Origin of the sequence: Micromonospora sp. NRRL B-16802, from assembly GCF_001279555.1 — a bacterium.
In the GTDB taxonomy this organism is placed as follows: domain Bacteria; phylum Actinomycetota; class Actinomycetes; order Mycobacteriales; family Micromonosporaceae; genus Micromonospora; species Micromonospora profundi.
In genome coordinates, this window is the sequence record NZ_LGEB01000067.1 from 1 (window position 1) to 57,089 (window position 57,089).

45 protein-coding genes, 1 tRNA gene, 1 rRNA gene and 4 pseudogenes are annotated in these 57,089 nt (G+C 70.0%); 11 read left to right on the top strand and 40 right to left on the bottom strand.

The features are described from left to right. Positions 1-105 precede the first annotated feature (105 nt). Positions 106-696, top strand: a complete 591-nt coding sequence (locus ADK66_RS18945; RefSeq protein ID WP_053657186.1) for a hypothetical protein — start codon at positions 106-108, stop codon at positions 694-696. A 155-nt stretch (positions 697-851) separates the two neighbouring features. After that, on the top strand, positions 852-3,782 hold the full coding sequence (locus ADK66_RS18950) for a helicase-related protein (protein ID WP_197281571.1): 2,931 nt from the start codon (positions 852-854) through the stop codon (positions 3,780-3,782). A 1,142-nt stretch (positions 3,783-4,924) separates the two neighbouring features. On the opposite strand, the gene ADK66_RS31910 is transcribed toward ADK66_RS18950, so the two are convergent. From ADK66_RS31910 to ADK66_RS31510, 3 genes are all read right to left on the bottom strand, one after another. Then, complete coding sequence (locus ADK66_RS31910; protein WP_197281572.1) at positions 4,925-5,548, bottom strand: thiopeptide-type bacteriocin biosynthesis protein; 624 nt, start codon at positions 5,546-5,548, stop codon at positions 4,925-4,927. Between the two features lie 78 nt (positions 5,549-5,626). Then, complete coding sequence (locus ADK66_RS31915) at positions 5,627-6,448, bottom strand: hypothetical protein (protein WP_197281573.1); 822 nt, start codon at positions 6,446-6,448, stop codon at positions 5,627-5,629. A gap of 507 nt (positions 6,449-6,955) precedes the next feature. After that, positions 6,956-8,116 carry a hypothetical protein gene (locus ADK66_RS31510; RefSeq protein ID WP_157552655.1) on the bottom strand — a complete coding sequence of 387 codons (1,161 nt, stop codon included), beginning with the start codon at positions 8,114-8,116 and terminating at the stop codon, positions 6,956-6,958. A 66-nt stretch (positions 8,117-8,182) separates the two neighbouring features. Here ADK66_RS31510 and ADK66_RS31515 point away from each other — a divergent pair, with 66 nt between their 5' ends. Further along, complete coding sequence (locus ADK66_RS31515; RefSeq protein ID WP_157552658.1) at positions 8,183-9,097, top strand: S-4TM family putative pore-forming effector; 915 nt, start codon at positions 8,183-8,185, stop codon at positions 9,095-9,097. Between the two features lie 211 nt (positions 9,098-9,308). On the opposite strand, the gene ADK66_RS18960 is transcribed toward ADK66_RS31515, so the two are convergent. After that, the gene (locus ADK66_RS18960) at positions 9,309-9,686 is read right to left on the bottom strand and encodes a hypothetical protein (protein ID WP_053657189.1); all 378 of its coding nucleotides are present in this window, start codon (positions 9,684-9,686) and stop codon (positions 9,309-9,311) included. Further along, positions 9,683-10,549, bottom strand: a complete 867-nt coding sequence (locus tag ADK66_RS18965; protein WP_231640094.1) for an IS5 family transposase — start codon at positions 10,547-10,549, stop codon at positions 9,683-9,685. Before ADK66_RS18965 ends, ADK66_RS18960 begins: the two co-directional genes overlap by 4 nt. On the opposite strand from ADK66_RS18965, the gene ADK66_RS18970 reads away from it, so the two are divergent. Beyond that, positions 10,477-11,448, top strand: a complete 972-nt coding sequence (locus ADK66_RS18970; protein WP_157552662.1) for an IS3 family transposase — start codon at positions 10,477-10,479, stop codon at positions 11,446-11,448. The two genes, ADK66_RS18965 and ADK66_RS18970, sit on opposite strands and share 73 nt — an antisense overlap. 131 nt (positions 11,449-11,579) lie before the next feature. Continuing rightward, positions 11,580-15,074 (top strand): trypsin-like peptidase domain-containing protein, encoded by a 3,495-nt coding sequence (locus ADK66_RS18975; RefSeq protein ID WP_197281575.1) that lies wholly within the window; start codon positions 11,580-11,582, stop codon positions 15,072-15,074. On the opposite strand, the gene ADK66_RS31520 is transcribed toward ADK66_RS18975, so the two are convergent. The 3 genes from ADK66_RS31520 to ADK66_RS18985 are packed head-to-tail and all read right to left on the bottom strand — an operon-like array spanning position 15,043 to position 16,500. Next, the gene (locus ADK66_RS31520; RefSeq protein ID WP_157552665.1) at positions 15,043-15,585 is read right to left on the bottom strand and encodes a hypothetical protein; all 543 of its coding nucleotides are present in this window, start codon (positions 15,583-15,585) and stop codon (positions 15,043-15,045) included. The genes ADK66_RS18975 and ADK66_RS31520 overlap by 32 nt on opposite strands. Continuing rightward, positions 15,578-16,120: a hypothetical protein gene (locus ADK66_RS18980; protein ID WP_053657192.1), complete on the bottom strand. Its 543-nt coding sequence runs from the start codon at positions 16,118-16,120 to the stop codon at positions 15,578-15,580. The genes ADK66_RS31520 and ADK66_RS18980 overlap by 8 nt, the downstream gene beginning before the upstream one ends. Positions 16,121-16,131: 11 nt before the next feature. After that, on the bottom strand, positions 16,132-16,500 hold the full coding sequence (locus ADK66_RS18985) for a hypothetical protein (RefSeq protein WP_053657194.1): 369 nt from the start codon (positions 16,498-16,500) through the stop codon (positions 16,132-16,134). Between the two features lie 407 nt (positions 16,501-16,907). Between ADK66_RS18985 and ADK66_RS18990 the strand changes: the two are divergent. Next, positions 16,908-18,169: pseudogene (locus tag ADK66_RS18990) on the top strand (IS256 family transposase). A gap of 54 nt (positions 18,170-18,223) precedes the next feature. Here ADK66_RS18990 and ADK66_RS18995 read toward each other — a convergent pair. Further along, a protein-coding gene (locus tag ADK66_RS18995; protein WP_157552668.1) for an IS3 family transposase occupies positions 18,224-19,392 on the bottom strand; the annotation gives its coding sequence in 2 pieces (ribosomal slippage) (positions 18,224-19,105 and positions 19,108-19,392; 1,167 coding nt in all). A 35-nt stretch (positions 19,393-19,427) separates the two neighbouring features. On the opposite strand from ADK66_RS18995, the gene ADK66_RS19005 reads away from it, so the two are divergent. Beyond that, positions 19,428-20,219 (top strand): IS5 family transposase, encoded by a 792-nt coding sequence (locus ADK66_RS19005; protein WP_157552671.1) that lies wholly within the window; start codon positions 19,428-19,430, stop codon positions 20,217-20,219. Here ADK66_RS19005 and ADK66_RS19010 read toward each other — a convergent pair. The 3 genes and pseudogenes from ADK66_RS19010 to ADK66_RS32575 all read right to left on the bottom strand — a co-directional run. After that, positions 20,201-20,491 (bottom strand): annotated as a pseudogene (locus ADK66_RS19010) (IS701 family transposase); the annotation flags it as partial. The gene ADK66_RS19005 and the pseudogene ADK66_RS19010 sit on opposite strands and share 19 nt — an antisense overlap. Before the next feature lie 39 nt (positions 20,492-20,530). After that, positions 20,531-20,851 (bottom strand): annotated as a pseudogene (locus ADK66_RS30820) (ATP-dependent DNA ligase); the annotation flags it as partial. Between the two features lie 162 nt (positions 20,852-21,013). Beyond that, entirely contained in the window at positions 21,014-21,145 is a 132-nt protein-coding gene (locus ADK66_RS32575; protein ID WP_255353043.1) for a hypothetical protein, read from the bottom strand. Between the two features lie 424 nt (positions 21,146-21,569). On the opposite strand from ADK66_RS32575, the gene ADK66_RS19020 reads away from it, so the two are divergent. Beyond that, positions 21,570-21,992: a hypothetical protein gene (locus ADK66_RS19020; RefSeq protein ID WP_157552674.1), complete on the top strand. Its 423-nt coding sequence runs from the start codon at positions 21,570-21,572 to the stop codon at positions 21,990-21,992. A 299-nt stretch (positions 21,993-22,291) separates the two neighbouring features. On the opposite strand, the gene ADK66_RS19025 is transcribed toward ADK66_RS19020, so the two are convergent. From ADK66_RS19025 to ald, 9 genes are all read right to left on the bottom strand, one after another. Then, positions 22,292-22,365: transfer RNA gene (locus ADK66_RS19025), tRNA-Pro, on the bottom strand. Between the two features lie 190 nt (positions 22,366-22,555). Continuing rightward, the gene (gene der, locus ADK66_RS19030; RefSeq protein ID WP_053657204.1) at positions 22,556-23,962 is read right to left on the bottom strand and encodes a ribosome biogenesis GTPase Der; all 1,407 of its coding nucleotides are present in this window, start codon (positions 23,960-23,962) and stop codon (positions 22,556-22,558) included. Then, complete coding sequence (gene cmk / locus ADK66_RS19035; protein WP_053657206.1) at positions 23,959-24,639, bottom strand: (d)CMP kinase; 681 nt, start codon at positions 24,637-24,639, stop codon at positions 23,959-23,961. Before cmk ends, der begins: the two co-directional genes overlap by 4 nt. A gap of 192 nt (positions 24,640-24,831) precedes the next feature. After that, entirely contained in the window at positions 24,832-25,602 is a 771-nt protein-coding gene (locus ADK66_RS19040; protein WP_053657208.1) for a pseudouridine synthase, read from the bottom strand. Beyond that, positions 25,589-26,572 carry an SMC-Scp complex subunit ScpB gene (scpB, locus tag ADK66_RS19045; RefSeq protein WP_053657209.1) on the bottom strand — a complete coding sequence of 328 codons (984 nt, stop codon included), beginning with the start codon at positions 26,570-26,572 and terminating at the stop codon, positions 25,589-25,591. Before scpB ends, ADK66_RS19040 begins: the two co-directional genes overlap by 14 nt. Next, positions 26,565-27,674 carry a ScpA family protein gene (locus tag ADK66_RS19050; RefSeq protein ID WP_231640096.1) on the bottom strand — a complete coding sequence of 370 codons (1,110 nt, stop codon included), beginning with the start codon at positions 27,672-27,674 and terminating at the stop codon, positions 26,565-26,567. The genes scpB and ADK66_RS19050 overlap by 8 nt, the downstream gene beginning before the upstream one ends. A gap of 41 nt (positions 27,675-27,715) precedes the next feature. Further along, entirely contained in the window at positions 27,716-28,639 is a 924-nt protein-coding gene (locus ADK66_RS19055; RefSeq protein ID WP_030487987.1) for a ParA family protein, read from the bottom strand. Positions 28,640-28,819: 180 nt separating this feature from the next. Continuing rightward, complete coding sequence (locus tag ADK66_RS19060) at positions 28,820-29,803, bottom strand: site-specific tyrosine recombinase XerD (RefSeq protein ID WP_053657211.1); 984 nt, start codon at positions 29,801-29,803, stop codon at positions 28,820-28,822. Positions 29,804-29,824: 21 nt separating this feature from the next. After that, a complete protein-coding gene (ald, locus tag ADK66_RS19065; protein WP_053657213.1) occupies positions 29,825-30,940 on the bottom strand; it encodes an alanine dehydrogenase in 1,116 nt (371 codons plus the stop codon). A gap of 217 nt (positions 30,941-31,157) precedes the next feature. On the opposite strand from ald, the gene ADK66_RS19070 reads away from it, so the two are divergent. Continuing rightward, the gene (locus ADK66_RS19070; RefSeq protein WP_053657214.1) at positions 31,158-31,490 is read left to right on the top strand and encodes a TM2 domain-containing protein; all 333 of its coding nucleotides are present in this window, start codon (positions 31,158-31,160) and stop codon (positions 31,488-31,490) included. Positions 31,491-31,570: 80 nt separating this feature from the next. Here the strand turns inward: ADK66_RS19070 and ADK66_RS19075 are convergent, their stop codons facing one another. From ADK66_RS19075 to recN, 10 genes and pseudogenes are all read right to left on the bottom strand, one after another. Further along, positions 31,571-32,176 carry an NUDIX hydrolase gene (locus ADK66_RS19075; RefSeq protein WP_053657215.1) on the bottom strand — a complete coding sequence of 202 codons (606 nt, stop codon included), beginning with the start codon at positions 32,174-32,176 and terminating at the stop codon, positions 31,571-31,573. After that, positions 32,173-33,924: a CTP synthase gene (locus ADK66_RS19080; protein WP_053657217.1), complete on the bottom strand. Its 1,752-nt coding sequence runs from the start codon at positions 33,922-33,924 to the stop codon at positions 32,173-32,175. The genes ADK66_RS19075 and ADK66_RS19080 overlap by 4 nt, the downstream gene beginning before the upstream one ends. A 499-nt stretch (positions 33,925-34,423) precedes the next feature. Beyond that, positions 34,424-36,688: pseudogene (locus tag ADK66_RS19085) on the bottom strand (hypothetical protein); the annotation flags it as partial. Next, positions 36,688-37,854: a glycosyltransferase family 4 protein gene (locus ADK66_RS19090; RefSeq protein ID WP_053657218.1), complete on the bottom strand. Its 1,167-nt coding sequence runs from the start codon at positions 37,852-37,854 to the stop codon at positions 36,688-36,690. The gene ADK66_RS19090 and the pseudogene ADK66_RS19085, both read right to left, overlap by 1 nt. Positions 37,855-37,885: 31 nt before the next feature. After that, complete coding sequence (gene murJ / locus ADK66_RS19095; protein WP_053657220.1) at positions 37,886-39,580, bottom strand: murein biosynthesis integral membrane protein MurJ; 1,695 nt, start codon at positions 39,578-39,580, stop codon at positions 37,886-37,888. 1 nt (position 39,581) lies between these two features. Beyond that, complete coding sequence (locus ADK66_RS19100; protein ID WP_053657221.1) at positions 39,582-40,448, bottom strand: hypothetical protein; 867 nt, start codon at positions 40,446-40,448, stop codon at positions 39,582-39,584. Further along, positions 40,445-40,573, bottom strand: a complete 129-nt coding sequence (locus tag ADK66_RS32580) for a hypothetical protein (protein WP_255353044.1) — start codon at positions 40,571-40,573, stop codon at positions 40,445-40,447. The genes ADK66_RS19100 and ADK66_RS32580 overlap by 4 nt, the downstream gene beginning before the upstream one ends. Then, positions 40,570-41,514 (bottom strand): copper transporter, encoded by a 945-nt coding sequence (locus ADK66_RS19105; RefSeq protein ID WP_053657223.1) that lies wholly within the window; start codon positions 41,512-41,514, stop codon positions 40,570-40,572. The genes ADK66_RS32580 and ADK66_RS19105 overlap by 4 nt, the downstream gene beginning before the upstream one ends. A 27-nt stretch (positions 41,515-41,541) precedes the next feature. Further along, complete coding sequence (gene steA, locus ADK66_RS19110) at positions 41,542-42,720, bottom strand: putative cytokinetic ring protein SteA (protein ID WP_053657239.1); 1,179 nt, start codon at positions 42,718-42,720, stop codon at positions 41,542-41,544. Between the two features lie 119 nt (positions 42,721-42,839). Further along, on the bottom strand, positions 42,840-44,597 hold the full coding sequence (gene recN / locus ADK66_RS19115) for a DNA repair protein RecN (RefSeq protein ID WP_053657224.1): 1,758 nt from the start codon (positions 44,595-44,597) through the stop codon (positions 42,840-42,842). Positions 44,598-44,708: 111 nt separating this feature from the next. Here recN and ADK66_RS19120 point away from each other — a divergent pair, with 111 nt between their 5' ends. Continuing rightward, positions 44,709-45,758, top strand: a complete 1,050-nt coding sequence (locus ADK66_RS19120; RefSeq protein WP_053657226.1) for a helix-turn-helix domain-containing protein — start codon at positions 44,709-44,711, stop codon at positions 45,756-45,758. 49 nt (positions 45,759-45,807) lie between these two features. Here the strand turns inward: ADK66_RS19120 and ADK66_RS19125 are convergent, their stop codons facing one another. From ADK66_RS19125 to ADK66_RS19145, 5 genes are all read right to left on the bottom strand, one after another. Continuing rightward, the gene (locus ADK66_RS19125) at positions 45,808-49,527 is read right to left on the bottom strand and encodes a S8 family serine peptidase (RefSeq protein ID WP_053657228.1); all 3,720 of its coding nucleotides are present in this window, start codon (positions 49,525-49,527) and stop codon (positions 45,808-45,810) included. Positions 49,528-49,685: 158 nt separating this feature from the next. Next, entirely contained in the window at positions 49,686-50,570 is an 885-nt protein-coding gene (locus tag ADK66_RS19130) for an NAD kinase (RefSeq protein WP_053657240.1), read from the bottom strand. 100 nt (positions 50,571-50,670) lie between these two features. Further along, positions 50,671-51,528, bottom strand: a complete 858-nt coding sequence (locus tag ADK66_RS19135; RefSeq protein WP_053657229.1) for a TlyA family RNA methyltransferase — start codon at positions 51,526-51,528, stop codon at positions 50,671-50,673. 36 nt (positions 51,529-51,564) lie between these two features. Next, positions 51,565-51,879, bottom strand: coding sequence for a hypothetical protein (locus tag ADK66_RS19140; protein ID WP_231640097.1), 315 nt, complete (start codon positions 51,877-51,879; stop codon positions 51,565-51,567). Next, positions 51,876-52,523 carry a phasin family protein gene (locus ADK66_RS19145; RefSeq protein WP_053657230.1) on the bottom strand — a complete coding sequence of 216 codons (648 nt, stop codon included), beginning with the start codon at positions 52,521-52,523 and terminating at the stop codon, positions 51,876-51,878. The genes ADK66_RS19140 and ADK66_RS19145 overlap by 4 nt, the downstream gene beginning before the upstream one ends. Before the next feature lie 111 nt (positions 52,524-52,634). On the opposite strand from ADK66_RS19145, the gene ADK66_RS19150 reads away from it, so the two are divergent. Next, positions 52,635-52,973 carry an SCP2 sterol-binding domain-containing protein gene (locus ADK66_RS19150; protein ID WP_053657232.1) on the top strand — a complete coding sequence of 113 codons (339 nt, stop codon included), beginning with the start codon at positions 52,635-52,637 and terminating at the stop codon, positions 52,971-52,973. 12 nt (positions 52,974-52,985) lie between these two features. Here ADK66_RS19150 and ADK66_RS19155 read toward each other — a convergent pair whose 3' ends face one another. From ADK66_RS19155 to rrf, 4 genes are all read right to left on the bottom strand, one after another. Continuing rightward, complete coding sequence (locus tag ADK66_RS19155; protein WP_053657233.1) at positions 52,986-54,011, bottom strand: HAD-IIA family hydrolase; 1,026 nt, start codon at positions 54,009-54,011, stop codon at positions 52,986-52,988. Then, positions 54,008-54,937 carry a Replicase polyprotein 1ab gene (locus ADK66_RS19160; RefSeq protein WP_231640098.1) on the bottom strand — a complete coding sequence of 310 codons (930 nt, stop codon included), beginning with the start codon at positions 54,935-54,937 and terminating at the stop codon, positions 54,008-54,010. Before ADK66_RS19160 ends, ADK66_RS19155 begins: the two co-directional genes overlap by 4 nt. Before the next feature lie 20 nt (positions 54,938-54,957). Continuing rightward, complete coding sequence (locus ADK66_RS31525) at positions 54,958-56,691, bottom strand: hypothetical protein (protein ID WP_157552680.1); 1,734 nt, start codon at positions 56,689-56,691, stop codon at positions 54,958-54,960. 305 nt (positions 56,692-56,996) lie between these two features. After that, positions 56,997-57,089: ribosomal RNA gene (gene rrf / locus ADK66_RS19170) — 5S ribosomal RNA — on the bottom strand; the annotation flags it as partial.

Here is a 57,089-nt window from a genome sequence, read left to right on the forward strand (position 1 = left end):
CACCACCTCCCAGACCAGAAACGATGGGAGACAGCCTGCCCGACACATCCTCAGAACCAACGGATTACACGATCAACGTTCAAAGACGAGGCACTAGCTACCGTCATGCCCGAGGCAGACAGCTACCGCCTCCGGGTGACCTCCCAAGACACCGTGCCCAATGTGCCAGGGGTACGGATCACCGCGCAGCTACACACTCGCCGCGGTGAGGCGATCGTGCTCGCGTCGGGACAGCCGGTCGACGCAGAGTTCGCCGGGCTTGCGCTGGTCGACATCACCCCGTTCGTCATCGTCTCCGCTGAGGACAGCAGCGGCCGGGAACAAGCCGTCATTGTCGCCACCCTGGTCGGCGATCCCGTGCACCGCCTCGATCACGTCATCGCCCAGCAGATCGACACGCCGGAGAAGTTCCTGCGGTTCCTGCTGCTGATGCTCGGCCTCGGCACTGATGCCGCCATGCTGGTGAGCGGCGACGCTGGCGGGGCCGGCGCGTGGCGTAGCAGCGGAACTGGGATTTTCGAACTGCTCCTCAACGCTCTCGTCGACCGGCCGCAACAACTCGACGACCTGGCCCGGCTCGTCAGCCGCCTCGAGGCCAGCGGCGACGGCAGTCGACTGCTGCCACCCGGCTTCTCCGAGCTGTGGCAGGTCGTCACGCAAGCGCGGCATGCGATGACAGAGGCGGTGCGCGCATGAGCCGGTACGACGCTGGCTCGGTCATGGCCGGATTGAAGGACTTCCAGCGCGCCACCGTCGCGCATGTCATCGACCGGTACTTCGGCGCCGATCCGACCCGCCGGTTCCTGGTCGCCGACGAGACCGGCCTCGGTAAGAGTGTGGTCGCCCGAGGCGTGATCGCCCAGACCCTGCAGCGACTGCAGGATGACGACAGCATCGATCGGGTCGACGTCATCTATGTCTGCTCGAACCAGGATGTGGCACGGCAGAACATCGGCCGGCTACGGGTCACTCCCGACGAGACCGTCACCCTGTCCAGCAGGCTCACCCTGCTCGCCAAGCACACGGACAAGCTCAACGCCGCCACCGCTTCCGCCGGCAAACCAATCAACCTGGTCGCCTTCACCCCTGGCACCTCCTTCGACCAAGGCTGGCGCACCGGAACGGCGGAGGAACGCGCACTGCTGTTCTTGATCCTTCAACAGGCGGGCTCGTGGAACGGCTGGCGGACCCGGGCCGCGCTGCGCGCGTTGCAGGCGGGCGTCGCGAACCCCGGCCGTTTCGAGGACCAATGCGACCGCCTGCGGGAGAGCCTTGGCGGGAAGATCGATCCCACGATCACCAGCGAGTTTCTGCGCCGGGCCCGGCAGCGAGGACTCCTCGACAGATTCGACGCGCTGCTCGACGGCATCGGCCGGCGTCCGAAGCTGCCAGATGCACTACGAGAGAGCGCCCGGAGGCTTACCGGGGATCTTCGTACAACGCTGGCCACCGCCGGCGTAGAAGTCCTGGAACCCGATTTGATCATCCTCGACGAGTTCCAGCGTTTCCGGGAGCTGCTCGACCCGAACGGCGGCGAGGGCGCCGAGCTCGCCCGGCACCTGTTCGACTACCGGGACGCACGGGTCTTGTTGCTGTCTGCCACCCCATACAAGCCGTTCACCTTCGCCGAAGAGGCAGCCACCGGCGAGGACCACTACAGCGACTTCCGGCAAGTGCTGCGCTTTCTCAGCGACGACATGTCCTGGCATGCCGACGTGACGAAGGCGTTCGAGGCGTACCGGGAAGCTCTGGTCCGGGGCGAGCCGTGCGCGGACCTGCGCGGCTGGCTACGCGATCTGCTGCTACCGGTCATGTGCCGTACCGAGCGGCCCCTGCTCGGGCAGGACGGGATGCTGCGCGAGCACCTCACCCTGGCCGACGACCTCAACCCGCAGGACATACGGAGCTACGTGGCGATGCGCAAGATCGCCAAGAGTGTCGGCGCTCCCATGACCGTCGAATACTGGAAGTCCGCACCGTACTTCCTGAATTTCCTCGACGGCTACCAGCTCGGCACCAAGGTCCGCGCGGCGCTCGATGACCAGGCAGATTCCGAGATACCAGCACTACTGGCCACCGCGCAGTTGCTCGATGCCGGGACGATCCGCCGACGCGAGCCGGTCGACCTTGGCAACAGCCGGCTGCGGCAGCTCGCCGCAGACACCGTCGACCGAGGTTGGTGGCAACTCCTGTGGCTGCCACCGTCGCTCCCCTACCACGCGCTCGGCGAGCCGTTCGCTACCGCAGCGGATGACGGCATCACCAAGCGGCTGCTGTTCTCATCCTGGAACGCCACTCCCACCGCAGTGGCAGGCCTGCTCAGCTACGAGGCCGAACGCCGACTGGGCACTGCCGGAGACGGACACCGGCACCTCGACTACCGCCTCGAACACGGCCGCCCGGCGGCAATGAGCGTCCTCGCGCTCTTCTGGCCCCATCCCGCCCTGGCCGAGCTGTGCGACCCACTGGCATTAGCTCGGCAGCGACCGGACGACACCGCGCCCCTCGACGCCTTCGAGCGAGACGTCCGCGAACTGCTCCGCGCTCACACCTCCGCCGAGGCATTGCCGACGGTGGCAGGTCCGGCCGAGCCATGGGAGTTGCTCTTCCAATGGCCCGGCGCCGATCCCGGCATCGAGGATCCCGCTACGGCCCTCGGCTCGTCCGCGGACGAGGGACCGGCTACGGGTCTAGATGGGCACGTGGCCCGAGCCCGCGACTTGACTCACCACGCTGTCTACCCGACAGAGGACCAGCTGGACGGGCTGATGGACAGCATCACGGCCATCGCATTGCACGGTCCCGGCAACGTCGCCTGGCGGGCGCTGTCCCGGCTGATCGAGCCGGGCAGCCAGGTCACCCCATCAGGACACTGGCGCGCCGCTGCGCTCATCGCCAATGGACTGCGTTCCCTGTTCAACCGGCCGGAGTCCGCACAGCTGCTCGATCACCTGACGATGGGCAAGGTCTACTGGCAGGCGGTGCTCCGATACTGCGCCGCCGGCGGGCTGCAGGCCGTTCTCGACGAACACCTGCACACGTTGCGCAGCGGGGCCTCGGACACCCTGCTCGACGACGACGAGCTGTGGAAAATTGCCGACGAAGCGCGGCAGGCAATGGCCAGCCGACAGTCGACGTATGAAGCCTTCGACCCGCACAACCCGCAGCGGCCGATCAAGCTGCCCGGGCGCTTCGCCCTGCGGTACGGCGGACGTGGCGAGGAGCAATCTCAGGTTGACCGCAAAGTGGTCGTGCGGCGCTCATTCAACAGCCCCTTCTGGCCGTTCATCGTTGCCACCACAAGCGCTGGCCAAGAAGGCATCGACTTCCACCAGTGGTGCTCGGCCGTCGTGCACTGGAACACGCCCGTAAACCCCGTCGACTTCGAGCAACGCGAGGGGCGGGTGCACCGCTTCGGCGGCCACGCCATACAACGAAACGTTGCCGCCGCACACCGGGCGGACGCCCTGCGCTCCTCAGAGCCGGATGTCTGGAAATCCCTGTACGACGCCGCACGAGCAGAGTCCGGAGAGCTTGGCGACTTCACGCCGTACTGGGTGTTCCCGGGGAGAGCAAAGATCGAGCGGCATGTCCTGCCCTACCCGCTCAGTCGCGACCAGGCGCGGTTCGACCGGCTCAAGGCGGACCTGGTGCGATACCGGCTCGCTTTCGGTCAACCACGACAGGAAGACCTGCTACTTCTTCTGCAACGGCAGCCTATCGAGACCGACGTACCTGAGGTCCTCGATCTACGGCCCCGACCGGATGGCAACCACCTGTAAGGACAGCTGGCCGACGACGCGAGCCTTTGATTACGCTGCAGCCGAGGATGCTTGGGGTGTTCTCCAAACGTCGATACCGAGACCAAGGGAACGATCTTGCAATCCAAAGTGAATGGAAACCGCGAAGTCGATCTCTAACGCTGCAGGTCAAGAAGTCTGCTCCCCGCGCACGCGGGGGTGATCCGTGGCTGCGCGAGGTCCGCGACGACTTCCCGGACTGCTCCCCGCGCACGCGGGGGTGATCCGTTGGTCCGCGACTGCTTGAGGAAGATCTGGAACTGCTCCCCGCGCACGCGGGGGTGATCCGGCACCGGTGACGTTGGCGAGCAAGCCGGCGAGCTGCTCCCCGCGCACGCAGGGGGTGATCCCTTCCCGGACCCGTTCAAGCTCCAGATGCAGAGCGACTCCCCGCGTATGCGGGGGTGATCTCGTCCAGGAGACGTGAGCAATGCCCGAAAGCAACGCTCCCTGCACATGCGGGGGTGCTGTTCGATCCGTTGTTCGCGTTGACGCCGTTGACTGATGGAGGCCACGCGACGTAACTAGTCGGCGCACGCCAAGCCGGAAGCACTCAACATCCTGTCTGCCATCGACCCGCTCTTAGGGGAGCAGGCCGGCGCCCGGCCCGCCACGGCCCGCGAGCCGCGACGCTTCGTTCGTACACTGGCGGGCCGGGCGCCGGTCTGCTCGGCTTGCCCGGGTCGATGGCAGACAGGATGTTCTCACCGCAGCCACCCACTGAGCCGGCGGCCGCGGACGACCTCCGACCATCCTGGAGCCGGAGCGCCCCCGCCGGAGGCGCTGTAGCCGCAGCCCCGGGCGGCGGCCGAACCCCAATACGAAGGCCTGGTGGTCCGGGTTAGCGGGAGCCTCTTCGATGGCCCTGCCGTAGGTCGCGGATAGACGCCTTGCCGGGGGGTGTTCGCGCTACGACCGGTTCGGAGCCGACACGGGATCGGTGATGCATGACCTCCGTGGGCCGGGCCGAGCACGGCGCATCAGGCGAGTGGGTCACCAACGCTCGCTACGGCCCGATTGGACGTAGGGGGGCAAACGGGCCTGCAAGTCATAGCAGATCTCGTCGCTATGAGATTCAGGCTGGTGCGCGGCAAGCAGGGCGTTCGCCAGCAGGCGCTCTCGCCTCAGGTAGAGACGTCGTCGAAGATTGCCTCTTTGGCGGCGCGGGCGAGGGTGGCTTGGCTGCTCGCGCGGACTCCGAGGCGGTTCATGTGGAAGATCACGTGCATCGCAATGATTCCGCGGATTCCGCGTGTGAGCTTGCCCGATTCGCGGAGGTTGCGCATTGCCGTCCCGGTGTCTTCGAAAGCGCTCAGCCAATCGCTGGCGATGCCGCCTGGGCGAGGTGAGCCGAGCAGGAGACGGCGGACATAGGCCGTGAGATCAGTCCACGCACGCAGGTCTTGAGTGGGTGCCGGGCGCGCCAATGCGCGACGCTGATCGGCTATCTTGGCCCAGACGTCGCCTTGCTCGTTGATGTCGAGGCCGGCCGCGCGCATGAGCGCAGTACACAGGATGAGTGCGTGATCCCGCCGGTCGTCGGGGTTGTCGCTGAGGTAGTCCAGGAGGTGGTGGCTGTCGTGGTGGAACAGGGCGTGCGCCGCGCCCAAATCGAACGCGTCGCCAGTCCACCGCAGCTCCGACCGGTAGGCGAGCGTGCCGTCGTCGTGCAGGCCGGCAGGAGTCCCGAACCGCCACGACGGCGCGACGACGCCGGTCGAGATGGCGGCGTTCTGTGCGGTCAGCACCACGAACTCCTGTCCTGCGGGGGCGATGCGGGTCGCGAGCCACAGGTCAGGTTCGCCAGCACGGTGGGGGCGGCAGGCTTACTCCGGCCCATGCCTGCCAGGGCGTCTCGAGTAGGCCGTCGAGGTTCCGGGAGTCAAGCTGCTGGTCCTCATCAAGGCGTAGGTGGATAGGTGGACGCCGTCGGCCACGTCGACGTACTGCACGCCGTACGCCCCGTCGCCCTGCACCGGCACGAACCCGCGCTGCCGCTCACTCACGCTGACCAGGCCGACGCCGGCACGGCGCAGCGCCCACGATCGAGTCATCCCGAACGTGCGTAGCGGCACCACCAGGACGCCGTGGTCAGTGAGCTGCTCGTACCACACCGGCGGGATGTCCCAGGCCCCGGCGGTGACGATGATCAAGTCGTGGTGGCGGCCGGGATCAACAGGATATTCAGCGTCGGCACACACGACCGTGACATCGTCGTAACCCGCCGCCTCTAGACACGCGACTGCCCGGTCCGTCACGTCTGGGTCGATGTCCACCGTGGTCACGGAACCGGCCGCGCCAACAAGTTCCCGCAGTAGCGAGGCGTTGTAGCCACCACTACCGATCTCCAGCACGTTACGGCCGCTGAGGCCGCCCAAGGCGTCGGCCGCCTGGCCGAGCATCTCTGCGATGAGGAACGGCGCCGACACCGAGCTGATGTTCTCCTCACCGCGCCGCTTCGTGATGACCGCCCTGTTCTCGTAGGCCTGCTTCAGGGGAAGGCCCGGCGTGAACAGCTCGCGAGGTACCGTCCGCATCGCCGCCTCTACCTCAGGCCGCAACGTCAAGCCCTTGTCGGCATGATCAGCGGCCAGCTGATCTACCATCGCCTGGCGCAGGCCTTCGCTGTTTATCGTTTCGACGCTCATGAACGTCCCCTCCGACGTATCTGAACCGCTACTGCCCGCGGCGGCTCCGTGCATTCAACGAACATCCGCCGCGGGAGCACCCGAGCCAGTCGCGCTCTCAACCGACGGCCGGGAGGTGAACCCTCACGGAACCCGCAGAACTCTCGAATCCAATGTCATCACTCCGTGCGCTCAGACTCTCCCAGCGCGCAGCGGCTGGGAACACCGACTTGCGGTCCGACCTTGTGTGCCGACCTTCTGTCCGACGTGACCCTGAACTGCGCAAACCTTCGGGCGCGAGCTCTTATACGGCTCGTTGCGATGCCGGGCCGGGCGCAGGCGCGTACGCATCGGGGATAGTTCGTGTTCAGCCTGACGGTGGGAATTGTTAATTAGATACGCGTCTACTGATACTTGGCGGAACGTTGTTCACGCCTGCCTGGGCGCAGCTGCGGCAGAGGTGGATCTGCGGCGCGCGGGGCGTCGGGCGGCTCTGACGGCTGGCGTTGGCATCTTTGCCTGCACGCACTAGGGGGCAGAAGAACGAAAAGCCTCGGCCGCTGCGGCTCCTAGCGCAAAATACCATCTCCGTCCACTATCGCCTACATTTTCGAATGACGTATAAATGATCGAATGAGCAATCAGCGAGAGCAAGTACTGTCGATGAAAGAGCCCGTGCAGTCGGGACTCAATCTGCGAAATGACATCGCTGCGAATCGAGAGGGCAGCGCGCTCGAGTGAACTGGGATGGCTTACCACGGGAGCGGCTGAGGTCAACGCGTGGGCAAGAGAAGGGGATTGGGTCGATAAAGCGCCGGATCGCACCGCGGGAAGCAGCAGAGATAACAGCAGAGCGACGACGTCTCGAGACAACGGCGCCATAGGGTTGAAGGCAGACAAATCGATGAGCCGAATGTGGTCGAAGTTTAGATGCCCGTCAGGGGTGCAAGGGACGACCACATTGTCGAGGTGTAGATCGCCGTGAGACTTGCCCGCCAAGAACTCAACCATGGTCGTCAATTCGGAGTATAATCCAATGTGGCCGGCAACATGAATTAATCCATGGCTCGCATTGCGCGCTGCAATCGCGGCTGCCGGATCCGCAAACAATCCGGCGCCTGTCGCCCAATTATAAGCAGAGCGCCCGCGGTCCAGCACGCCCCGCAACTCTCCTCTAAGGAACTGTTGAACAGTCATTACGCGATGCTGGTGAGCCGTTGGCGTATTCCAATCACTAAGGATGAGACGAATTGCCCTAGTGCATCCTTCTAATTGCATGGCCGGCGACAATTGCCCGAGCGTTACGGCTTTACTGAGCGATTCCGACGAATCGAGGAACATCATAACCCTGCCGTCCGACATGATCATCGGTGGGTAGAGCTGACGAAAGAGGTGACGAGCGGCAAAATCTGGAGATTCTTGCCAGGCCCACCGATGGTTCGCTGGCTCTCGCGCTGGACTGCCCGCGGTGCAGACTTTAAGCAGCACGTCGACCGACCTCTGCATGGTGGCCAAAGGGGTGATGCGAAGCCTTACAAGTAGGGCACCACTTCCACCCCGCTGACGCCAGGCCAACTCGGGCACCGTCGCGAGCAGACCATTGCCGCGCGCCCATGATTGGATCGCCTGGGTCACTCGCGGGTCGTCAACATATCGATCAAGATCGCTAGTCTGGCCGTCAGTGCTCATCAACATCAACTTTAGCAGCGTGTCACGACGTCGAGGGTGTTCGATGACATAGCCTAGAATACCGTCATGCCCTCCGTCACGCCGTCCACGAAAAAGATCAGGGTCAGCCGCGAAGGTGAGACCGCCTTACGGGCGATGTCAGTATCGCATCGACGGGTTCGCATTTTGGCTGGGGCGCGATTGTTGGTTTCGGCGGTCATCGCCGTAGCGGGAGCCGTGATGACGATAAGATCGCTGCCAGCTACATGGATCACGGTTGTTGGCGCCCTATGGGCCGCCGTCAACTCCATCGGTTTGACTTGGTGGGCTGACGCCGAACTTCTTCGGGCGGCAAAGTTGCAGGAGAAGTTCGAGGTAGAGGTTTTCGGGCTGCCGTGGAACGACGTTGCCGCTGGATCGGAGGTTAGATCGGCTGACCGAAGCGCCCTTAGCGAGAAGTTCAAGGATGGACGTATAGACAACGACTGGGACGAGATGCCAGATTTCCGTCGCCCATTCGACGTCCTTGCTCGCCAACTAGAAAACCTTGAGTGGGGTGCGCGTGTCCGACGTAGATACGCAAACTTCATCGCCCTAGTCATCGCGACGTGGACCGTTGCGGGTGCCATAGTTGGGGTAGCAGGCGACTTTACAGTCGCTGAAATAGTTATCGGGTGGTATATCCCTTCACTCGGCGGCCTACTGTTCGGCCTCGAGTCGATTCGACAACAACGGTCGGTTGCTAAAGAACGGGAGCGCGTTGGCGATTACGCCGAAAAGCAGATATTGCAGGCTGCCCAGCACGCCGATCCCGCCCTCGATGCATCGCTACTGGTCCTCGCCCGTCAACTGCAGGACATTCTATACAGAACGCGGAGCAAGGCACCCCGCGTGCCGAAGTACCCGTTCTACCGATTGCCGTACCAGCGCGACAGAACGAACTGCAATGAGTGCACACGCAAGGTGGCGGATGCGCTGGCCACTCCTCCGCCGACATCATGATTGCGGCACTCTGGCGATGTCGCTGCCGGAGCCGACCGGAGGTTCATCGTTCCTTGCCCGGCGGCGGGCAGCGGCTTGTCAGAGGAATGGACAGGTTCTGTACCGGCGCGCTTGCATGAGCCCGACCGACTCGCGGCTTGTCGCGAAAGCCGGACTTACAACTCCTAACGAAATGATGTTGTGGGGTGGCTTCGTGCGTGGCATCGCTTGATCAGCGCCGAGGCATCCCGCCATGCGGACTGTTGACGATGAGCGGCACGCTGCCTGGTGCCAGGAAATGGTGGCCCTCGAAGTACTCCAGGTGAACGTGGCCGCCGTCGTCCATGGTGGCTACATCGCGTAGCAGGTCGGCTAGGAGCGACCGGCTTTCCGCGCCACCGTGGATGCTGAGATAGCTGCGATCGTAGACACCAATGACGAGGGGGCCATGCGTCACTTCGATGAGCACACCCCGTAGATGCCGAGGGTGAGCGGACGGCGCAAGGCTCAGCTCGCCTCCGCTTTCTACCAGGTCAGCGAGGTGCCAGAGGTCTGCCCGGGCACCCGCGACATCGACGCCTTCGGCGGCAGAGTAGTAGTCAAGCTTCACCTCGCAACCGTAGGCTCCCGCATCTCTCTAGCAACTTTCAGCTCTGAGTGATGGAGTCGGCGCCAGCAGATGATGGCGCAGGCGAGGGTGAGGAAGGCTTCGTGGATGTCGTCGCGGATCTCCCAGCGGATGCGTAGGCGGCGGAACCAGTGCAGTAGGGCGATGGTCTCTTCGACGACCCAGCGTCGGGTACCGAGTCCTGAGCCGTGTCCGGTGCCGCGTCGGGCGATGACCGGGGTGATGCCCTTGGCTCGTAGCTCGCGGCGGTACTTGTCGAAGTCGTAGCCGCGGTCGGCGTAGATCCGCTGCGGTCGTTGTCGGGGGCGGCCTCGGATGCCCCTGACCGGTGGGATCTTGTCGACCAGGGGCAGGAGTTGGGTGACGTCGTGGCGGTTGCCGCCGGTCAGTGTGACGGCGAGGGGGATGCCGCCCGCGTCGGTGATGACGTGGTGTTTCGAGCCTGGCTTGCGGCGGTCGACCGGGCTCGGACCGGTTTTGGGCCGCCCTTGAGAGCCCGAACATGGGTTCCGTCGATCACCGCCCGGGACATGTCGAGCTGGTCGGCGGCTCTCAGCTTGCCGAGCAGGACTTCGTGCAGGTCGTTGCCACACGTCGGCGTCGTTCCAGTCCCGCAACCGGCGCCAGCAGGTCATCCCCGACCCGAACCCGAGTTCCTGGGGTAGGTACTCCCACGGGATCGCGGTGTAGAGCACGAACAGGATCCCGCAGAGCACCTTGCGGTCGTCGAGGGGCTTGCGGCCGGGGAACCGGTGCCGACGAGGCGGTCGAGGTGGCAGCAGCGGTTCGATCTCGGCCCACAGGTCGTCCGAGACGATCCACGGCGGTTGCTCACCCCTCCTCACGTTCGGACAGAACGACCCTCACGTCCCAGAGTTACGCCCAACATCACTTCGTTAGGAGTTCTTACTACCAGTGGGTGCGCGCGGCCGAGCAGCCGTGTGACCGCGACCTGGTCGACCTCGGCCTGATCTCCAACATCTATGAAATCTGGGAAGCCTCCGGCTTCACCTATGGCGCGGACCGGGTGCACCGGCAGCTACGCCGTGACGGCATCCGGGTCGGCCGCAAACGGGTCGAGCGGCTGATGAGCCACCAGGGCTGGCACGGGGCGTTCCTGCGCCGAGGCTGGCGCGGCGGCTCAACCACGCAGAACCCACGGCATACACCGGCGCCGGATCTGGTCAACCGCAACTTCACCGCCGACGGCCCGAACCGGCTGTGGGTCGCCGACGCCACCAGAATCCCGTGCGGAGAAGGCGTGTTCTGGCTGGCAGCCGTCCGCGACGTGTCCTCCCGCCGGATCGTCGGCTGGAAGACCTCCGACCGGTGCGACACCGATCTGATCCTGGCCGCGCTCGAGTACGGCATCTGGTCGCGCGACGTCCGCGACGGCCAGCTCATACATCACAGCGATAGGGGCTCGAACTATACGAGCTTCCGCTTCTCGCAACGCTTGCAGGACAACGGGATCCGGCCCTCAATGGGATCGGTCGGCGACAGTTACGACAACGCGCTGATGGAGAACTTCTGGTCGACGCTGAAGATCGAACTGGTGTACCGCACGAGCTGGCGGACCCGCGACGAGGCCGAGAACGCGATCTTCACCTACATCGACACCTGGTACAACACCCGCCGCATCCAACGCGAACCCGGCTACCTCAGCCCAGACGAATACGAGACCGCCTGGCACGCCCACACCCAGCCAGATAACCTCACCCCTGCCCCGACCGGAGGCAGGTAACCACCGCTCCGTCGAAGCGGGGGGGAACTCAGGGCGACTGCCGGAATGGTCCAGCGGGCTGGACCGATGCATGAAGGCACCCGATGGCGATATTATCGAGTGTGCACGGCTTGCCGCATGCAAGGAGGCCTATGTCGTACCCGGCGACAGCTGCAGTCCAGCATGTGAGGCAGGCAACCGTACACATAAGCTCCAAGCGGCGGACGGGCACGGGTTTCTTCGTTGAGCGAAATATCCTGCTCACGTGCGCGCATGTGCTGGAACCCGGCAACGAACGTGTGCGAATTCGGTTGCGGGGACAGCCTCCTGTTGGTGGGACCGTCCTCAAGCGACTACCCTCGCCGGCAGGTCGAGACCGGATTTCTTACCCTTTTCCGGATCTTGCCTTCATCGGAGTCGACGGCAACATCGACCATCCAGTGGCCGAGATGAGATCACTGCTCCTGCATCATGGTTACAACCAAGATGCCGCGATTGCAGCCTTCGGGTTCAACCGAGATGCCCCCGAGCCCGACCTCGGGCCCGATATTGTCCGGATGGCGGTGCAGGGACCGAGCGAGCCCTACGTCAAGGCTCATGCCCAAGTCGGTGTGGCGCCGGGGATGAGCGGGGCACCGATCGTCGAGTTGTCGACAGGTCGGATATGCGGCATGTTGAAGTATTACGTGCCCGAGCAGAAGGCTGCCTGGTTCATTGACGCGCTCGACCTCGAAAAACAATTTGATGCCTATCGTGCGTTGCTGGGCCGATTCGAGCCCCGCAAGCCACGCCTCTTCCTTCCCGAGAGCCGTTCACCATTGTGGAAAATGCTCGTGGCGCAAAAAACGGTATCGGAAAGGCTGCCGTACCGGGTGGTTGAAGGCGAGGTACCGCTCTCCACCGTGTACGTCGAACAACGAGCCGAGTCCTGGATGGCCGAACGGCGCGGGGCCATCGCCCGCGGCGGCTCACCGCCCGTGGAACCATCGGTCATCCCAGCTTCGGAGATGCTCTCCCGGCACCGCAACGCCCTAATCGTTGGCGGGCCCGGTGGTGGGAAATCAACGCTGCTGCAACACCTGGTGACGGAGTCCGCGGCCTGGTGGCTGCGACCCGACCAGCCCGAGGAGGGCGAGGAGCCCTCATTTGGGCCAGCGGTGGCGATCCGCTGCGCCGCTACACGTCTACTTACTGACCGACCGTGGTACGAGTCGGTCGCCGATGCGGTCAAGGCAGATCTGAGCGGATACCTGCCGACCCATTTGCCCGCAACGCTCTTCGAGGTGCCGCCGCAGCCCGGAGTGGACTGGTTGGTGCTGGTCGACGGACTCGATGAGATTTTCAACCCGCGTCGGCGGGCAGAGCTTATCGAACGCTTGGCGGCACACATCGCGACGTATGGGGCGCAGGCCCGGTTCGTAGTGTCGAGCCGGGTGCTGGCCGCTACCGAGTTCCACAGTCTCCGCCCGCTCATGAATCGTATGGAACGAGCACACCGGCTCGGCGAGTATAACTTGCGACCGTTCGATCGGCCCGCCGTCGAATCTTTCGCCAGCAGGTGGTACCACCTGCGCGACCCAGAGCACGCCGCCGATCGCCAACGCAGCTTCCTTCACCAGGTCGACAAGAACCGGATGATGACGATGGTCCGTGTTCCGCTCCTGTGCACCATCGCGGCCGACGTCCACCAGCAGAGTCCGGACGAGCCGCTGCCGTACAGTCGCGCTGGTCTCTATCGGCGCTTCGTTGACGCCCTGCTACAGGGGCGGCAGACTTTCCCGTCCGTACGCAGCAAGGTGCGAGAACAATTGCGCGAGCTGAGCGCAGAGGCCGAGGCTTTCGGCGAGTCCCTGGTCAGCCGCCGCCGCGGGTGGCTAACGTTCCTCGCCGAGCAGCGGCTGGAATTGGATCGACAGCCGAGTGTGGGGCTGGTCAGGACATGGCTGGCTCGGCAGCACGTACAGATCCCGGACGAAATCACCGACCAGCACATACGCGAGGTCCTTGTAAGCACCGGACTCATCGTAAACCGCGGCGACAGTTTGGAGTTCACCCACCAAAGCATCGCCGAATACCTCCACGGCCGTGAGCGGGGCCGCTCAATGGAGCCGCAGACGTGGCTGGCCCGTGTACAGGCGACCGGACTGACCAGCACCGACATGTTCGAACTCGCGGCGTGGACGGAAGCGGGAAATGACCCGAATAGCATAATCCTCGAGCTGGCTGCCCCCGGACGCGATCGACAGTTTCCGCAGTTAACGGACCTCGCCGACTTGCTCGCTGACGGCGCTGCGACGATCGATGACGGGTCCTCCATCGCGGGAATCACCATGGCTGCGCTCGAGGATGCGGCAGTCCAGCCTCCGGCCACCTTGCAGGCCATCAACCAAGCCGCTCGAGCCGTGCTACAGCGAGCACCGGATCCCAGCCCCCTCATCGAGCTAATCAACAACCCGGAGACCCCTGAGCTAAAGCGCATCGAGGTGGCAACAGTGCTGCTCACCGACGGCGACCAGGACCACCGGCGACACGGGTTGGCAGTCTTGATGACTCTCGGACGCTCTGCGCGTCGTACGGCTGAAGAGCGTTTGCCAGCACTTCGAGCACTCGCCGATTCCGGCAACGGGGCGGAGCGGCGCAACGCCGTCCAGCACCTGGCTAGCCTGGTGGAAACCGGGCCAAGCGCCCGCCTCCGAGTCCACGCGGCGGCAGCCCTCATCAACCTGGGAGAGCCGGCCGAAGCACTTGCGGCCTTCGTCGGCCGGCTACGAAGCCCCGAGCCGGGCGCCAACGCGTTTGTCGCCTTGGATGCAGAAGTGGAGGCGTTCAGTGCCATGGTCCAGGCGTGGGTTGCGACCGAGGGTGGCGAGCCGAATCCCGACCCACGTCAGAGTCGGCAGCGTATTCCGGCAGCAGCGTGGTCGACGCCGCAACACCTCGACGAGGCCGCGGAATCGGCGAAGGTCGACGTGATGCGTGCCCTCGTCCAGGGCCTATCGATGCTGTCCGGGCGGGTTGCGCCGGAACGATTGGAAGCCGCGGCCACTGCCCTCATCCACGACCGATCTGTCGACTGGTCCATTCGAAGCCAACTGGCCGATGCCCTCTACGCATCGGGGCAGAGTCACAGATTTCTCGACGACCTTCTCAACGACACTAGTGTGGCGGTGACGCGTCGCCTGGTCGTCTGGTACCCGCGACGGCACAGCCAGGACCCGGCTGGCGCCGATTCCACGCTACGCTCGATAGTGCGCAATGAACGGGCTGGCCTGGCGGACCGTCGCTGCGCTTTGGACATTCTTGGCAATCGTGGTGGTCCCACCGGGTCCGCTTTCCTCGCCCTGGCGGCACGGGATCCAACTCTGCCGCCGACCGTGCGGGTGGAGGCCGCGACGGTGCTTGGTCGTCGCCGAAGGCACCGCACAGAGTCGTTGGAGATTTTGGATGAGTTGTCCAAGGACCAGGCCATCGGACTCCGGTGGCGGTGGGCCGCTCGGGTCAGCGAACTGGGTGTCATTCTGGAACAGATGACGACGTATCTCGTCTCTGGCGCCACCCTCGATAACAGGTTCCAAGAACTGATTCGGGAGCCCGTCGAGCGCGTATTGGCCCGGCTCATGCCTTGGATGCGTCGCGGACGAACGTAACAGCGCGGTTCCACAGGTCATCGCCGACGCCGTGCGCCATGGTCAGAGGCCGCCGGCACCACCCCGACTCCGCATCATCGCGACATGCTGTCTCGTGCCCCCACCAGCCCATTGTGGCGAGGATCGTCAGGACCAGCAGCCGGGGCACACGACGAAAGACCTGTGTCCGTGACGCCCAGCGAGTGAGGCCAGACGTCAACCGTCGAGTACCCACAACCGCCATATCCCCGAACTCAAATAAAAACCCTGGTGGACGAGCTCGCACGGTTCGGAATGGCAGGACCGCCGTCACCTGTAGCACCAGCGCAATGATGCAGGCGGCAATCGTGAATCCACTGACCAGCCGTACGGCAATATGGGTTACTACCCACGGAGCGAGCCGTGTGATGATCCAGCGCATCATGCGGTACGCAGTCAATAGCGTGAGCAGGAGGAAGACGTAACGGCGGTAGTCCTCGGCGGTGCGGGTCGTTAGCCAGTCGAGAATCTGCCCGGCTGCGGCCTCAATCATCGTCGTCCTGCTGTGCCGGCGGAACGTCAGCTAGCGCGACGACCTCGGCGTCGAAGGCATACAGTTCAATCGCGTCGGCACGGACACGCTCTGGCAGAACTCCTTCCCGAAGCCGCTCCTCAAGGTGCCTGGAATCATCCCACCAGGTTCCGGCCAACGCGGTCGTGACCGCGTCGCGAACCAGCCCCGGGACCACCGTCATCACATCAACCAGACTGGACGCCACCACGAGCCGCGCGTCGTGGACCCGCCATTGACAGGACAGGGTGATGCCCGCGGTGACACCGCTCGACCGGCTGGTCACGTCGAGATGCCGGACGTAATGGTGAGGCGCGACATCGATCACGTAGAGCCGCCGCGGCGCGAGCATCCACAGCTCACCGATCGTGAACCCGCCCTCAGGCGCGTAGAGGTGGTCGTGTCGGCTAAGGTAAACGTGCACCGCCCCCGGAACCGGCCGCGTCCTTCGCCACGGAAACCGTGCGAGTTCCTCGATGTGCAGGACCGGATTGGCCTCCTCTGCGGGGAGCAACATCGCCTTGCCGATCAGTACCGACCGGCAAGGTAGTCCCATGCCGAGCGTTCGCCAAAGGCGACATCGTGCCCGCCACTACCGGCCGGTGGCTTGGCCCCGTTGACGGCAGCTGAGAAGAGGAGCGGGAAAGCCGCGCCCATGACGGCGACCTGGAGGGCCGATTGATCCCTCTCCCAGCCGAACAGGACAGCTCCGGCACCGAGTGCGACCTGAATCAGGGACGCTACAAGCTCCCAGCCCCGAGGGGGTCGACCCTGGCGGATCGCTGGGAGAGTCCGGATAAGCTCGGCCAGCAGTGCACCGATCCAGCCGATCGCCATTGTCGACAGCAATCCGTGAACCATCAAGCCTCCAAGCACATAGCGAGCGAGGAGCAGCATACAGCTCAGTCGATGCGCGGAGAGCCCGCGATGGGCGGCTATGTCCTCGCGACCCGGTCGGGGTCCTCGATCCGATCGTCCGTCGACGTTCACACTGAAGGACGACCCGCATGGAGATCCGGATCCGGTTCTTCGTCAAGCCGGCTGTTTCCGTCGCGTTTCTGATACCAGCCTGGAGGGTTTGTTTACTTGCGACCGAGGAGAGTGCAGGGTGCTCCTCCGAGCAGTGTGGCGAAACACCGCGTCGATGGCGCTGGGAAGCCGGCCTCAGGTGACGCTGGTGGCCGAGGTACGTCCGCGGTGGACGACTCGGATCGTGCGACAGACGGGACTGCGTAGATTTCCGTGTTTGACCTGGGTGTGGTCCGTTGGACAGGACGTTGATCCTGTCCGGGAAGGACCACGTCATGGCAGACAAGAAGAAAGCTGTTCAGCTTCCCCAGCCGACGGCGGCGGAGGTGGAGTTCGCGCAGCAGCTGGTCGAGCGGGCCAAGGCCGACGGCGTCTCGTTGGTCGGCCCGGGTGGCCTGTTGGCGGGGATCACCCGCACCGTCCTGGAGTCAGCGCTCGATGCTGAACTGGATGCCCACCTTGACGAGGCCGGCGTCGACGAGGAGTCGGGTCGGCGGGCCAACGTCCGTAACGGGCACGGGGCGAAGACGGTACAGACCGAGGTCGGGCCGGTGCGGATCCAGGTCCCGCGGGACCGGGCGGGGTCGTTCACGCCGCGGATCGTCCCGAAGCACACCCGCCGGTTGGACGGGTTCAACGAGGCGATCCTGTCGCTGTATGCCAAAGGGTTGACCACCGGGGAGATCTCGGCGCATCTGGCGGATGTGTATGACGCCGACGTGTCTCGGGAGTTGATCAGCCGGGTCACCGACAGCGTGGTAGACGAGATGGAGGCTTGGCGGCAGCGGCCCCTCGACAAGATCTATCCGGTGGTGTTCATCGACGCGCTGGTGATGAAGATCCGCCAAGGGCAGGTCGCGAACCGGCCCGTCTACGTCGTGGTCGGGATCAGCCTCGACGGCGAACGCGACGTGCTCGGTATGTGGGCCGGGACCGGCGGGGAGGGCGCCAAGCAGTGGGCCGGCTACCTCACCGAACTACGTAACCGCGGTGTCGAGGACGTGTTCATGGTCTGCTCCGACGGACTCAAGGGCATGACCGACGCGATCGAACAGGTGTGGCCGCAGGCGGTGCACCAGCAGTGCGTCGTGCACCTCGTGCGGGCCAGCCTGCGTTACACGAATCGCAAGGACTGGCAGAAGATCACCCCCGCGTTGCGGGACATCTACACCGCCCCCACCGTGGCCGCCGCCGAGGCCCGGTTCGAGGAGTTCGCCACCCAGTTCGGTGACCAGTACCCCGCCGTGATCCGGCTCTGGCGCACCTCCTGGCCACAGTTCGTGCCGTTCCTCGACTACGACCACGAGGTCCGCAAAGTCCTCTACACCACCAACATCATCGAGAGCCTCAACGCGCGGTTCCGTCAGGCCGCCCGCCGGCGCGGGCACTTCCCGACCGAGCAGGCCGCGATGAAGGTCCTCTACCTCGTCGTCCAGCAGAAACGTAAGGGCGGTGGAGCATCACCGGCCGGGTCTACGGTTGGGCCAAGGCCCTCAACGCCCTGATCCTCACCTACGGCGACCGGATCACCATCTAACAACATCGATCACACCACAGGCCCAAACACGGAAATCGACACACTCCCTTTCAGTCACGCGGCCTGACTGGCCGGTGGGGTCATGATGGTCTCGTACTCGATAGGGGTCAACCGGGACAGGGATCGTTGGCGTCGGCGGCGGTGGTAGGTCCGTTCGACCCAGGTCACGATCGCGGTCCTCAGCTGCTGCCGGGTCGTCCAGGTTCGGCGGTCGAGGACGTTGTTCTGCAGCAGGCCGAAGAACGATTCCATGGCGGCGTTGTCGCCGGCGGCGCCGACTCTGCCCATCGACCCGGCCAGGTGGTGCTGGTTGAGGGCATGGACGAATTTCCGGCTGCGGAATTGTGACCCGCGGTCGGTGTGCAGCACGCAGCCGGCCACGTCACCACGGCGGGCTACGGCGTTGTGCAGGGCGTTGACGGCCAGGCGGGACTTCATCCGTGAGTCGATGGAGTAGCCGACGATCCGGTGGGACCACACGTCCTTGATCGCGCACAGGTAGAGCTTGCCCTCACCGGTTCGGTGTTCGGTGATGTCGGCCAGCCACAACCGGTTCGGGCCGTCCGCGGTGAAGTTGCGGCGTACCAGATCGTCGTGCACCGGCGGACCGACCTTGCCGCCCTTGCCCCGACGCTTGCGCTTGCTGAACGCGCTGAACCAGCCCATGCCCGAGCAGATCCTCCAGGCGGTGCGCTCGACCATCGGCTGGCCGGCAGCGCGGGCCTCGTCGGCCAGGAACCGGTAGCCGAACTCCGGGTCGTCGCGGTGGGCGTCGAACAACGCGTCCGCCCGATACGCCTGCGCCAGTTCGGCGTCAGTGACTCGGTCGGCACGCCACCGGTAGTAGGGCTGACGAGCGATGTTCAATACCCGGCACGTCACCGCCACGCCGATCCCGTCGGCGGCCAGCTCGCTCACGAGCGGGTAGAGCCTTTTCCCGGCAGGTTCGCCTGCGACAGGTAGGCTGCGGCCCGGCGCAGGACCTCGTTCTCCTGCTCCAGCAGCTTGATCCGCTTACGGGCCTCACGCAGCTCGGCCGACTCGCTGCCACTGACGCCAGGCTTGGTCCCGGCATCGACGTCGGCTTGGCGCAGCCACTTGAACAACGTCATCGGGTGGACGCCGAAGTCCTTCGCGATCTGCTCGACCGTCACACCCGGATCACGATCACGGGCCACCCGCACGACGTCATCACGGAACTCACGAGGGTAGGGCTTGGGCACAGCGACATCCTTCCAGCCCGCCCACGGGGCAAGCCATCTCAGATGTCACCTATCGGTGCAGCAGACCCGTCAACGCGGTCTTGTACGTGGTGCGGTCCGGGTGCCCGTGGCGGTACCTGCCTGCTGACCTGCCGCCTTGGCAGACGGTGTACTGGTACTTCACTCGGTGGGAAGAAGCCGGGGTGACGGAGAAACTTCTGGCCGCGCTGCGAGTAAGGGCGCGGGTGCAGCAGGGCCGAACCTCGGAGCCGTCGGCGGGGATCATCGACTTCCAGACGGTGAAGGGTGCCGACACCGTCGGCCGGGACAGCCGGGGCTACGACGCGGGCAAGAAGGTCAACGGTCGGAAGCGGTTCATCATCACCGATTCCTTGGGATTGCTGGTCACCGTGACCGTGCTCGCCGCGAGCTGGCAGGACCGCGACGGCGCCAAGACCGCACTGCTCAGCGCCTACATGGCCGCCCCGATCCGGCACGTCTTCGCCGACCAGGGCTTCGCCGGCCGCCTGGTCGAATGGACGCGCGACACCCTGCGCACCACGCTCGAGATCGTCCGCAAACCCGCCGACCAGCGTGGCTTCGCCGTCCACCCACGCCGGTGGGTCGTGGAACGCACCCTGGCATGGCTCACCGCCTGCCGCCGGCTGGCCCGTGACTACGAGCGCGCCACCCCGCCGTCTCCGAAGCCCTCATCCGCTGGGCCGCCATCGCCGGCATCACCCGCCGCATCACCCGCGGCCAACCCGCACGCCGCCAAGCCCGTCGCACCTTCACCTGGACCTGATCAACCCCATCTCAAACACGCTCTGAGAGCTTGTCGGGCGTAGTGGCTGATCTTGGCGGTGGCTTGATGGCGCCGTCGGACGATGGACCAGGCGATGACGTCGCCGACGCGTCGGGCGGGTTCGATGATCAGGGCGTGGAACAGCCGTCGGAGTTCGTTGACAGTGATCGGGATCAGGCCGTCCGGGGTGGTGGCGTTGGCCGCTGCGGCGGCGGCGAGGAACGCGTGGGCGGCGATGACGAGGGTGGTCCACCGGTGCCAGGCCCGCCAGCGGCGGTGTTGGTGCTGGTCCAGGCCGAGGCCAGTTTTGGTGGCACCAGAGCACACCGAAGGCCATTGATCAGGCGAGCCAGGTCAATGGCCTTCTTCCGTGCGGCGGGCCCGGGCACGGCGCTTGCCCTCGTGCATCGCCTGGACGCCGGCGACCGGGGTCGTGTGTCACCGACTCCAGGTCCGTCCAGTCGACCGGGAACGACACCGGCACCCCCGGTCGCAGGCGTGGGCAGTACGCGGCCACCACCGTGGCGCCGCCGGCCCGGGTCGAGTCGACGAACACCTTCCTCTCCCGGTCCTCACGGATGAAGGCGGTGTGGCCAGCGCCGGATCCAGCCGCTCGGCGCGGGCGGTCAGGGCCAGGGCCCGGGTCACGGCGGCCAGGTTGTCGGCGGCATCGCCGTGTCGCTATGCGTCCACGGGGCCACCTCCAATCGGTTGCAGGGCAACGAAAACGGCCCGGCGGCTGTGAGAGATGCGACCTCTCACAGCGCCGGGGCGCTGATCTTTCGGTGCTGCTGTCCGCGCCGTGTGTGTCGCCTACACGCGGTGCGGGGTGCTGCCCTACCGGGACAGGCGGGAGACGCGGTGCGCCAGGTAGTCGGCCACGTTCGCGCGGAACGCGGTGGTGGCTTCGTCAGTCAGTGGCCGGGGCCGGGTCGCGGTGGGGCGGCGGGTGATCGTCGGGGCGGTCATGGTTCCTCCGCCCTGGGCAGTGGCAGACGGCCGAACCGCCCGGACATGGGTGGGCCGATCTCCTGGCGGCAAACAAGATCGGCCCACTCATGACCGGGCGGGGTCGGGGGCGCACGACGGGTTGCCGGTCGTCGCTGTGCGCGGGGGTTCGCCCCGACGGTGGATGTTGACGACCGCGGTGCGGCCGAAGTGGCGGACGTCAGGAAGCATGTAGGAGCAGAGCGGCGCGACGGCGATCGCTTGGCGTCTGCTGGTGGTGAAGGCGCAGGCCACAGTCCAGCCCACGGCAGGTGCGTCGATCAGGCGCACCCGCCGAGCCGGCGTCACTCGGTGCCCTGCCGGCGCAGCGACCACGTGGTTTCTCGACCCCCTCACCTGAGATGCAGTCGTGCGGGACTCGCCCGGCTATGCCAGCATGGGCCGCATGAGGTCAATCAAAATAGGGCTCTTCGCAGTGTTGAGTTCCGCGCTCTTCGCCAGTTCCATTGCGCTCTCGCCGACCGCCCAGGCATCCACCCAGTCGGCGTCGTGCGCCGGCACCCATGTCGCCAACAGAACGGTCAGCAATGCCGCTGGCACCGTAATCGGTCGCGTCGGTATTTACCGAGACGGCAATTACGCGTGCGCCATCGGCGTCAAGGCCGGAGGGGTCTACGGCGTGCCCACCTACACCTCCCTGATCGTCTACTCGCAGAGCGGAGCAGACAGCGGCTCGGATTCGGGGCAGTTCCTATACCAGACCAATGCGATCCGGGTCTACGCACCCGCCCACTACATCTTGGTCGACCTGCTTGTCACCACGAACACGGGCGCGCAGCGGCGTGTTCGGGACACGGTGTACTTCTAGAGCCGCGTGGATGTAGGCCACCACCTATCCCACAAGAGCATCCCACAGCCTCCGGTGAGTGCAGCCGGCGTACTCGGCGAGGGTGGCGACGGACGGCCAAGCGTTGCCGTCGTTGCTGGCGTGAGCGGCGATGGCGATAGCGCCCTGGTGTCCGGCCTGCCCGCACGCTGACGACCCTGCACGGGACGGCGAACCTGGTTGCCGACCCCGGCAAATGGGGGTTTTCGGGGGGCGGTTCAAAACCCCATAGACAAACTTAAAGCCCTGACCAGCGGAAAAGCTGGTCAGGGCTTTGTCTGTCGGGACGGCCGGATTCGAACCGACGACCCCTTGACCCCCAGTCAAGTGCGCTACCAAGCTGCGCCACGTCCCGCCCTCGCGAGGTTTCCCCTGCGACAGCCGGTACAGCTTAGCGCAGCACCCGCCGCCCGTCCGCACAGGCCCCACCGGGCTCAACTCGGCACTGAACCACCACACACCCCCTACAGCGTCCTAGGAGGGTGGGGTGAAGAAATGCCGGATGGACAAGGCGCGTCCATCCGGCATTTTCCGTGCGAGCAGCGTCAGCCGTGCGCCTTGCCCCGACCGCCGGGGCCGAGCTTCTTGCGGGGGCGGACGGAGATTTCGATGGGGCTGCCCTCGTACCCGAATTCCTCGCGGAGCTTGCGCTCGACGAAGCGCTGGTAGCCGGCGTCCAGCGGCCCGGTGGTGAAGAGAACGAACCGTGGCGGCGCCACCCCGGCCTGGGTGGCGAACAGGATGCGCGGCGCGCGTCCACCGCGTACCGGGTGCGGGGTGGCCTGCACCAGCGCGGTCAACCACTGGTTGAGGTGCGCGGTCGGCACCCGGGTCTCCCAGCTGGCGAGCGCCTTGTTCAGCGCCGGGGCCAGCTTGTCGACCGCCCGGCCGGTCATCGCCGACAGGTTCAGTCGGATCGCCCAGGGGATGCGGCGCAACTCCCGGTCGATCTCCTTGTCCAGGTAGTACCGGCGGTCGGCGTCGACCAGGTCCCACTTGTTGAACGCGATGACGAGCGCCCGGCCGGCCTCGGTCACCATCGACAGGATCCGCTGGTCCTGTTCGCTGATGGGCTCGCTGGCGTCCAGCAGGACGACTGCCACCTCGGCGGCGTCGATGGCCCCCGCGGTACGCAGGCTCGCGTAGTACTCGGTGCCACTGGCCTTGCCGACCCGCTTGCGCAGCCCGGCGGTGTCCACGAGCTGCCAGGTCTGGCCGCCGATCTCGACCAGGCTGTCCACCGGGTCGACTGTGGTGCCGGCGACCGAGTCGACGACCGCCCGGTCTTCACCGGAGAACCGGTTGAGCAGGCTGGACTTGCCCACGTTCGGGCGGCCGACCAGCGCCACTCGACGCGGCCCGCGCGGCCGGTTCTCCACGATCGCCGGCGCCTCGGGCAGCGCGGCGAGGATGGCATCCAGCAGGTCGCCGGAGCCGCGCCCGTGCAGCGCGGAGACGGGGAACGGCTCGCCGAGGCCGAGTGACCACAGCGACGTGGCCTCCATCTCGATGGAGGTGTTGTCCGCCTTGTTGGCCACCAGGATCACCGGCTTGGCGCTGCGGCGCAGCATCTTCACCGCTGCCTCGTCCACGTCGGTGGAGCCCACCATCGCGTCGACCACGAACAGCACCACGTCGGCGGTGACCACAGCGATCTCGGCCTGCGCCGCGATGGCCGCAGCGCGGTCCTTCGCGTCGGGCTCCCAACCGCCGGTGTCCACCACTGTGAACGCCCGTCCGTTCCACTGCGCGTCGTACGGCACCCGGTCCCGGGTCACCCCGGGGACGTCCTCGACGACCGCCTGTCGGCGACCGATGATCCGGTTGACAAGCGTGGACTTGCCCACGTTGGGGCGGCCGACGACTGCCACCACCGGCTGCGGGCCGGTGGGTTCCTCGACGGCGACCTCGGGCTCACGCAGTTCGACCCAGCCCGCGCCGTCGCTACTCATGCCACACCCCGCTCGGCGAGCAGGTCACGCAGCCGCACGACAACCTCGTCGATACCCAACTCGGTCGTGTCCAGCACGACGGCGTCCGGCGCCTGCGCCAACGGGTTGACCTTGCGGGTCGAGTCGAGCCGGTCCCGGCGCGCCAGGTCGGCGGCGGTGGCCGCCACGTCTGCGGCGTCCTCGGCGCTCCGCCGGGCAGCACGGGCCGCCTCGGAGGCGGTCAGGAAGACCTTCAAGTCGGCGTCCGGCGCCACGACCGAGCCGATGTCGCGGCCCTCGACCACCATCCGGCCGGCGTTGACGATCATTTCGCGCTGCCGGGCGACAAGCAGCTCACGGACCGCCGGCACCGCGGCCACGGCGGAAACCGCCCAGGTCACCTCGGCGCCACGGATGTCCGTGTCGACGCTCACGCCGTCGACCGTCACGCCGTACCCCTGGGGGTCGGTGCCGATGCGCAGGTCCACCTCGCCGGCGACCTTGGCCACCGACGCGGCGTCGGTGAGATCCACGCCGGAGCGCAGCACGGCCCAGGTGACCGCCCGGTACATGGCACCCGTGTCCAGGTAACGCGCACCGATGCCGGCGGCGAGCCGCCTCGACACGGTCGACTTACCCGAACCGGACGGCCCGTCCACAGCGACCACACATCGCCCGGTCCGTACGTTTTCCTCCACCGTGTCCTCCTCAGCCCGTACCTCACGGACGCCCGGTGATTCGGCGCCGCAAGCGGTTGTCAATCGTCATCAATCATCCCGGGCCCTCTGAAGGGCCCGCGCGCGAAGCCGCCGGAGGCGACCCACGCCACCCGCGCGGCCGCGTCCCGGCCGTCACGCAGCCTACCGGCTGCCGTACCCCGAACCCGGGGGTCAGTCACCCACCGCCTTGAACAGGGCGGCGACCTCCGCGTTGGTCAGGCGCCGGAGACGCCCGGTGCGCAGGTCGCCCAACCGGATCGGCCCGATCGAGGTACGCACCAGCCGGGTGACCGGGTGCCCGACCTCGTCCATCAACCGCCGGACGATGTGTTTGCGGCCCTCGTGCAGGCTCAGCTCCACCTGGGCGCTCTTGCCCAGGGTGCCCACCACCTTGAACGAGTCGACAGTGACCGGCCCGTCCTCCAGCTCGACGCCCGCGAGGAGCCGCTTGCTCAGGTTGCGCGGGATCGGCCCGACCACCTCGGCCAGGTAGGTCTTCAGCACCTCGTACGACGGGTGCATGAGCTTGTGTGCGAGGTTGCCGTCGTTGGTGAGCAGCAGCAACCCCTCGCTGTCCGCGTCGAGCCGCCCCACGTGGTAGACCCGCTGCTCCACCCGGTTGCCGATGAACTCGGCCAGCTCGTTGCGGCCCTTGTCGTCCGCCATGGTGGTGACCACCCCGCGCGGCTTGTTCATCGCCACGTAGACCAGGCGGATGTCGACCTGGAGGCGCTCGCCGTCCACGTGGATCACGGCGGTGGCCGGGTCGACCTTGTCGCCGAGCTTGGCGACCCGCCCGTCGACAGTGACGCGGCGGCGGAAGATCAGGTCCTCGCAGGCACGCCGGGAGCCCACGCCGGCGGCGGCGAGCACCTTCTGCAGGCGCTCCGCCCCGTCGTACACGGGGGCGTCGGGTTTGGGGGAACGGTTATCGGGTCGCATCAGCAAGCTCTTCTACGTCGTCGGGCAGGAAGGGGGCAAGGGGCGGCAGCTCGTCGACGGTGTTCAGCCCGAGCTTCTCCAGGAACAGCGTGGTCGTCCGGTAGAGGAACGCCCCGCTGTCCGGTTCGGTGCCGCACTCCTCGACCAGGCCGCGGGTGACAAGCGTACGGATCACGCCGTCGCAGTTGACACCCCGGATGGCCGAGATCCGCGACCGGGTCACCGGCTGCTTGTAGGCGACAACGGCCAGAGTCTCCAAGGCCGCCTGGGTCAGTCGCACGGACTGCCCGTCCAGGACGAACCGCTCGACGTACGTAGCGTATTCCGGCCGCGTGTACAACCGCCAACCGCCGGCCGCCCGACGCAGCTCGAACCCGTGCCCCGCAGCCGTGTAGCCGGCGGCGATCTCGTCGAGCATCGGCCCGATCCGCTCGGCCGGCTGCTCCAGCACCTGCGCCAGGACCAGCTCACTGACAGGCTCGTCCACCACCAGCAGGATCGCCTCCAGCGCGCCGCGCAGCTCGGCGTCGGACAACTCCGGCGCAGGCTGCGTGACAGTCGTCACCCGCCGCCGCCCCGCCAGGCCGTCCCGCCGGGGTACGCCCCGACCACCGCCCAACTCCCCCACGCCAGCGTCAGGTTCATCCGAGATCTTGGAGGATTCCGGCCCCTCCAGGGGCAGTTCGCTTCCAAGATCTCGCGGGGTCATGGGCGCGGCGGTGACGGGTTCGGGTCGGTCGCTGTCGGGTGTTTCGCCGACTTCGGCGGGGTCGAGGGCGTCGCCGGAAGACTCGACCAGATCGGATGTGTCGCGGGACTCGGTGAGATCGGACTCGACGGAGGGCTCGGCGGAGGCGGACTCGTCCCGGGACTCGGTCACTTCGGCGGTGGGTCGGCGAGGGCGGTCCCATGGGGGGATCCAGGCGGCGGCCTGGTCGGCCAGGGAGTCCCGACGCTGCTCGTCACTCATTGCGCTCGCCCTCCGTCGTTCCCGTCCGGTCCACTCCCCCGGCCTCACCCGCCCGCCCCAGCTCCTGCACGGGACCGGGCACCCGCTCGGCACCGGGCACCGGCACGGAAGCGGGCTCCCCGTCGGCAGCGAACTCCGGCAGGGGAGCGGGCTCCCCCTCGGCAGCGGGCAACGGCACCGGCACGGCAGCCGAATCGGGGTCGGCGGGGGTGCCGGCGTACTCGTCGACGTGCAGCTCGGTCTCGCCGTCGACAGGGCCGGTCCAGCGCACCGTCAGCTCCTCAAGGGCCTGCTCCTGGACGAAGGACACCAGTCCCTCCCGGTAGAGCTCCAGCAACGCCAGGAACCGCGCCACCACCTCCAGGGTCGCCTCGCAGTCGGCGCAGAGCAGCGAGAACGTCGCAATGCCGGCCCGGCGCAGCCGGGAGGCGAGGATCGCCGCGTGTTCACGGACGCTGACGCGGACCATGTGCACGTGGGCGATGGACACCTCCGGCACGGGCTTCGGGGTCATCGCCTTGACGGCCAGCTTCAAAAGCCGCTGCGGGCCGATGCCGAGCACCAGGTCGGGCAACGCCTCGGCGTACCGGGGCTCCAGGCTGACCGCCCGCGGATACCGCCGGCCGCCCACCGCCTCCAACTCGGCGATGTGCGCCGCCGCCTCCTTGTACGCCTTGTACTGCAGAAGCCGGGCGAAGAGCAGGTCCCGGGCCTCCAGCAGGGCGAGGTCGGCCTCGTCCTCGACCTCGGCGGAGGGCAGCAGCCGGGCCGCTTTCAGGTCGAGCAGGGTCGCGGCGATGAGCAGGAATTCGCTTGCCTCGTCGAGGTCCCACTTGTCGCCCATGGCCCGGATGTAGGCGATGAACTCGTCGGTGACCGTGTGCAGGGCCACCTCGGTGACGTCGAGCTTGTGTTTGCCGATGAGTTGCAGCAGCAGGTCGAACGGGCCGGTGAAGTTGGCCAGCCGGACGGTGAAGCCGGAGGACTCGGAAGCCTCCGCGGTGGGGAGCACACCGTCGACCTCGGCGGCCATCTCGGCGGCGACCGCCGGCGCGGTGGCCTCGTGCGGCCCGGCAGGCGGGTCGATGGGTGGCGCGGTCACCGGACGACCGTAGTGCACGAAGCGGGCACGGGGTGTTCCGGCTACCGCTCCGACTGGGCGGCGATCACCTCGCGGGCCAGCTGACGGTAGTTGCGCGCCCCGGACGAGGCTGGGTCCATCGTGGTGATGGGGGCACCGGCCACGGTGGACTCGGGGAACTTGACCGTCTTGGTGATGACCGTCTGGTAGACCTTGTCGCCGAACGCCTCAACGACCCGCTGCAACACCTGACGGCAGTGGGTGGTGCGGCTGTCGTACATGGTGGCGAGGATGCCTTCGAGTTCCAGGTCGAAGTTGAGCCGCTCACGCACCTTGTCGATGGTGTCGAGCAGCAGCGCCACACCGCGCAGGCTGAAGAACTCGCATTCGAGCGGGATGAGCACGCCGTGCGCGACGGTCAGCGCGTTGATCGCCAGCAGGCCGAGTGACGGCTGGCAGTCGATCAGGATGTAGTCGTACTCCTTGCGCACCGTGCGGAGCACCCGGGCGAGTGCCATCTCGCGCGCGACCTCGTTGACGAGCTGGATCTCGGCGGCGGAGAGGTCGATGTTTGCCGGCAGCAGGTGCAGACCCGCCACGTCGGTCTTGATGACGACGTCCTCGGCGATGATGTCGTCCTGCATGAGCAGGTTGTAGATCGACAGGTCGAGGTTGTGCGGGTTGACTCCCAACCCCACCGAGAGCGCGCCCTGCGGGTCGAAGTCGACGAGCAGGACCTTGCGGCCGTACTCGGCGAGCGCCGCGCCCAGGTTGATGGTGGTGGTGGTCTTGCCGACGCCGCCCTTCTGGTTGGCCATCGCGATGATGCGCGCCGGGCCGTGCCGATCGGTAGGCATCGGCTCGGGGATGGGCTTGCGCATCGTGTAGGCAGCCGGGTCCGCAGGACCCAGGTCCGCGCCGAGCGTGGCCTGCTGCTCGCGGAGCTCCGACGTCCAGGTCTCGGCACGGTCACCGTTGCCAGCCATGTCCTCGTTGCCCCCTCCCGACGACCCACCCGGCGTCGGAGCCGTCCGACGTCCTTCGCGGCGCCGCTGCGCACCCCGGTCGTATCGCTCCAGGAGGTCCGCGCCGATGCCGACTGTACGCCACCGACCAGCAGGGCGTTCGGCACCGGCCCGGCGTGTCGGGCCACCGCTGCCAGGGTTTCAGCCGAGGGCGCGCGGGTGGGCGGTGGCGTACACCTCGCGCAGTCGCTCGACGGTGACGAGCGTATAGACCTGGGTGGTGGTCACCGAGGCGTGCCCGAGCAGTTCCTGGACCACCCGCACGTCGGCGCCGCCGTCGAGCAGATGGGTGGCATACGAGTGGCGCAGGGTGTGCGGGGACACCGCCGCCGGCCCGTCGACAGGCAGGCCGGCGCGTCCGGCGGCGCGACGCAGGATCGCCCAGGCGCCCTGCCGCGACAGCGCTCCCCCACGTGCGTTGAGGAAGACCGCGGGGGTGCCCCGGCCTGCGGCGGCCAGGCCGGGGCGGGCGCGGACCAGGTAGGCGCGGACCGCTTCGACGGCGTACCCACCGATCGGCACCAGCCGCATCCGGCCTCCCTTGCCGCGCAGCAGCACAGTGCCCTCGTCGCTGTCGAGGTCGTCGATCGCGGCGCCGATCGCCTCGGAGATCCGCGCGCCGGTGCCGTACAGGAACTCCAGCAGCGCCCGGTCGCGCAGCGCGAGGGGCGCGTCGTCGCCGGTCGCGGTGACCGGGCCGGCGGTCTCCAGCAGCCGGACCACGTCGTCGACGGGCAGCGCGCGGGGCAGCCGGCGGGGCGGGGTGGGTGGGCGGACGTCGCGGCTGGGGTCGGCACCGGCCAGCCCTTCGCGCAGCGCGAAGCGGTGCAGGCCGCGAACGGCGCTGGCTGCGCGGGCGGCGGACGACACCGCCAGGGGCGGGTGCGCGTCGTCGCCGGCGCGCAGGCGGGCCAGATGCGCCTCGACCATCCCGGGGCCGACCGACGCGAGGTCGGCGACGCCGGCGGCGGCAAGCGTCGTGAGATAACGGTCCAGATCCCTGCGGTACGAGGCGAGGGTGTTCGCGGACAGGCCACGTTCCACTGTGAGGTGGTCGAGGTAGCCGCGCACGGCACGGCGCAGGGCCGGCGCGGGCTCGTCGCCCGCGCCGGCCCTGGCCGCGATGCCGGTCAGTACGCCACCGTTCTAGGCCAGCGCGTCGGCCAGCGGGAGCACGTCCATGCCGTGCGCCTCGGCGACCGGCCCGTAGGTGACCTTGCCGTCGTGGGTGTTGAGGCCCAGCGCCAGCGCCGGGTCGTTGCGCAGCGCCTCGCGCCAGCCGTTGTTCGCCAACTCCAGGGCGTACGGGAGGGTGACGTTCGTCAACGCGTACGTGCTGGTGTTCGGGACCGCGCCGGGCATGTTCGCGACACAGTAGAAGATCGACTCGTGCACCTTGTAGACCGGGTCGGCGTGCGTGGTCGGACGTGAGTCCTCGAAGCAGCCGCCCTGGTCGATGGCGATGTCGACGAGCACGCTGCCCGGCTTCATCCGGGAGACCAGCTCGTTGGAGATCAGGGTCGGGGCCTTCGCGCCGGGCACCAGCACCGCACCGATGACGAGGTCGGCGTCGAGCACGGCCCGCTCCACCTCGTACGCGTTGGAGGCGACGGTCTGCAGGTGCCCCCGGTAGATGGCGTCGGCCTGACGCAGCCGGGCCACGTTCTTGTCCAGCAGCAGCACCTCGGACTGCAGACCCAGCGCGATGGCGGCGGCGTTCATGCCGGAGACACCGGCGCCGATCACCACCGTCTTGGCCGCGTACACGCCGGAGACGCCACCGGGCAGCACACCCCGCCCGCCGCCGGTACGCATCATGTAGAAGGCGCCCACCTGCGGGGCGAGCCGGCCGGCGACCTCGGACATCGGCGCCAGCAGCGGCAGCGACCGGTCGGGCAGCTCGACGGTCTCGTACGCGATGCCGGTGACCCTGCGGTCGATGAGCGCGTCGGTGCACTCCTTGGAGGCGGCCAGGTGCAGGTAGGTGAAGAGCACCTGACCTTCGCGCATCCGGTGGTACTCCTCGGCGATCGGCTCCTTGACCTTGAGCACCAACTCGGCGGCGTCCCACACCTCGTCGGCGGTCGCCAGGATCTTCGCGCCCGCCGCCGCGAACTCGTCGTCGGTGATGCTGGAGCCGACTCCGGCGCCGGATTCGACGAAGACCTGGTGGCCGCTGCGGGTGAACTCGTTGACGCCCGCGGGCGTGATCGCCACGCGGTACTCGTGGTTCTTGACCTCGCGTGGGATTCCGACCTTCACGATGCAGACACCTCTCTTCGGGGCTGCGTCCCCCGACTGCTCGGTGCCGCAACGGCCCCATTGCCGCCACGGTCCACCGGTCCCGTCGGCGGCAGTCTAGGCGCGCCCGGCCCCACCGAAAGCCAGCAGTGTGGCATCCGGTGGTCGGGTGTCCTGACGGTGTGTCAGGGCACCCACCAGAGGCCGGCGGTGCCACCCCACCTCAGCCGTCAGGACAGTGTTCGTCATTATCGTCCCATCTGTCGGGCGCGCATGCGGACAGCGGCCGAGTGGATCACTAATGTGTCCGCCCATGACAACTCCTCCATACCAGCCCGGCTACGGTCCGGGCCTGTCCGACAAGAGCAAGGTCGTCGCGGGCATCCTCGGCATCCTGCTCGGCACCTTCGGTGCCGGTCGGTTCTACACCGGGCACACCAAGATCGCTGTGCTCCAGCTCGTGGTCAGCATCGTGACCTGCGGCGTCGGCGCGCTCTGGGGCGTCATCGACGGCATCATGATCCTGGTGAACGGCGGCACCGACGCACAGGGCCGCCCGCTGCGCGACTGACCCACCGCACCGACGTGAGAGGGGCCCCGCGGTAGACCGCGGGGCCCCTCTTCCGCGTACCCCCGGAAGGGTTTGCGGGGTCAGCGTGGCAGTGGCGTGTCCGCCCGGCGCAGCGCCGAGAAGCCGGTGTCCCGGGCGCGGGCCGCGGCCAGCAGACCGGCCACCGCGGACGCGTTGGTGATCTCGCCGGCCAGGACCATGCCGACCGCCTCGTCCAGGTCCATCCGGACGATCTGGAGGTCGGCCTCCTCGTCGCGGCGCTCGTGGCGCTCGTTCGCCGGCACGTCGGCCAACTCCCGGGCGAGGTAGACCCGGACCAGCTCGTTGGTGAACCCCGGAGAGCTGTGCAGGTCGACAAGCACGTCGATCCGCGCGGCCGTGAGGTCGGCCTCCTCGGCCAGCTCCCGCAACGCGGCGGCCGGCAGTTCCTCACCGGAGACGTCCATCAGCCCGGCCGGCAGCTCCCACAGGTGCCGCCCGACCGGGTGCCGGTACTGCCGGATCAGCACCACCTGGCCGGCGTCGTCGAGCGCCACCACCGCCACCGCGCCGACGTGCCGCACGATGTCCCGCAGCGCGGTCCCGCCGCCGGGCATCGTCACCTCCTCGGTGACCACGTCGAAGATGCGACCCCGGTAGTGCTCGTCGCGGGAGCGCACCTCGTAGCGGTGTTCGACGGCGCTCACGACGCCGACGCGGCCTTGGTCGCGGCGCCGTTGCGGGCGGCCTTGCGCGTCGTGGGGGCCTCCCCCGCCGGGTCCAGGTCGACAGGCAGCTGGTCGGCCTGCGAGTACGCCACAGCGGCCTTCACGAACGAGGCGAACAGCGGGTGCGGTCGGGTGGGGCGGCTCTTCAGCTCCGGGTGCGCCTGGGTGGCCACGAAGAACGGGTGCAGGCTCCGGTCCAGCTCGATGAACTCGACGAGCCGGCCGTCCGGCGACGTCCCGGAGATGCGCAGACCCGCCTTTGTCAGCGCGTCCCGGTAGGCGTTGTTGACCTCGTAGCGGTGCCGGTGCCGCTCGCTGACGTCCGTGCTGCCGTACGCCTCGGCGACGAGCGAGCCCTCGGTAAGCGTGGCCGGGTACGCCCCGAGCCGCATGGTGCCGCCCAGGTCGCCCTTGCCCGCGACGATGTCCTCCTGGTCGGCCATCGTGGCGATCACCGGGTGCGCGGCCTGCTCGTCGAACTCCAACGAGTTGGCCCCGTCCAGGCCAGCCAGGTGCCGGGCCACCTCGATGGTCATGCACTGCAGGCCGAGGCAGAGGCCGAGCAGCGGGATGCCGTTCTCGCGGGCGTACCGGGCGGTGCCGATCTTGCCCTCGATGCCGCGTACGCCGAACCCGCCCGGGATGAGGACGCCGTCCACTCCGGCCAGGGCCGCCGCGGCGCCGGCCGGGGTGACGCACTCGTCGCTGGGCACCCAGCGCAGCTGCACCCGGGCCCGGTGACCGAAGCCGGCCGCCCGGATCGCCTCGCTCACCGACAGGTACGCGTCGGGCAGGTCGACGTACTTGCCGACCACCGCGACGGTCACCGTGTGCCGGGGCCGGTGCACGCGCTCCAGCAGGTCGTCCCAGCTGGTCCAGTCCACGTCCCGGAACGAGAGGCCGAGCCGGCGCACCACGTACGCGTCGAGGCCCTCGCGGTGCAGCACCTTCGGGATGTCGTAGATGCTCGGCGCGTCCGGAGCGGCGACGACCGCTTCGGCGTCCACGTCGCAGTAGAGCGACAGCTTCTCCTTGAGCTTGACCGGGATCTCCCGGTCGCAGCGCAGCACGATGGCGTCCGGCTGGATGCCGATGTTGCGCAGCTGCGCCACGGAGTGCTGGGTCGGCTTGGTCTTCAGCTCACCCGAGGGCGCCAGGTAGGGCACCAGCGAGACGTGCAGGTAGAAGCAGTTGTCCCGGCCCAGGTCGTGGCGGACCTGGCGGATCGCCTCCAGGAACGGCAGCGACTCGATGTCGCCGACGGTGCCGCCGACCTCGGTGATCACCACGTCCGGCACGACGCCGTCGTCGTCCGGGTCGGCCATCGCGAGGATCCGCGACTTGATCTCGTTGGTGATGTGCGGGATGACCTGGACGGTGTCACCCAGGTATTCGCCGCGCCGCTCCTTGGCGATCACGTCGGAGTAGATCTGGCCGGTGGTGACGTTCGCCTTGCCGGACAGGGCCCGGTCCAGGAATCGCTCGTAGTGCCCGACGTCGAGGTCGGTCTCGGCGCCGTCCTCGGTGATGAAGACCTCGCCGTGCTGGAACGGGTTCATCGTTCCCGGGTCGACGTTGAGGTAGGGGTCGAGCTTCTGCATCACCACGCGCAGACCGCGCGCGGTCAGCAGATTGCCGAGGCTGGAGGCGGTGAGGCCCTTGCCCAGCGAGGAGGCGACGCCCCCGGTGACGAAAATGTGCCTGGTCGTCCGTGCTGATGGGGCCAAGGCCTGCTCCCGTGTCGTCTGTCGCGGTCATGCAGACCGCCGTGCTCGATCACCAAAGTGATCACGCGATCCACGGGATTCCACGGTAACACCTCTGCCGCGGGTAGTCGCAGGCCGCACCCCGAGCCCGACGCCGCCGGGTCACCACGACGACGCCAGGCGGTCAGGGCGCGGCAACTCCCGTCGATCCTCTGTCGGTTCGCGCCTGCGGCGTAGTGTCGCTCGGCACCCGCTGTGCGGGGGCCGCCGGCGGCGCCAGCGAGCCCTCTGCCGGGCGGTCGCCGGGCGGCGCGTCCTCTGCCGGGCGGTCGCCGGGCGGCGCGTCCTCTGCCAGGCGGTCGCCGGGCGGCCGTGCGTCGCCGCCGGCCCCGTCCGGGCCGGGATGCGCCGGACCGTCATCCGGCGCGGGTTGCGGCGGTCCCTCCTCCGGCGCGGGATGCGCCGGCCCGTCGTCCGGGGCGGGGTGCGCCGGACCGTCGTCCGGGACGGATGTGGGCGGCGGTGTGACGGACCGTGGTGGGCCGGCGGGCGGGGCGCTTATCGGCCGGGGGTGAACGGCCCCGAGAGGTCCTCCACCGCCGGTCGGGCCGTCGCTCCCGCCGGCCGGGCCGGCGCCGCCGGAGCCGCGATCGTCGTCGGCGCCGTCGTCACGGGTACGGCCCGTGCCGGGGCGGGTCCGGTCCGCGGCGTGCCCGAGGACCCGCAGCGACGCCAGCGCGGCCATCGGCACCACGAGGGCTGCGGCCGCGCCGGCCACGTCCAGCGCCGCGCCGTCGAGCAGGCCACCGAGCACCGCCGCGACAGCGGTGCCGGCAAGCGCGGCCCGTACCGCCGGGTAGATGCCGAACAGCCGCATCAGCCCACCCCAGGGCTGCATCAGGGCGAACCACACCACGAGCGCGCCGACCAGGGCCAGCACTGTCAACGGGCTGTTCACGAGCGTCTCGAAGTTCGCGGTGCTGGAGCGGTGCACGGTGAACCCGCCGGTGCCGTCGCCCACGGCGGACAGGAACCGGCCCAGGCTGCCGCGCTCGGCCGCCGGACGGCGCAGGTCCACCACGGCGAAGCCGATCCCGACGGCCAGGGCGGCCATGGCGGCCCACGCCAGGCGGCTGATGGTCAGCCAGCCACCGGTGCTGATCACCGCGGCAACGCTCAGGCCGGCCGTCAACGCGATGGCCCCGACCGGATCGGCGCCCAGGTACGGGCTGCCGACCACCACGACGGCGAGGCCACCCACGGCGACCATCACCGCCGGCCGCCAGCCCCGGTGCACGCGCTGGGCGAGCCAACCGCCGGTCAGCAGGGCACCGGCGAGGAACACTCCCAGCCCGACGGTGCTCAGTCCGGAGTACCGGCCGCCCTGCAACGCCGAGTAGCCCACCACGCCGTTGAGCTGGAGTCGGGCTCCGGTGAGCACGTCCAGCCCGACGACAAGCGTGGTGAGGCCGGCCACCGCGCCGAACGGGCCGAGCGTGTTCGCGTACCCGGGGGCGAACCGGACCGCCGCCGTGCCGCCGGCCACCAGCAGCGCCGTGACCCCCGCGAAGATCCACCCGGGGTGCTCGCCACGCCACCAGGGGACGGCGTCGGCGAGCAGCGCGGCCGGCACTGTCAGCGCCGCCGCGACAAGCAGCACCTCCACCACCGCCACGACCCGCGGTGACGCCGGGGTCGGGCCTGCCGGTCCGGCGTGCGGGCGGGCCCTGCGCAGCAACGGCAGCACCGCCAGGGCCAGCAGCACCTGCACCCCGGCGAGCAGCGTGAAGAACCTGCCGGACACGGTCCGCTGGGCGGCTGCCTCCCGATCGGCGTCGGCCGGAGCGTTGATCGCGGCGGTGAGGTCGCCGGTGCGTTCGCCAGTGCTGACGGCGGGCCGGCCGAGGAAGAGCCGCTCCGGCATCGGCCGGCCCAGAGCGGCGAGGGCCGTCGGCGCGAGGTCGACGAGTTGCAGGTAGCCGTCGCGGCCGGTGCTGGCCGAGGTGAGCCAGCCGCGTTCCCAGCCCGGCCCGTCGGCGACCGCCACGTGCAGCCGCGATGGCTGCTCGGTGTCGGAGATCCCGGCGACAAGCACCAGCGACTGCGGCGGCCGGGCGGCCAGCACCCGGGCCAACTGGGCGTCCGCCGCCCGTGCCTGCTCGGCACGCTCCGCCGCCTCGGCGCCGTCCACGGTGCCGAGGTCGACGATGCTCAGCACGCACGAGCCGAGCAGCGCGCTCGGATCGGCGGGCAGTCCCGCGGCGTACCTGTCGACCCGGCCGAACGGTCGGGCGGCGGCGACGGCCGCGCCCGGACCCACAGCGACCGAGCAGCGCACCGACTCCGACAGCGAGCCGGGCACCGCGCCCCAGGGCAGCCGCTGCTGGTTGTACTGGACCACGCTCTCCTGGTCGGGCAGGTTCGCGCCGATCCCGTCCGGTTGCTCCACTGTCACCCCGACGGGCGGGCAGCCACCGGCGGGCCGGCTGCCGTTCCACCCGGCGAAGCTGCCCGCTCCGAGCGTCAGCCAGCCGTCCACCGGGCAGGTGGGCCGGTGCGCCGAGCGCACCGACAGCGAGCCGATCGAGCCGTCCTGGGCCATCCGCCACAGCGTCGGGGTGCTCTCCGGGCTGACGTCCTCCCAGCGCAGCCCGGCGACGCCGACGACCACAACGAAGTCCGCCGTGCGCTGCGGAGCGCCCTGCGGCGGTCGGGCCGCCAGCGCGGTGACGCCCAGCGCCACCACGAGCACCGTCAACAGCGCGGGCGCGAGTCGGCGCAGCATCACCGATGTCCCGTCATCGGCGCGTCGGAGCCCGGAGCCGCCCGACCCGTGGGTTCCGCGGCCAGTTCGGCGTACAGGGCCGCCAGCACGGCAACAGTGTCCGCCTCGGTGGGCCACGTCGCGGCCCGCTCGGTGCCGCGCCGGGCCAGCTCGGCCCGCGCCTGCGGGTCGTCAAGCAGCGCGCGTACCGCCGCGTCGACCGCGTCGACGTCACCGGCGGGGACCAACGCGGCGGCGTCGCCGACCAGTTCCGGCAGGCCACCCACATCGGTGGCCACAAGGGGTACGCCGGCCCGCATCGCCTCCTGGGCGAAGAGCTGGCGGGCCTCCCAGTCGCTTGTCACCACCGCCAGGTCGGCGCCGGCGAGCAGGTCGGCCACGTCGGTGCGGTGCCCCAGCAGGGTCACCGGTGCGCGGGCCGCGGAGGTCCGGGCGGCCAGCGGCAGGTACGCCGGGCCGCTACCGGCGATCACCACGACCGGCGGCGGGGTACGCGTTCGCCAGCGGGCCGCCGCGTCGATGAGCACGTCGTAGCGCTTCTGCGGGTGCAGCCGGCCGACGGAGACGATCAGCGGCTGGTCCGGGCGTACGCCGAACTCGGCCCGCACGGCGGCGCGGCGGCGGCCCGGGGCGGGCAGTGTGGGGGCGGCGACCGGGGCGAGGCGGGCATCGGTGGCGCCCAGCGCGACGGCCCGCTGCACCAGGTCCGTGGAGGCACCGAGGGCCACCCGGGCGCCCCGGGCCACCACTCGCTCGACGAGGCGGGACACCCCGCCGCGCAGGCCACCGGCGAGCACCGCGTTGTGCCAGGTGACGACGAGCGGCGCGCTCGGGCGGGCCAGTACGGCGACGAGTCCGGCGCGCAGACCGTGCGCGTGCACCACGTCCACCCGGGCGGCGGTGAGCGCACGCCGCAGGGCGAGCACCGCGCGGGCGTCGGCCGGAGTGGGGCTGGCCGGGATCTCCACCGGCGCGAAGCCGGCGCCCACGCCGGTGAAGTCGAACTGCTCCTGGGTCGCCGCCGGCCCGCAGACCACTACTGTGGCGCCGCCCGCGACGAGCCCGCGTGCCAGCGAGCGGACGTGCTGGCCGACCCCGCCGGTGCTGGAGGCCAGCAGCAGCGCGACCGTTCCCGACCAGCCGGCGGGCAGGCTGGGCTCCGTCATCGCGACCCCCGTCGGTCCCCGTTTCCAACGCTCACCGAACCGCCGTCTCCTTCCCGTCGCCCCGCTCCGGGGGGATCGTGTCCGGCGTCGACGTGCCGGCCCGGTCCCGTGCTCCCCGTCGGCGGAGCCGACGCGCCACCCCGTGCAGCAGCGGCCGTACGTCCCGGCGGTCGACGAACCAGACCACGACAAGGAACACGACACCGACCAGGACTCCGGACAGCATGCCCTGACCGACTGCCGCGGCCATCGTCGGGGTGCCGTCGCCGGCCGACTGCAGCAGCCGGCTCAGGCCCAGCCCGGCGAGGGCGGCGAGCACCCCGGCCAGCACGCCGGCAGCTCCGGCGCGGGCCGCGCCCGCGAGCGCCGGACGGCCCGCGCTGCGCACTACCGCCGCGACCAGCAGTGCCCCGAGCAGCAGCATGCCGACCGAGTTGGCGGCCGTCACCGCGAGCACCCGGTCCTCCAGCGGCAGCAGCGCGCCGAGCAGCAGGACGGCGGCGGGGACGGCCAGCCAGCCGATCGCTGTGGCGATGGTCGCCGCGCGGGTCTCGCGCCGGGCATAGAGCGCCCGGGTGAGCACCGCGAACAGGCCGTAGCCGAGCAGGCCGGGCGCGAAGCCGATGATCGCGGCGGCGGCGGTCGGCGCGGTGGCGGCCGGGAAGAAGAAGTGCCCGACCGGCCCGGCGGTGCCGATCAGCGCGGCCGCTCCGAGGCAGCCGAAGAGCAGCACGCCACGGACCGCCGGGGCCAGGGTCGCCCGGTAGGCGTCCTCGTCGCCGGTGGCCTGGGAGGCGACCAGGGTCGGGTACGCCGCCACCGCGAGGGGCACTGCCAGCACCGCCCACGGCAGCAGGTAGACGGTCTGGGCCAGGTTGTAGACGCCCGGGTTGGTGGCCGCGCCGTAGGTGACCTGGTTCAGGCTGACGATCAGGGCGACCTGCTGGGAGGCGACGGCGACCGCGCCGGCCACCGCCAACCCGCCGATCCTGCTCCGCGCGTCGGTGGGGAACCCGAAGCCGGGGCGCAGCCCCAGTCGGAGCCGGCGGACCGGGATCAGCAGGGACAGCGACAGCACCACCACGCCGAGGGTGGTGCCCGCCGACAGCAGCAACTCGCCGTCGGCGCTGACGCCGCCGACGGTGGCCAGCCGGCCCTGGGTGGCGGTGAACGCCAGGTAGACGACGATCACGGTGAGGCTGGACAGCAGCGGGGCGAGGACCGGCCAGGCGAAGCGGCGGTGCGCCTGGAGCACACCGGTGAGCACGATGCCGATGCCGTACAGCGGCAGTTGCGGGGCGAAGACCCGCAACATCCGGGCGCCGCTCTGCTGCTGGGCCGCGGTGAGGCCGTCGCCGAGCGCCCCGATCAGCGGCCCGGCGAACAGCACCACGAGCAGCGCGAGCGGCACCAGCAGGGCAAGCGTCCAGCTCAGCAACGCGCCGGTGGTCCGTGCCACAGCCGTCCGGTCGCCGGCCTCGACCGCCCCCGCGAGCAGCGGCACGACAAGGCTGGCCAGCGCCCCACCGGCGACGATCTCGAAGATGAAGTTCGGCACCGCGTTTGCCACCACGTAGGCGCCGCCGAGGTCGGTGGGGGCCAGGCTCCAGGTGAACACGGCGGTACGGCCGAAGCCGGCGAGCCGGCTGAGCACGGTGAGGACGGCGATGAGCGCGGCTGCCCCGGCCAGCCGGCCGGCGCCGGCGAGGGGTGCCGGTCTGGTCACGTCAGTCGGCGCGCCGGCCCAGTGCGTCGAGCTCCCGCAGCCCCGGCGTCCGCTGGATCACCGACGTGAAGCTGACCTTCTCGCTGGCGGCGGTGAGACCGGCGAGCACGGCCAGCAGTCCGGCACGGCCGAGCGGGCCGGTACGCGCGGCGAGCGCGACACCGAGCAACGCGCCGAGCGCGTTGGCGCCGCTGTCGCCGAGCATCACGTCCTCGGCGAGGTCGTCGCGGAGCAGGCCGGCGGCGGCACCTGCCGCGCCCGAGGCGATGCCGCCGTGCGGGCCACCGGTCAGTGGCGCGGCGAGCAGCAGCCCGGACTTGAGAGCCCGTCCTGGCCGCAGGTCGAGCAGGTTGAGCAGGTTGGCCGTGCCGGCGATCACACCGGCGCCGAGCAGCACGTCGACGCCCCTGCCGAACACACCGTGGCGCTGCCGGCGCGGATGCGCGGCGACCCGGGGGTCGGCGGCGAGCAACGCGGCGGCCCCAAGGCCTGCGGCGCCCACCCCGACGACCTTGACCATGCCTGCGGTGACCCGCCCCTCGCGCAGCGCGGCGAGGTGGCCGGCGAAGCCCTTTGCGGCCTTCTGCTCCGGCCGCGAACCCACCACGTCGTCGTAGAGCCCGACGCCACCCGCGCCGAGACCGGCGACCAGGGCGGCGCCGCCGGAGGCGGCGCTTGTGGCACCGAACGCGCCCACTGCGGACGCACCTGCCGCGAGCGCCGGCCCGGCGGCCAGGGTCACCGTCCGGCCCCGGAAGTTGGTGCGCTCCAGCGCGGGCCCGACCGGCGCGGTGCGCACCTCCCGCAGCGCGTACCGGGCGGCGGCGGCACCGGCACCGGCGATCAGCAGCCGGCCCAACGCCTTCACGCCACCACCCCGCTGCGCTCGGCAGCGGCGTCGGCCACCGCAGTACTCCGCCTCGGGTTCACGCGCTGCGCTCGGTCACGCACCACCTCGACGGTTACGGACATGCGGGTACGTCGTTCGCTCACTGGGGCAGTCTAGGCAACAGGCCGGAGGTGGCGTTGTCGCCGACGCCGTACTGGCCGGCCTTCTTCTCGGTGAGCTGCTCCGCCAGGGCGAGGCTGCTCACGAACTGGCCCTGCACCGTGTTGGCGTTGTCGACCGTGGAGATGGTCTGCGACAGCACCGGGTCGCCGCGCACCACTGCCACGACGTTGCCACCGGCGGAGCCGTTTCCGCTGACCACTATCGACCCGGTCCGGTCGAACTGCTCGGCGATCTTGACCACCGACTCGTCCCGCCGGTCGGAGTCCTTGTCGACGTACGGCTGGCCGCTGACCACGACGACGCCCTCCGCCGGACCGGTGACCTTGTTGTTGTCGGTGGTCAGGTAGCCGGCGTTGTTGTACGCGGCGAGCACCGCCCGCCGGTCGGCGTCGCTGACCGGCGTGGTGCCCTGCGGCCGGTCCAGCAGGACGCTGGCCAGCAGCGCGCTGGAGGTCTCCACGCCGTGCCCGTTGCCGGGCAGCCCGGTGGTCTGCGCGGTCGGACGGGCGGCGGTGACTGCCAACTCCAGCAGGTTGGAGTTGTTGTCCGGGTTGATGAACTTGTCCTGGAGGTCGACGCGGCCGGTGATGGTGGCGCCGGCCTGCTGGAGCTTCTTGAGCACGGCCTCGGTGTGGTCGCGGCCGTTGGGCAGGCTGAGCACCACGACCCGGCGACCGGTGAGGGTGCCCGGCAGGACGACCTGGGACACCTGCTCGGCGAACTCCTCTTCCAGCGCGAGCTGCTTCTCCATGCTGTTGACCTGCTGACGCCACTGCTGGTTGTCCTTGCGCAGCCCGGTGACCTGCGCCTCAAGTGAGTCGGCGACCGGGCCGTTGAGGGCGGCTGTGCCGACCACCAGGCCGATCGCCAGAGCCAGGAACACCGCGGTGAGGGACACCACGTGGTAGCGGAAGTTGATCACGCTTGCAGCCTCTTGATCGGTCGGGAACTAGAAGAGCCGGTACAGCTGGAACACGAAATTGTCCCACCACTCGGCGACCACGCCCAGGTACGCCTTACCGACTGTAGAGACGGCCACCGCCGAGGCCATCGCCGCGATCGCCGAGAGCACCAGCAGCAACAGCGAGGAGCCGGAGATGCTCTGCCGGTAGAGCCGGCTCACACCCTTGGCGTCGACAAGCTTGCCGCCGACCTTCAACCGGGTCAGGAACGTGGAGGCCATTCCGCCGCGACCCTTGTCGAGGAATTCGACGAGGGTGGCGTGGGTGCCGACGGCGACAAGCAGCGAGGCGCCCTTCTCGTCGGCCAGCAGCATGGCCAGGTCCTCGCTGGTCGCCGCGGCCGGGAAGGTGATCGCCGGCACACCGAGGCCGTTGACTCGGGGCAGGCCGGGCGCCCGCCCGTCCGGGTAGGCGTGCACGATCACCTCGGCGCCGCAGCGCAGCACGTCGTCGGTGACCGAATCCATGTCCCCGATGATCATGTCGGGCGTGTACCCGGCCTCGACGAGCGCGTCGGCCCCGCCGTCCACGCCGATCAACACCGGCTTGAACTCCCTGATGTACGGGCGCAGCACGTCCAGGTCGGCCTTGTAGTCGTAGCCGCGCACCACGATCAGGCAGTGCCGACCCTGCATCTGGGTCTCGATGTCCGGTACGCCCACGCCGTCGAGCAGCAGGTCGCGTTCCTGGCGCAGGTAGTCCATCGTGTTGGCGGCGAACGCCTCCAACTGCACCGACAGGCCCTCCCGGGCGTCGGACATCGCCTTGGCGACCGACTCGGCGTCCTGCAGGGTGCCGTGCGCGACCGGCTCGTCACCGGCGTACACCGTGTTGCCCTCGATGCGGACCTGGTCGCCCTCGCGGATCTGCTCGAAGACGCCCTCCCCCAGGTCGTCCAGGAGTGGGATGCCGGCGGCGACCAACACCTCCGGCCCGAGGTTGGGATAGCGGCCGGAGACCGACGGCTTGGCGTTGAGCACCGCGCCGACACCGACAGCTACCAACGAATCGGCCGCGACCCGGTCCAGGTCGACGTGGTCGATGATCGCGATGTCACCCGGACGCAGCCGGCCGACCAGGCGCTTTGTCCGGCGGTCGAGGCGCGCGGTGCCGAGGACTCGGCCCGGCTCCGTGTTTCGGTTCCGGCGCAACGTGGGTAGACGCATCGTGACCATCCTGGCATGTGAGGCAGGCTTTTCTGTCGCGACATGCCTGAGCAGGGCCGCCTACCCAGGGAAGCACACACCGGCGCAAGCCGGTGTGCTTGCGCTCACAATACGCGGCGTCACAACCGCCTTTCCTTCGCCGCCACTGCGAGAAGCTCTTCCGCGTGGGCGATACCCAGATCCGAGTCGGGCAAACCGGCGAGCATCCGGGCCAGCTCCCGGGCGCGTTCGGTGTCCTCCACGACCCGGACGCCGCTTGTCGTCACCGCGCCGCCGGTGTCCTTCGCCACCACCAGATGCCGATCGGCGAATGCCGCCACCTGCGGCAGGTGGGTGACGACAAGCACCTGGTGGGTACGGGCCAGCCGTGCCAGCCGGCGGCCGATCTCCACCGCGGCCTGACCGCCCACCCCGGCGTCGACCTCGTCGAAGACCAACGTGGGCGGGCCGCCCGAACCGGCGAACACCACCTCGATGGCGAGCATCACCCGGGACAGCTCACCGCCCGACGCGCCCCGCTGCAACGGCAACGACGGCGCGCCCGGGTGGGCCAGCAACCGCAGCTCCACCTCGTCGCCGCCGTCCGGGGCGACACCCACCTCGACACCGTTGACGGTGAGCGTCGGCTCGGCGCGGCCCGCCGGCCGGGGCAGCACCGCCACCTCGATCCGGGCGTGCGGCATGGCAAGCCCCGCCAGCTCGACGGTGACCTGATCGGCGAAGCGGACCGCCGCCTCCTGCCGGGACACCGACACCCGCGACGCCAGGTCGGCGACCTCGACGGCCAACCGCTGCCCCTCCGCGTCCAACTCGTCGAGCAGATCGTCGGACGTGTCCAGATCGGACAGCCGCGTACGCGCCCGCTCGGCCCAGGCGATCACCCCGTCGACGTCGTCGGCGTACTTGCGGGTCAACGCCCGCAACGCGGCCCGCCGCTCGTAGAGGTGCTGCAACCGGGCCGGGTCCGCGTCGAGCGTCGCCAGGTACGTCGACAGCTCCGCCGAGACGTCGGTGACGAGCGTGGCCGCCTCCTCCAGCCGGGCCGCCAGCTCACCGAGCGCCGGATCGGTGCCGGCCTGCGCCTCAAGGGTGCGCCGGGCGGTGCCCAGCAGCGCCGCCGCGTCCGGTGTCTCGTCGGCCGCGTCCACGCCACCGGCCACGCACATCTGGGCCACCTGCGCGGCCGTCCGCAGGCCCTCGGCGTGCTCCAGCCGCTGCGCCTCGGTCTTCAGCTCGTCGTCCTCACCGGGCTGCGGATCGACCCGGGTGATCTCGTCGAGGCCGAGCCGCAACAGGTCGGCCTCCTGGTTGCGCTCGCGGGCGTTGCGCCGCCGGTCGGCAAGGTCGTCGACCACACGCCGCCACCCGGTGTACGCCTCGCGCAGCGCGTCGAGCAGCTTCTCGTGCGCCGGGCCGGCGAACCGGTCCAGTGCGGCCCGCTGCTCGGCCGGGCGCAGCAGCCGCAGCTGGTCGGACTGGCCGTGCACGGCCACCGCCTGCTCGCCGACCTCGCCCAGCATCGACACCGGCATGCTCCGGCCACCGACGTGGGCGCGCGAGCGGCCCTCCACCGTCACCGTGCGGCTCAACAGCAGCGACCCGTCCTCGTCGGGCTCGCCACCGGCGTCGGTGATCCGCGCGTGCACGGCGTCGGCGGCCCGGCCCCGCAGGCGCAGCCGCCCCTCCACCACGGCCCGACCCGGCTGGGCACGGACCCGCCCGGCGTCGGCCCGGCCGCCGAAGAGCAGGCCGAGGCCGGTCACCACCATGGTCTTGCCCGCACCGGTCTCGCCGGTGATGACGTTCATCCCGCCGGTCAACGGCAGCGTGGTGTCCTCGATGACGCCGAGTCCGGTGATCCGCAGCTCTTCCAGCACAGCACCCGACAGTAGACGCGTGGGCCGACAGTGACCAGCCGCCGAGCCAGCCGCAACCCCGCCGACGGGCCGTGGCACGGCCCGTACGCAGGCGACGTACAGTCTTGCCCCGTGTTGGACGTGATTGGCCTGACCTCGGCCGAGGAGGAGCTGTACCGCTGCCTGCTCCAGCTCACCACGGCCCGCGTCGACGAGCTGGCCGGTCGGCTGCGACGGCCCCGGGCGGAGGTGATCGAGCAGGTCGAGGCGCTGCGGGCCAAGGGTCTCGTGCAGCCCACCGACAGCGATCCGGACGCCCCGTTGCGCCCCACCGCCCCGGACGTCGCCCTCGGCGCGACGCTGCTGCGCCGGCAGGAGGACCTGGAGGCCGCCCGGCTGCGGGTCACCCAACTGGCCGAGGAGTACCGCGCGGGGCTGCGCCGCCACCACGTCGACCACCTGGTCGAGGTGATCAGCGGCACCCGTGTGCTGCGGGACCGGCTGCGTGATCTGCAGAACTCGGCGCGTACCGAGGTGCTCTGGTTCTGCCGGGCGAACCCTCTGGCCATGGCCGGCCCGGAGAACGTCGAGGAGTTCGACGCGCTGGCCCGTGGGGTCGGCTACCGGGCCATCTACGAGCGGGATCTGCTGTTGGAGCCGGGTGCGCTTGCCGACCTGGCAAAGGGGGTCGCCGCTGGCGAGCAGGCCCGGGTCCTGGACCGTCTGCCGGTCCGGCTGGCCATCGTGGACGGCCGTACCGCGATCTGCCCGCTGGTGCCCGACCGTGACGGCGGCGAGCCGAGCGCCGCGGTGATCGGCCGCAGTCAACTGCTCGACGCGTTGCTCGCCCTCTTCGAGAGCCACTGGCGGGTGGCCACCCGGCTGCGGCTGGAAGACCCGCTCGGCGTTGCGGCCGCCGACGGCCGGCGGGCCGACGCCGACACCAGGCACACCGACAACAGGCACGCCGACGACCGGCACGCGGACAGCTACCAGCCGGACGCCGACGAGGCACGGCTGCTGTCGCTGTTCGTGGCCGGCGTACCGGACAAGTCCATCGCCTCCCAACTCGGGGTGAGCCGGCGGACGGTGCAGCGCAGGATCGCCGACCTGATGGCCGTCGCGGGCGTGGACACGCGACCCGGGTTGGCGTTCCAGGTCGCCCGGCGCGGCTGGCTCTGAACACGCACGAGGGCGGGACGGCACCTGGCCGCCCCGCCCCCGTCCCCGATCAGCGCAGCCCGTACGCCTGGAGCACCGTCTGGTCGACGGTGTTCCCGGCCCGGTCGGCGGCGTGCACCCGCAGCGACACCGTTCCGCGCCCGGCCGGCACCGTTGCCGTGTACCGGGTGCCCGACCCCTTGGTCGGTACGGTGCGCCAACTGGTGCCACCGTCGAAGGACACCTGCACCGTCACGCTGGTGCCGCTCGGCGCGGCAACACCGGCCGGCTGGCGCAGCGTCAGCCCCACCTGGTGCGGCTTGTTGCCGCGTACCGTGCCGAGCAGGTCGGCCGGCACCCCGTAGTCCACCTGCAACAGCGACAGCGGCTTGGCCGCGTCACCGGCCGGCCGGGCGGAGCTGAACTGCCAGGCCGTCTCGGTCCGGGTCGCGTAACGCCACGCGGCCGAGGACCGCTGGATGGTCATCTCCAGGCGGTAGCGGGCCGACCCGGCGGTGGTGGGCACCGACGCCCAGCCGTCGGAGAGGTCGGCGATCTGCCGCCCGTTCCGGCTGACCCGGACCTGGACCGTGTCCGACTCCTCGCTGTCGCCGCCCACGCTGAAGTGACCGGCCGCGTCGACGAACTCGGGCACCCGCAGGTCGAGGTTGTCGCCGGTGCGGGTGGGCACCTGCACCCCGCTGGCCGGTACGGCCGGGCGGACCACCGGCGTATGCCAGGTCTCGACCTTCCGGTCGTCGGCGGCGTACCGCCGGGGCTCCTGGGTCAGACCGCCGGTCAGCTGCCCCCACTGCATGAACATCGACTTGTGCAGCACCCGGTGCTGCCACCAGGTGTCCCCCGCGCTGACGAACTCCTGGCGGGTGGTGCCGTTGCGGACCAGGCGCTGGTCGTCGTTCCACGAGTACTCCTGCCAGGGACGCCAGCCGAACCGCTGCTCGGTGGCCCAGCCCGCGCCCATGTCGCCGTAGCTCGCTGTCACCTCGGCGGTGTTCTTCGCCGTCACCGTGTGCAGGATCCGCTCCGGCACCCGGTCCTTTGACACCTGCCACACGTCGTAGAGGTAGGGGCTGTCCACTGTCAACGTCAGGTCCAGCGTCGTCCGGCCCTTGCGGGCCGCCGCGATCAGCCGCTGCCCGTCGTCGTACGCCACCACCATCGACGGGATCGCGAGGCGGTCCCCGCCGGGTCGCCACACCGTCCACGCGCTGAAGTCCGCAGGCCGGACGATCAGCACCGCTGCGGCGCCGGCCCCCGCGGCCGCGGCGACCTGCTCCTCCTCGGAGCGGTCCGGATCGCTCGTCAGCAGTGCGGCGGCTCCCCGCACCCGGGTCAGCTCAGCCGGGCTGCCGGTGCCGGCCCAGACCAGCGGCAGCTTGCGCCGTCCCGTCGGCGCCGGCGAGGCGCCCATGAGGTTGATGTCCAACGGACCCGACACCCCGCTGATCTTCGCGTCCACCATGGGCGCGACGAGCTGCCAGCGCGAGGCGAACTCGAACTCGCCCTGACGTACCCGCCGGGTCGGGTTGACGTTCACCTGCTGCACCGCGCTGAAAGCCATCACACCGTGGTCGATCTGCCGGCCGTTGCCCAGCACCCGGTGCACGTAGTAGCTGAGCGTCGCCCGCTGCTCGCTGGGTTTCGGCGTCTCGATGCGTACCGGCGTGCCCTTGCGCGCGTCGAGCACCACCGTCAGGTCCCGGTCGACTGTCAACTCCGGCTCGATGACCTCCGTCAGCTGCTCGTCCAGTGGGGCGCCGTGCTCGACCATCGCGGTCAGCAGGTACGTGCCCTCCTCGACCCGCACGGTGCCCTCGCCCGGCCACCAACCCCAGTAGTCCGACTCGGGCTGCTCACCGAAGAGCGTCAACCCCGGCGACAGCGTCAACTGACCGTCCCGGCCCAGCACCTTCACTGTGACCTCGTGCAACGGACCGCTGACGGTGAGCCCGACCGGGGTACGCACGGCGACGCCGTTCGCGCCGGTCGCCACCAGCCAGCCACCGTGCGGCCCACGGGCCAGCTTCGCCGGGTCGGCGCGCAGCGGCACCGCCACACTGGCACCCGCCGGCACCGTCACCTCACCGGCGACGGAGACACCGTCGGTCTCGGCCACGCCGGTGTCAACGTTGCGCAGGTCCAACGCCAGCCGCAGGGTCTGCGCGGCCTTCGTGCCGTTCGTGTACGTCACGGTCCGCTCGACCGCCGCACCGCCGGTGCTGACCCGCCCGAAGTCGGCGGTGGCCGAGGCGTACACCTGCTGCTGGAGCGCCCGGGGCACGTCGACGCGACCGCCGCCCTGCTCGAAGACGGTGAGCGCCGGGTTGGCCTTCGTGGTGCTGACCAGAGCGTCCTTGAGCTTCGCGGCGGGCCAGTCCGGGTGTTCCTGGGCGAGGATCGCCGCCGCGCCGGACACGTGCGGCGTGGCCATCGAGGTACCCGACGCTGTCGTGTACGCGTCACCCACCGGCGTACCCATCGTGGTGCCGGCGGCCCGCGCGGCGACGATACCGACGCCCGGCGCGGTGATCTCGGGCTTGAGGCCGTTGTCGCCCAGGCGTGGGCCACGGCTGGAAAACGTCGCCAGGTTGTCGTTCCGGTCGACAGCGCCCACTGTGAGTGCTGCGGTGGCCGCGCCCGGCGAGCCGACGGTACGCGCCTCGCCCGCGTTGCCGGCGGCGACCACGAAGAGCGCACCCGTCTCGGCGGTCAGGTCGTTCACCGCGAGGCTCATCGGGTCGGTGCCGTCGGTGGGGTCTCCGCCGAGGCTCATGCTGACGACCGTCGCGCCGGAGCGGGCTGCCCACTCCATGCCCTCGATGATGGCCGAGGAGCTGCCGGAGCCGCCGTCGTCGAGCACCTTGCCGACCAGCAGGCGGGCGCCGGGCGCCACGCCCTTGCGCAGCCCGTCGGACGCCGCTCCGCTGCCGGCGATGGTGGCCGCCACGTGGGTGCCGTGACCGTGGCCGTCGCGGGCGCTGCCGCTGCCGGAGAAGTCCCGCGCCTCGACGATCCGATCGGCCAGGTCGGGGTGGGTGTTGTCGACGCCGGTGTCGAGCACAGCGACCTTCACGCCGGCGCCGTCCCGGCCCGCCGCCCAGGCCGCCGGTGCGCCGATCTGCGGCACGCTGTACTCCAGCGCGGGACGGACCCGCCCGTCCAGCCAGACGCGGGCGACACCACCGCCCAGTCGCGGTGCGGCGGCGGTAGTGGTCCGGGCCGCCGGGGTGCCGACGAGGGAGGTCCACAGGCCGCCGAGGTCACCCTTGCCCACCCGCAGCGCCGCGCCGTTGATGCTCTCCAACGGTCGGGCGCCGGTGGCACCGGCGAGCGGCCGGACCCGGCCGGCGGCCGGCTCCTGATAGCGCACGATCAGCGGCAGGGAGCGCTGCGCGGCGTCGCCGTACCCGTCGGCGGCCAACTCCTGCACGTCGAAGAGGTTCGCGTCGAGGACCCCGCTGGAGACGTACGGCAGGACGTCGCTGGGCAGCACCCGCAGCCCGCCGTCGACCTCCAGGGTCTGGAAGATGATCCGCTCGCGCCCGGGGCCGGGGCGGACGGTGGCGGCGACCCGACCCGGGGCCGCGGACGCCAGCTCCACCTGGTCACCGGTGATGAGGGTGATGAGGACGGGCTCGGCGCCCGGGGCGGTCGCGCCCAGGCTCGGGCCGGTGGGCGGGGCGGGCGGCTCGGCGGAAGCCGGTGCGGCGAGGCCGACCACCAGCGCGCCGACCACGCCGACGGTGAGCCAGCGAGGGGACCAGTGCATGCGATGCGCTCCTTCACTCCGGTAGGCCCGCCATCCGTAGATGAGGACCGATCGGAGTCTGCGGCGCGCCGCAGCACCAGGTCACTAGCCTTAGACCGCCGCAGCGGCGACATGGCGCCAGGTGGACACCCGCCGTACACCGAGGGTGTGCCCCACGGTCACTGGCGGCTGCCACGCCACCCGTGCACGGGCAGCCCGAACTTGGCGACCAGCCGGTCGGTGAACGGTCGCGGCTGCAACCGCACGATGCGCACCGGCAGGGCGCCCCGCCGCACCGTCACCCGCGCGCCGGGCGGCAGGTCGTAGACCCGCCTGCCGTCGCAGCAGAGCACGGCGAGAGTGGTGAACGGGTCGACGGTGATCACGAAGGTGGACGTGGGTGCGGTGACAAGCGGGCGGCTGAACAACGCGTGCGCGCTGATCGGCACCAGCAGCAGCGCCTCCACCTCCGGCCAGACCACCGGCCCACCGCCGGAGAACGCGTACGCCGTGGAGCCGGTAGGGGTCGCGCAGACCACACCGTCGCAGCCGTAGCGCGACAGCGGCCGCCCGTCCACGTCGACGAGCAGTTCGAGCATCTGCGCGCGCTCGCCCTTTTCGACGCTTATCTCGTTGAGCGCCCAGGACTCGATGGTCGGGCCACCGTCGAACTCTGCTGTCACGTCAAGGGTGAGCCGCTCGTTCACCGTGTAGTTGCGCTCGACGACGTCCCGGACCGCGGTGTCCAGGTCGTTGATCTCCGCCTCGGCCAGGAAGCCGACCTTGCCGAGGTTGATGCCCAGCAGCGGCACCTTCGCCGGACGGGCCAGTTCTGCGGCGCGCAGGAAGGTGCCGTCCCCGCCGAGCGCGAAGACGATCTCGGCGCCCTCGGCGGCCTCCGGCCCGACGACCGGAAGGACACCGGGCAGGTCGAGGTCGTCGGCTTCCTCGGCGACCACCCGTACCTCGAAACCGGCGGCGATCAGGTCGGCCGCCACCGACCGGGCGTGCTCGGTGCTGCGGCGGCGGCCGGTGTGGGTCACCAGCAGCGCGGTCCGGCTCATCGGCCCGACCACCTGTCCACGACCGGGCTGCCTGCCGCCATCGTCGTCCCGCCACGGCGCCGCGTCCCGCGCACCGTGGCGGGACGCTCGCTCCACTCGTTCACCCTGGGACCTCCTCCGCCGCCAAGCCCGGCTCGTCGCCGGCGGCCGGGCCATCCGGCCCGGCCGCCACCACGGCCCGCACCCGCTGCGGGTCGGCCGATGGCGCGCCTCGGCGCAACCATACGAAGAACTCCACATTGCCGCTCGGCCCGGGCAGCGGGCTGGCCGCCACGTCCGCCAGGCCGAGACCGAGCCGCGCCGCCGCCGCGGCCACGTCGAGCACCGCCTCGGCGCGCAACGCCGGGTCGCGGACCACACCGCCGGCGCCGACCCGGTCCTTGCCGACCTCGAACTGCGGCTTCACCATCAACGCCAGGTCGCCGTCGTCGCGGGTGCAGCCGGCCAACGCCGGCAAGACCAACCGCAGCGAGATGAACGACAGGTCGGCCACCGTGAGATCGACGGGCCCGCCGATCGCGGCCGGTTCGAGGGTACGAACATTTGTGCGTTCGAACACCCGGACCCGCTCGTCGGTCCGCAGCGACCAGGCGAGCTGCCCGTAGCCGACGTCGACCGCCACCACCTCGGCGGCGTCAGCGCGCAGCAGCACGTCGGTGAAGCCACCTGTCGACGCGCCGGCGTCCAGGCAGCGCCGGCCGGCGACGCGCAGCCCACCGGGGCCGAACGCCGCCAACGCGCCGGCGAGCTTGTGGCCGCCCCGGGAGACGTACTCCTCGGCCGGGTCCGCTCCGGTGACCAGCAGCGGATCGGCGGGGTCGACCATCGCGGCGGCCTTGCGCGCCCGCACCCCGCGCAGCTGGACACGGCCGGCCTCCACCAACGCGGCGGCCTGCTCGCGTGAGCGGGCCAGACCGCGGCGGACGAGTTCGGCGTCCAGCCGGTTGCGACGTGCCATTGGTGGTTCTCCGGTCCGTGGGGCTTGGTGGTCCGCTCAGGTCTGGTCGATGGTGGCGAGGGTTTCCCGGAGCGTCTCGTAGGCCGCCTCGTACTGCGCGATCTGGTCGGCCGGGGCGAGCGTCGCCGCGTTGGCCATGGCACGCACGGCGGCGTCGACCGCCGGGTGCCGCGCCGCGTCGCCCTCGACCTCACCCAAGTCCGGCGGCGGGGCGGGACGGTTGTTCACCGGCGGCCCGGGGCGGGCCACGGACGGCGGTCCCGGCCGCGCGGCGGCGGGCGGGCCGGGCCGGGCTGCGGGCTGCCCCGGGCGGATGCCGGACGGCGGGCCGGGGCGCGCGCCGTCACTCACGAGTCAGCCTCCGGGCGCCGCTTGCGGGCTGTCGCCTTCTTGGCGGGCATGACCGCCGGAGTCGGAGTGTCGTCGGTGGTGCTGATGGTCGCCGGTGGCTTCTTCATGACGGCCTTCTTGGCGACCGCCTTCTTGGCCACGGCTTTCTTCGCGACCGCCTTCTTGGCCACCGGCGCGGAGACCGGCGCGCCGGCTGGGCCATCCGACGGCACCAGACCCTCGTCGGGCGACGCGACGCGTGTCGGGTCAGGCTGCGGCGTCGGGCGGGCGGGCGACTCGGTGGCCGGTCCCGCAGGCGACTCGGTGGCCGGTCCCGCGGCGGGCGTCGTGGTCTGCTCGGTGGCTCGCGCCTCGCGCAGTTGCCGTTCCAGGTCACGCACCCGGCGGGTCAGCTCGGCAACCTCGTCGGCGGTGGCCAGACCGACAGCGCCGAGGGCCCTGTCGACCTCGAAGCGGACCAGCTTGGTCAGCGCCTCCCGGTTGGCCGCGCCGGTGGTGACAAGTTCCTCGCCGAGTGCCTGCAGTTGGGCGGCGGTCGCGCCGCCGGAGCCGACGAGGCGGCGCACCGCGTCCTGGGCTTTCTTCCGGGGCGCCTCCGCCAGGCCCATGGCCAGTTCAAGGTAGGCGCGCCACGCGTCCTGCATGCCTGAGTCCTTCCATCGGGCGGGGTGTGCAGGTGTCACGCTACCGGGCGCCCCGGACGCTCCCGTGCGGTACGGTGCCGAGGACGGCATGGCGATCGACGAGGGGGAGATGTGGCCAGCGTTGACGAGTGCCGGCAGGCATTGCAGGACCTGGCCGCGCGCCTCGATCGCAACGCCGAGACGGTGCGCGACAAGGTCGACCTGGAGCGGACGCTGGCCTGCCGCATCACCGACCTGGACACGGCGTTCCACGGGCGCATCAGCGGCGGCCGGCTTGTCGAGCTGGCCGACGGCGACGACCCCAAAGCCAAGATCGCGCTGAGCACGTCCAGCGACGACCTGCTCGCCCTGGTCCGCGGCGACCTGGACGTCACCAAGGCGGTGACCTCCCGCCGGGTGTCGATCAAGGCCAACCCGTTCGATCTCATGAAGCTGCGCAAGCTGCTCTGACGGGCGTCCTCGTCAGCCGCCGGTGGGCAACCCGAAACTCTCCAGCACGTTGGCCGCGTCCGGCCCCACCGGGCGGATCTCCGGCAGCGCCGGCGCTGACCACGCCGCAGCGCAGAGGGCGGCCAGCGCGTCCAACGACAGGCCCGAACCGGCCAGCTCCAACGTCCCGTCGCGGTCCGTCACAGACCAGCCGCCGGCGTCCGCCGCGCCCGGGACCCGCACTGCGGCAGCCGGGTCGAAGAGCCCCGCCAGGTCCCTCGCGACATACGTCGGACGCCGCCGCGGCTCAGCGGCGAGCAACTCGGGTACGCCGCTGACACCCGTGAGTACGAGCAGGCTGTCCAGCCCCGCCCGACGGGCGCCCTCGATGTCGGTGTCCAACCGGTCCCCCACGACCAGGGTCCGCCCGCCGTCACTGCGCCGGGCGGCGGTCTCGAACAGCGCCGACTCCGGCTTACCGACCACCAGGTCGGGGTCCCGCTCCAACGCGGTCCGCAGCACTGCCACCAGGGAACCGTTGCCCGGCAGCGGTCCCCGCGCGCTGGGCAGCGTCCGGTCGGTGTTCGTGGCGACCCAGATGGCGCCCTGCCGCACCGCTACCGACGCCTCGGCCAGCTCGGTCCAGCCGACCTGCGGGCCATAGCCCTGCACCACCGCCGCGGGCTTCTCGTCGGCGAGGGTGACCGGGGTCAGGCCGACCGCACGCAGCTCGGCACGCAGCGCCTCCGCGCCGACCACCAGCACCGGCGCGCCGGCGGGCAGCCGGTCACGCAACAGCTCGGCAGCGGCCGCAGCGGAAGTGAGCACCTCCTCCGGCCGAGCCGGCACACCCATCCCGGTCAGCAGGTCGGCGACGTCACTGGACCGACGCGACGCGTTGTTGGTGGCGTACGCCACCGAACGCCCCTCCGCGTGCAGGCGGGCCACCGCGTCGACCGCGCCGGGGATCGGCCGGTCGATCAGGTAGATCACCCCGTCCAGGTCAAAGACGACAAGGGTGTACCCGTCGACCAGCCGCTCCCCGGCGTCCGTACTCACCGCTGCGTCGACTCCGACTCGTCGCCCCGCGCCGGGACGGTCGCGTCGTTCACCGCGTCGGCGTCGCTGGCTGCCGGAGTCCGATCGACGGCAGCAGGCTCAGCCTGGCCCCGCTCGTCCGAACGGCCGTCTTCATCGTCGTCGTCATCGTCGTCGTCATCGTCATCGTCATCGTCGTCGTCGTCGTCGTCGTCGTCATCATCGGCGTCGTCGTCATCATCGGCGTCGTCGTCGTCATCGGCGTCGTCGTCATCGGCGTCGGCCAGCTCGGTGTCGGGCTGGGCCGGCACGGCGCCCGGGGCGCCTGGACCGGCGGCGATCTCCTCGACCGCCTCGTCCTCGTCGTCGCCCTCGATGACCACGCCGTCGAGTTCCAACAGCCGCTCCGCGGCATCGGTCTCGCCCTCGGTGTCCACGTCGGCGGCCCGGGAGAACCACTCGCGGGCCTCCTCGCGCCGGCCCACCGCGAGCAGCGCGTCGGCGTACGCGTAGCGCAGCCGCGCCGTCCACGGCACCGTCGCCTCACTGGTGAGGTCCGGGACCTGGAGCATCGCGACCGCGGCGTCCTTCTGCCCGAGGTCACCCCGGGCGCCCGCGGCGACGATCAGCAGCTCGATCGCGACGGCCTGGTCGAGCTTCTCCTGGTCGGCGCCACGGAACAGGTCAATAGCCCGCTCCGGGCGGCCCAGAGCGCGCTCACAGTCCGCGAGCACAGCCACGTGGCTCTGCAATCCACTCATCCGGTGGTACGTACGCAGCTCGGCGATTGCCGTCTGCCACTCCCCCGCGTGGTACGCGGCCAGGCCGACCGCCTCGCGGACGGCGGAGATGCGGGACGCGAGCCGTCGGGCGGCCAGCGCGTGCGCCAACGCCTCGGCCGGATCCTCGTCGATCAACTGTCCAGTGGCGACCAGGTGTCGGGCCACCGTCTCGGCGACCGGCTTGTTCAGCGAGAGCAGCTCAGCACGGACGTCCTTGTCGAGGTCCGTGGCGACGATGTCGTCCGGCAACGCCGGGGCCGAACTGCGCCCGCCCTCGGCCGACTCGGAGCCCGTGCCACGGTCGTCCCGCCGGAAGTCGCCCTCACGACGCGGCCGCTCATCAGCGCGGAAGCCGCCGTCGCGGTCCCCACCGCGGTAGCCGCCTTCACGACGGTCACCGCCACGGTTACCACCCTCGCGGTCGCCACCACGGAAGCCACCCTCACGCGGCGGACCGGAGCGACCACGGTCGCCGCCACCCTGGTAGCCACCCTCGCGACGGTCACCGCCACGGAAGCCACCCTCGCGGGGAGCACCCGAGCGCGATCCATCACGGTCGCCGCCACGGAAGCCACCGTCGCGGTCGCCACCACGGAAACCACCCTCACGCGGCGGACCGGAACGACCACGATCGCCGCCACCCTGGTAGCCACCCTCGCGACGGTCACCGCCACGGAAGCCACCCTCGCGGTCACCACCACGGAAGCCGCCCTCACGCGGCGCACGGGAGCCGTCGCGGTCGCCACTCCGGAAGCCACCCTCACGGGGCGGACCGGAACGACCACGATCGCCGCCACCCTGGTAGCCACCCTCGCGACGGTCGCCACCACGGAAGCCACCGTCGCGCGGCGCACCCGAACGCGACCCATCACGGTCGCCACCACGGAAACCACCCTCGCGACGGTCTCCGCCGCGGAAGCCGCCGTCGCGGTCGCCACCACGGAAACCACCCTCACGCGGCGCACCAGGCCGGGAGCCACCTTGGTAGCCGCCCTCACGCGGCGCACCAGATCGGGAGCCACCTTGGTAGCCGCCCTCACGCGGCGCACCAGATCGGGAGCCACCCTGGTAGCCGCCCTCACGCGGCGCACCAGATCGGGAGCCACCCTGGTAGCCGCCCTCACGCGGCGCACCAGATCGGGAGCCACCCTGGTAGCCGCCTTCACGACGGTCACCGCCGCGGAAGCCACCGTCGCGGTCGCCACCACGGAAACCACCCTCACGCGGCGCACCCGAACGCGACCCATCACGGTCGCCACCACGGAAGCCGCCTTCGCGACGGTCGCCGCCACGGAAACCACTGTCACGGTCACCGCCGCGGAAACCGCCCTCGCGGTCACCACCACGGAAACCGCCCTCACGGGGCGGGCCGGAACGACCACGGTCGCCGCCACCCTGGTAACCACCCTCACGGGGAGCACCCGAACGCGAACCATCACGGTCACCGCCACGGAAACCACCCTCGCGACGATCACCACCGCGGAAACCACCGTCGCGGTCGCCTCCACGGGAACCGCCCTCGCGGTCACCGCCACGGAAGCCACCCTCGCGCGCCGGGCCGGAACGACCACGGTCTCCGCCACCCTGGTAGCCACCCTCGCGACGGTCACCACCACGGAAGCCACCCTCACGCGGCGCACCCGAGCGCGAACCGTCACGATCGCCGCCACGGAAGCCACCTTCACGACGGTCACCGCCGCGGAAACCACCGTCACGGTCGCCACCACGGAAGCCACCCTCGCGCGGCGAGCCGGAACGACCACGGTCCCCGCCACCCTGGTAGCCACCCTCGCGACGGTCACCACTACGGAAGCCACCCTCACGAGGCGCACCCGAGCGCGAACCGTCACGATCGCCGCCACGGAAACCACCCTCGCGGCGGTCACCACCGCGGAAACCACCCTCGCGGTCACCACCACGGAACCCACCCTCACGCGGGGCTCCGGATCGCGAGCCGTCCCGGTCACCACCACGGGAACCGCCGTCGCGACCGCCGGCGTATCCGCCTCGGGTGCCGCCTGCGCTGTCTCGGTCTCCCCGGTACGGGGGCCGGTCGTCGCGCCGCGCACCGCGGTCGCGTTCGCCGGAGCCGTCTTCGTTACGACGGGGACGGTCTCCGCCCTGCGGTCCTGAACTCACAGGTACATCCTTCCTGATTGCGCCACCAATGGCGCCACGCAGTCGAGGGCCGACCCGGATTGGGGCGGCCCTCGACTGGAAGATTGTCCGGCGGTGTCCTACTCTCCCACACCCTCACGAGTGCAGTACCATCGGCGCTGGAGGGCTTAGCTTCCGGGTTCGGAATGTAACCGGGCGT

What these genes read in the sequence shown, in the direction of transcription:
- ADK66_RS19090 (WP_053657218.1), bottom strand. Translation starts at nt 37,854, where the DNA reads ATGACGGAGCCCAGCCTGCCCGCCGGCTGGTCGGGAACGGTCGCGCTG.
- ADK66_RS19130 (WP_053657240.1), bottom strand. Translation starts at nt 50,570, where the DNA reads ATGAGCCGGACCGCGCTGCTGGTGACCCACACCGGCCGCCGCCGCAGC.
- ADK66_RS18945 (WP_053657186.1), top strand. Translation starts at nt 106, where the DNA reads ATGCCCGAGGCAGACAGCTACCGCCTCCGGGTGACCTCCCAAGACACC.
- ADK66_RS31510 (WP_157552655.1), bottom strand. Translation starts at nt 8,116, where the DNA reads ATGAGCACTGACGGCCAGACTAGCGATCTTGATCGATATGTTGACGAC.
- ADK66_RS31520 (WP_157552665.1), bottom strand. Translation starts at nt 15,585, where the DNA reads ATGATTGAGGCCGCAGCCGGGCAGATTCTCGACTGGCTAACGACCCGC.
- ADK66_RS19145 (WP_053657230.1), bottom strand. Translation starts at nt 52,523, where the DNA reads ATGCAGGACGCGTGGCGCGCCTACCTTGAACTGGCCATGGGCCTGGCG.
- ADK66_RS31515 (WP_157552658.1), top strand. Translation starts at nt 8,183, where the DNA reads ATGCCCTCCGTCACGCCGTCCACGAAAAAGATCAGGGTCAGCCGCGAA.
- ADK66_RS19055 (WP_030487987.1), bottom strand. Translation starts at nt 28,639, where the DNA reads ATGGCTGGCAACGGTGACCGTGCCGAGACCTGGACGTCGGAGCTCCGC.
- ADK66_RS19125 (WP_053657228.1), bottom strand. Translation starts at nt 49,527, where the DNA reads ATGCACTGGTCCCCTCGCTGGCTCACCGTCGGCGTGGTCGGCGCGCTG.
- steA (WP_053657239.1), bottom strand. Translation starts at nt 42,720, where the DNA reads ATGCGTCTACCCACGTTGCGCCGGAACCGAAACACGGAGCCGGGCCGA.
- scpB (WP_053657209.1), bottom strand. Translation starts at nt 26,572, where the DNA reads ATGAGTGACGAGCAGCGTCGGGACTCCCTGGCCGACCAGGCCGCCGCC.
- ADK66_RS18985 (WP_053657194.1), bottom strand. Translation starts at nt 16,500, where the DNA reads ATGCTGCTCCTCGCTCGCTATGTGCTTGGAGGCTTGATGGTTCACGGA.
- ADK66_RS32575 (WP_255353043.1), bottom strand. Translation starts at nt 21,145, where the DNA reads ATGACCGCCCCGACGATCACCCGCCGCCCCACCGCGACCCGGCCCCGG.
- ADK66_RS18975 (WP_197281575.1), top strand. Translation starts at nt 11,580, where the DNA reads ATGTCGTACCCGGCGACAGCTGCAGTCCAGCATGTGAGGCAGGCAACC.
- ADK66_RS19135 (WP_053657229.1), bottom strand. Translation starts at nt 51,528, where the DNA reads ATGGCACGTCGCAACCGGCTGGACGCCGAACTCGTCCGCCGCGGTCTG.
- ADK66_RS31915 (WP_197281573.1), bottom strand. Translation starts at nt 6,448, where the DNA reads ATGAGCGTCGAAACGATAAACAGCGAAGGCCTGCGCCAGGCGATGGTA.
- ADK66_RS19040 (WP_053657208.1), bottom strand. Translation starts at nt 25,602, where the DNA reads ATGCGACCCGATAACCGTTCCCCCAAACCCGACGCCCCCGTGTACGAC.
- der (WP_053657204.1), bottom strand. Translation starts at nt 23,962, where the DNA reads ATGAGTAGCGACGGCGCGGGCTGGGTCGAACTGCGTGAGCCCGAGGTC.
- ADK66_RS18980 (WP_053657192.1), bottom strand. Translation starts at nt 16,120, where the DNA reads ATGTTGCTCCCCGCAGAGGAGGCCAATCCGGTCCTGCACATCGAGGAA.
- ADK66_RS19020 (WP_157552674.1), top strand. Translation starts at nt 21,570, where the DNA reads ATGAGGTCAATCAAAATAGGGCTCTTCGCAGTGTTGAGTTCCGCGCTC.